This window comes from Seleniivibrio sp., assembly GCF_021209385.1.
In the GTDB taxonomy this organism is placed as follows: domain Bacteria; phylum Chrysiogenota; class Deferribacteres; order Deferribacterales; family Geovibrionaceae; genus Seleniivibrio.
In genome coordinates this window covers 1-57,671 of the sequence record NZ_JAJOIL010000024.1, presented here as the reverse complement: position 1 = coordinate 57,671, position 57,671 = coordinate 1, and the positions used below count along the sequence as shown (strand labels likewise).

Annotated in this window: 53 protein-coding genes (1 of these 53 running past the window's edge); 24 read left to right on the top strand and 29 right to left on the bottom strand. The window is 46.3% G+C overall.

Going from position 1 to position 57,671, the window contains the following annotated elements; translation table 11 throughout:
* Window positions 1-357: the 3' end of a HAMP domain-containing sensor histidine kinase gene (locus LRY47_RS07535; protein WP_295223843.1), read on the top strand. Its footprint begins 588 nt before the window's first position; only the last 357 of its 945 coding nucleotides appear in the window; its start codon lies beyond the left edge, outside the window; it ends in the stop codon at window positions 355-357.
* A 273-nt stretch (window positions 358-630) separates the two neighbouring features.
* Here LRY47_RS07535 and LRY47_RS07530 read toward each other — a convergent pair whose 3' ends face one another.
* On the bottom strand, window positions 631-2,277 hold the full coding sequence (locus LRY47_RS07530) for a bacteriohemerythrin (protein ID WP_295223842.1): 1,647 nt from the start codon (window positions 2,275-2,277) through the stop codon (window positions 631-633).
* A gap of 170 nt (window positions 2,278-2,447) precedes the next feature.
* Here LRY47_RS07530 and LRY47_RS07525 point away from each other — a divergent pair, with 170 nt between their 5' ends.
* Window positions 2,448-2,765: a cupin domain-containing protein gene (locus LRY47_RS07525; RefSeq protein WP_295223840.1), complete on the top strand. Its 318-nt coding sequence runs from the start codon at window positions 2,448-2,450 to the stop codon at window positions 2,763-2,765.
* Here LRY47_RS07525 and LRY47_RS07520 read toward each other — a convergent pair.
* Window positions 2,756-4,741: a cache domain-containing protein gene (locus LRY47_RS07520; protein WP_295223839.1), complete on the bottom strand. Its 1,986-nt coding sequence runs from the start codon at window positions 4,739-4,741 to the stop codon at window positions 2,756-2,758. The two genes, LRY47_RS07525 and LRY47_RS07520, sit on opposite strands and share 10 nt — an antisense overlap.
* A 107-nt stretch (window positions 4,742-4,848) precedes the next feature.
* Here LRY47_RS07520 and LRY47_RS07515 point away from each other — a divergent pair, with 107 nt between their 5' ends.
* From LRY47_RS07515 to LRY47_RS07485, 7 genes are all read left to right on the top strand, one after another.
* Window positions 4,849-5,325, top strand: coding sequence for a rhodanese-like domain-containing protein (locus LRY47_RS07515; RefSeq protein WP_295223838.1), 477 nt, complete (start codon window positions 4,849-4,851; stop codon window positions 5,323-5,325).
* A 72-nt stretch (window positions 5,326-5,397) separates the two neighbouring features.
* The gene (gene gmhA / locus LRY47_RS07510; protein WP_295223836.1) at window positions 5,398-5,976 is read left to right on the top strand and encodes a D-sedoheptulose 7-phosphate isomerase; all 579 of its coding nucleotides are present in this window, start codon (window positions 5,398-5,400) and stop codon (window positions 5,974-5,976) included.
* Window positions 5,976-9,284, top strand: a complete 3,309-nt coding sequence (gene mfd / locus LRY47_RS07505; protein ID WP_295223835.1) for a transcription-repair coupling factor — start codon at window positions 5,976-5,978, stop codon at window positions 9,282-9,284. Before gmhA ends, mfd begins: the two co-directional genes overlap by 1 nt.
* A 41-nt stretch (window positions 9,285-9,325) precedes the next feature.
* A complete protein-coding gene (locus tag LRY47_RS07500; protein WP_295223833.1) occupies window positions 9,326-10,297 on the top strand; it encodes a peptidyl-prolyl cis-trans isomerase in 972 nt (323 codons plus the stop codon).
* Entirely contained in the window at window positions 10,239-11,171 is a 933-nt protein-coding gene (locus LRY47_RS07495) for a SurA N-terminal domain-containing protein (protein ID WP_295223831.1), read from the top strand. Before LRY47_RS07500 ends, LRY47_RS07495 begins: the two co-directional genes overlap by 59 nt.
* The gene (locus LRY47_RS07490) at window positions 11,161-11,430 is read left to right on the top strand and encodes a S4 domain-containing protein (RefSeq protein WP_295223829.1); all 270 of its coding nucleotides are present in this window, start codon (window positions 11,161-11,163) and stop codon (window positions 11,428-11,430) included. Before LRY47_RS07495 ends, LRY47_RS07490 begins: the two co-directional genes overlap by 11 nt.
* Before the next feature lie 131 nt (window positions 11,431-11,561).
* Window positions 11,562-12,671 (top strand): OmpA family protein, encoded by a 1,110-nt coding sequence (locus LRY47_RS07485; RefSeq protein WP_295223827.1) that lies wholly within the window; start codon window positions 11,562-11,564, stop codon window positions 12,669-12,671.
* A gap of 332 nt (window positions 12,672-13,003) precedes the next feature.
* Here the strand turns inward: LRY47_RS07485 and LRY47_RS07480 are convergent, their stop codons facing one another.
* On the bottom strand, window positions 13,004-13,336 hold the full coding sequence (locus tag LRY47_RS07480; RefSeq protein ID WP_295223825.1) for a cytochrome c: 333 nt from the start codon (window positions 13,334-13,336) through the stop codon (window positions 13,004-13,006).
* A 331-nt stretch (window positions 13,337-13,667) separates the two neighbouring features.
* Here LRY47_RS07480 and LRY47_RS07475 point away from each other — a divergent pair, with 331 nt between their 5' ends.
* Both LRY47_RS07475 and LRY47_RS07470 read left to right on the top strand, forming a co-directional pair.
* Entirely contained in the window at window positions 13,668-14,252 is a 585-nt protein-coding gene (locus tag LRY47_RS07475; protein WP_295223824.1) for a c-type cytochrome, read from the top strand.
* A gap of 10 nt (window positions 14,253-14,262) precedes the next feature.
* Window positions 14,263-15,567: an NAD(P)/FAD-dependent oxidoreductase gene (locus LRY47_RS07470; RefSeq protein ID WP_295223823.1), complete on the top strand. Its 1,305-nt coding sequence runs from the start codon at window positions 14,263-14,265 to the stop codon at window positions 15,565-15,567.
* 40 nt (window positions 15,568-15,607) lie between these two features.
* Here the strand turns inward: LRY47_RS07470 and mce are convergent, their stop codons facing one another.
* Genes mce through gatC form a run of 4 tightly spaced genes read right to left on the bottom strand, consistent with a single transcriptional unit; the run spans window position 15,608 to window position 19,301 of the window.
* On the bottom strand, window positions 15,608-16,042 hold the full coding sequence (gene mce / locus LRY47_RS07465; RefSeq protein ID WP_295223821.1) for a methylmalonyl-CoA epimerase: 435 nt from the start codon (window positions 16,040-16,042) through the stop codon (window positions 15,608-15,610).
* Between the two features lie 11 nt (window positions 16,043-16,053).
* On the bottom strand, window positions 16,054-17,478 hold the full coding sequence (gene gatB, locus LRY47_RS07460) for an Asp-tRNA(Asn)/Glu-tRNA(Gln) amidotransferase subunit GatB (RefSeq protein WP_295223820.1): 1,425 nt from the start codon (window positions 17,476-17,478) through the stop codon (window positions 16,054-16,056).
* A gap of 13 nt (window positions 17,479-17,491) precedes the next feature.
* Window positions 17,492-18,943, bottom strand: a complete 1,452-nt coding sequence (gene gatA / locus LRY47_RS07455) for an Asp-tRNA(Asn)/Glu-tRNA(Gln) amidotransferase subunit GatA (RefSeq protein ID WP_295223819.1) — start codon at window positions 18,941-18,943, stop codon at window positions 17,492-17,494.
* A 10-nt stretch (window positions 18,944-18,953) separates the two neighbouring features.
* The gene (gene gatC / locus LRY47_RS07450; protein WP_295223818.1) at window positions 18,954-19,301 is read right to left on the bottom strand and encodes an Asp-tRNA(Asn)/Glu-tRNA(Gln) amidotransferase subunit GatC; all 348 of its coding nucleotides are present in this window, start codon (window positions 19,299-19,301) and stop codon (window positions 18,954-18,956) included.
* A 66-nt stretch (window positions 19,302-19,367) separates the two neighbouring features.
* Between gatC and LRY47_RS07445 the strand changes: the two genes are divergently transcribed.
* On the top strand, window positions 19,368-20,303 hold the full coding sequence (locus LRY47_RS07445) for a D-glycerate dehydrogenase (protein WP_295223816.1): 936 nt from the start codon (window positions 19,368-19,370) through the stop codon (window positions 20,301-20,303).
* Here LRY47_RS07445 and LRY47_RS07440 read toward each other — a convergent pair.
* The 9 genes from LRY47_RS07440 to LRY47_RS07400 form a co-directional block, all read right to left on the bottom strand.
* A complete protein-coding gene (locus LRY47_RS07440) occupies window positions 20,300-20,491 on the bottom strand; it encodes a hypothetical protein (RefSeq protein WP_295223814.1) in 192 nt (63 codons plus the stop codon). The two genes, LRY47_RS07445 and LRY47_RS07440, sit on opposite strands and share 4 nt — an antisense overlap.
* 85 nt (window positions 20,492-20,576) lie before the next feature.
* On the bottom strand, window positions 20,577-21,917 hold the full coding sequence (locus tag LRY47_RS07435; RefSeq protein ID WP_295223812.1) for a methyl-accepting chemotaxis protein: 1,341 nt from the start codon (window positions 21,915-21,917) through the stop codon (window positions 20,577-20,579).
* 145 nt (window positions 21,918-22,062) lie between these two features.
* Window positions 22,063-23,127 carry a cytochrome-c peroxidase gene (locus LRY47_RS07430; RefSeq protein ID WP_295223810.1) on the bottom strand — a complete coding sequence of 355 codons (1,065 nt, stop codon included), beginning with the start codon at window positions 23,125-23,127 and terminating at the stop codon, window positions 22,063-22,065.
* Between the two features lie 288 nt (window positions 23,128-23,415).
* Window positions 23,416-24,237, bottom strand: a complete 822-nt coding sequence (locus LRY47_RS07425) for a thiamine pyrophosphate-dependent enzyme (RefSeq protein ID WP_295223808.1) — start codon at window positions 24,235-24,237, stop codon at window positions 23,416-23,418.
* Window positions 24,234-25,922, bottom strand: a complete 1,689-nt coding sequence (locus LRY47_RS07420; protein ID WP_295223807.1) for a 2-oxoacid:acceptor oxidoreductase subunit alpha — start codon at window positions 25,920-25,922, stop codon at window positions 24,234-24,236. The genes LRY47_RS07425 and LRY47_RS07420 overlap by 4 nt, the downstream gene beginning before the upstream one ends.
* Before the next feature lie 2 nt (window positions 25,923-25,924).
* Window positions 25,925-26,491, bottom strand: a complete 567-nt coding sequence (gene amrA, locus LRY47_RS07415) for an AmmeMemoRadiSam system protein A (protein WP_295223805.1) — start codon at window positions 26,489-26,491, stop codon at window positions 25,925-25,927.
* A gap of 76 nt (window positions 26,492-26,567) precedes the next feature.
* Window positions 26,568-27,332, bottom strand: a complete 765-nt coding sequence (locus tag LRY47_RS07410) for a class III extradiol ring-cleavage dioxygenase (RefSeq protein ID WP_295223803.1) — start codon at window positions 27,330-27,332, stop codon at window positions 26,568-26,570.
* A complete protein-coding gene (locus LRY47_RS07405; protein WP_295223801.1) occupies window positions 27,329-28,006 on the bottom strand; it encodes a class I SAM-dependent methyltransferase in 678 nt (225 codons plus the stop codon). The genes LRY47_RS07410 and LRY47_RS07405 overlap by 4 nt, the downstream gene beginning before the upstream one ends.
* Window positions 28,007-28,222: 216 nt before the next feature.
* Window positions 28,223-29,671, bottom strand: coding sequence for a methyl-accepting chemotaxis protein (locus LRY47_RS07400; RefSeq protein ID WP_295223799.1), 1,449 nt, complete (start codon window positions 29,669-29,671; stop codon window positions 28,223-28,225).
* 277 nt (window positions 29,672-29,948) lie between these two features.
* Between LRY47_RS07400 and LRY47_RS07395 the strand changes: the two genes are divergently transcribed.
* Both LRY47_RS07395 and LRY47_RS07390 read left to right on the top strand, forming a co-directional pair.
* Window positions 29,949-30,140, top strand: a complete 192-nt coding sequence (locus LRY47_RS07395; protein WP_295223797.1) for a hypothetical protein — start codon at window positions 29,949-29,951, stop codon at window positions 30,138-30,140.
* Window positions 30,140-30,460 (top strand): hypothetical protein, encoded by a 321-nt coding sequence (locus LRY47_RS07390; protein ID WP_295223795.1) that lies wholly within the window; start codon window positions 30,140-30,142, stop codon window positions 30,458-30,460. Before LRY47_RS07395 ends, LRY47_RS07390 begins: the two co-directional genes overlap by 1 nt.
* Before the next feature lie 58 nt (window positions 30,461-30,518).
* Here LRY47_RS07390 and LRY47_RS07385 read toward each other — a convergent pair whose 3' ends face one another.
* The gene (locus LRY47_RS07385) at window positions 30,519-31,181 is read right to left on the bottom strand and encodes an HAD hydrolase-like protein (protein ID WP_295223852.1); all 663 of its coding nucleotides are present in this window, start codon (window positions 31,179-31,181) and stop codon (window positions 30,519-30,521) included.
* 182 nt (window positions 31,182-31,363) lie between these two features.
* On the opposite strand from LRY47_RS07385, the gene LRY47_RS07380 reads away from it, so the two are divergent.
* On the top strand, window positions 31,364-32,227 hold the full coding sequence (locus LRY47_RS07380) for a DUF4405 domain-containing protein (protein WP_295223793.1): 864 nt from the start codon (window positions 31,364-31,366) through the stop codon (window positions 32,225-32,227).
* A 307-nt stretch (window positions 32,228-32,534) separates the two neighbouring features.
* On the opposite strand, the gene LRY47_RS07375 is transcribed toward LRY47_RS07380, so the two are convergent.
* A complete protein-coding gene (locus LRY47_RS07375) occupies window positions 32,535-34,223 on the bottom strand; it encodes a response regulator (RefSeq protein WP_295223791.1) in 1,689 nt (562 codons plus the stop codon).
* 110 nt (window positions 34,224-34,333) lie between these two features.
* Between LRY47_RS07375 and LRY47_RS07370 the strand changes: the two genes are divergently transcribed.
* Together LRY47_RS07370 and LRY47_RS07365 are read left to right on the top strand one after the other, a co-directional pair.
* Window positions 34,334-34,636 carry a hypothetical protein gene (locus LRY47_RS07370; protein ID WP_295223790.1) on the top strand — a complete coding sequence of 101 codons (303 nt, stop codon included), beginning with the start codon at window positions 34,334-34,336 and terminating at the stop codon, window positions 34,634-34,636.
* A 59-nt stretch (window positions 34,637-34,695) separates the two neighbouring features.
* Window positions 34,696-36,303, top strand: coding sequence for an ATP-binding protein (locus LRY47_RS07365; protein ID WP_295223789.1), 1,608 nt, complete (start codon window positions 34,696-34,698; stop codon window positions 36,301-36,303).
* On the opposite strand, the gene LRY47_RS07360 is transcribed toward LRY47_RS07365, so the two are convergent.
* From LRY47_RS07360 to LRY47_RS07345, 4 genes are all read right to left on the bottom strand, one after another.
* Window positions 36,281-37,003 (bottom strand): class I SAM-dependent methyltransferase, encoded by a 723-nt coding sequence (locus tag LRY47_RS07360; protein ID WP_295223788.1) that lies wholly within the window; start codon window positions 37,001-37,003, stop codon window positions 36,281-36,283. The genes LRY47_RS07365 and LRY47_RS07360 overlap by 23 nt on opposite strands.
* A complete protein-coding gene (locus LRY47_RS07355) occupies window positions 37,003-38,643 on the bottom strand; it encodes a putative manganese-dependent inorganic diphosphatase (protein WP_295223786.1) in 1,641 nt (546 codons plus the stop codon). Before LRY47_RS07355 ends, LRY47_RS07360 begins: the two co-directional genes overlap by 1 nt.
* An 80-nt stretch (window positions 38,644-38,723) precedes the next feature.
* The gene (locus tag LRY47_RS07350) at window positions 38,724-40,562 is read right to left on the bottom strand and encodes a GGDEF domain-containing protein (RefSeq protein ID WP_295223784.1); all 1,839 of its coding nucleotides are present in this window, start codon (window positions 40,560-40,562) and stop codon (window positions 38,724-38,726) included.
* A 54-nt stretch (window positions 40,563-40,616) separates the two neighbouring features.
* Complete coding sequence (locus LRY47_RS07345; RefSeq protein WP_295223783.1) at window positions 40,617-41,072, bottom strand: SRPBCC family protein; 456 nt, start codon at window positions 41,070-41,072, stop codon at window positions 40,617-40,619.
* 101 nt (window positions 41,073-41,173) lie between these two features.
* On the opposite strand from LRY47_RS07345, the gene acnA reads away from it, so the two are divergent.
* The 3 genes from acnA to LRY47_RS07330 all read left to right on the top strand — a co-directional run bounded on the left by acnA (window position 41,174) and on the right by LRY47_RS07330 (window position 46,531).
* Complete coding sequence (acnA, locus tag LRY47_RS07340; RefSeq protein WP_295223782.1) at window positions 41,174-43,819, top strand: aconitate hydratase AcnA; 2,646 nt, start codon at window positions 41,174-41,176, stop codon at window positions 43,817-43,819.
* A 108-nt stretch (window positions 43,820-43,927) separates the two neighbouring features.
* A complete protein-coding gene (locus tag LRY47_RS07335) occupies window positions 43,928-44,620 on the top strand; it encodes a glutamine amidotransferase (protein ID WP_295223781.1) in 693 nt (230 codons plus the stop codon).
* Between the two features lie 102 nt (window positions 44,621-44,722).
* Window positions 44,723-46,531, top strand: coding sequence for a methyl-accepting chemotaxis protein (locus LRY47_RS07330; protein WP_295223779.1), 1,809 nt, complete (start codon window positions 44,723-44,725; stop codon window positions 46,529-46,531).
* Window positions 46,532-46,891: 360 nt separating this feature from the next.
* Here the strand turns inward: LRY47_RS07330 and LRY47_RS07325 are convergent, their stop codons facing one another.
* From LRY47_RS07325 to LRY47_RS07305, 5 genes are all read right to left on the bottom strand, one after another.
* The gene (locus LRY47_RS07325; RefSeq protein WP_295223777.1) at window positions 46,892-47,617 is read right to left on the bottom strand and encodes an amino acid ABC transporter ATP-binding protein; all 726 of its coding nucleotides are present in this window, start codon (window positions 47,615-47,617) and stop codon (window positions 46,892-46,894) included.
* 12 nt (window positions 47,618-47,629) lie between these two features.
* A complete protein-coding gene (locus LRY47_RS07320) occupies window positions 47,630-48,577 on the bottom strand; it encodes an ABC transporter permease subunit (protein WP_295223775.1) in 948 nt (315 codons plus the stop codon).
* 25 nt (window positions 48,578-48,602) lie between these two features.
* Window positions 48,603-49,475, bottom strand: coding sequence for a transporter substrate-binding domain-containing protein (locus LRY47_RS07315; protein ID WP_295223773.1), 873 nt, complete (start codon window positions 49,473-49,475; stop codon window positions 48,603-48,605).
* Between the two features lie 10 nt (window positions 49,476-49,485).
* Window positions 49,486-49,644, bottom strand: a complete 159-nt coding sequence (locus LRY47_RS07310; RefSeq protein WP_295223772.1) for a hypothetical protein — start codon at window positions 49,642-49,644, stop codon at window positions 49,486-49,488.
* A 94-nt stretch (window positions 49,645-49,738) separates the two neighbouring features.
* Entirely contained in the window at window positions 49,739-50,740 is a 1,002-nt protein-coding gene (locus LRY47_RS07305; protein WP_295223771.1) for a low specificity L-threonine aldolase, read from the bottom strand.
* Window positions 50,741-50,941: 201 nt separating this feature from the next.
* Here LRY47_RS07305 and LRY47_RS07300 point away from each other — a divergent pair, with 201 nt between their 5' ends.
* The gene (locus LRY47_RS07300) at window positions 50,942-52,156 is read left to right on the top strand and encodes a solute carrier family 23 protein (protein WP_366043444.1); all 1,215 of its coding nucleotides are present in this window, start codon (window positions 50,942-50,944) and stop codon (window positions 52,154-52,156) included.
* Window positions 52,156-52,791, top strand: coding sequence for a uracil phosphoribosyltransferase (gene upp, locus LRY47_RS07295; RefSeq protein ID WP_295223767.1), 636 nt, complete (start codon window positions 52,156-52,158; stop codon window positions 52,789-52,791). Before LRY47_RS07300 ends, upp begins: the two co-directional genes overlap by 1 nt.
* Before the next feature lie 334 nt (window positions 52,792-53,125).
* Here the strand turns inward: upp and LRY47_RS07290 are convergent, their stop codons facing one another.
* On the bottom strand, window positions 53,126-53,269 hold the full coding sequence (locus LRY47_RS07290; RefSeq protein WP_295223766.1) for a hypothetical protein: 144 nt from the start codon (window positions 53,267-53,269) through the stop codon (window positions 53,126-53,128).
* A gap of 14 nt (window positions 53,270-53,283) precedes the next feature.
* Window positions 53,284-54,222, bottom strand: a complete 939-nt coding sequence (locus LRY47_RS07285) for an aminopeptidase (RefSeq protein ID WP_295223764.1) — start codon at window positions 54,220-54,222, stop codon at window positions 53,284-53,286.
* A gap of 96 nt (window positions 54,223-54,318) precedes the next feature.
* Here LRY47_RS07285 and nhaA point away from each other — a divergent pair, with 96 nt between their 5' ends.
* Entirely contained in the window at window positions 54,319-55,614 is a 1,296-nt protein-coding gene (gene nhaA / locus LRY47_RS07280) for a Na+/H+ antiporter NhaA (RefSeq protein WP_295223763.1), read from the top strand.
* A 233-nt stretch (window positions 55,615-55,847) separates the two neighbouring features.
* Window positions 55,848-57,515 (top strand): methyl-accepting chemotaxis protein, encoded by a 1,668-nt coding sequence (locus tag LRY47_RS07275; RefSeq protein WP_295223762.1) that lies wholly within the window; start codon window positions 55,848-55,850, stop codon window positions 57,513-57,515.
* Window positions 57,516-57,671 lie beyond the last annotated feature (156 nt).

Genomic DNA, 57,671 nt, shown 5'->3' with positions numbered 1-57,671 from the left:
AAGAAGAAGCTTTTCATGGCGGTGAACAACATCCTCAAAAACGCCTGTGAAGCACAGCGCACAGGGCAGGTTGCTCTGCACATAGGACTTGATCCCACCATAAAATATGTGTGCAAGGCGAGCGGACAGGCTGTTCCTATGATGAAGATATCCATAAGCGACACCGGTTCAGGAATACCGGAAGAGACCCTTACAAAGCTTTTTACACCGTTCTTCACAACGAAGAACAGAGGTACGGGGCTTGGGCTGGTCATAGCGAAAGAGATAACGGAAAAACATAAGGGACGTATTGAGGTGCAGTCTACGGTGGGGATGGGGACGACGTTTAGTATCTACATTCCCATGATCAACCCCTAGGTTTCCGTCAATATACTTCGTTCTGCGGCGTCAACAGTCACTCACTCGCAACACGTACAGCGTAAGTACGCTTTTGCTCGTATTATGACAGTTTCCTTGCATAACTCGCATCTTGCCGGAAACTTAACTGCTGTACAATAGACTCCGCCTTGTACTGCTCGCATCGAAACAGCGATTGCGGAAACATACGTCTTCGCGAGGAACGCAAGTGACGAAGCGATCTGTTTGAACATCATAAAAAAAAGCCCGCTCAGATGAGCGGGCTTCCTTGTGTTATTCCATGCCGTTCTTTTTAAGGAAGGGTGCGTATTTCTTGTCTTCCACCATGATGTGGTTTTTCACCCAGTTCTCAAGGAAAGAGATGATGTTGAACCCGATGACTTCTTTGCCGGAATCAAGTTTTGCTTTGACCTCTCCGACGGTCTTTTTCAGGTTCTCATGTATCTCTCTGTGCTTTGGGAAATCGGGATAGCCGTATTTTTTGAACGCTTCCTCTTCTGTGTTGAAGTGGTAAACCGTGTATGATACAAGTTCGTTGAGTATTCTGTCGATGGTCGATCTGACCTTGTTGTCGCGGATGGCATCGTAAAGCAGGTTGATGAGTTCGATGAGTTTTTTATGCTGATCATCGAAAACCTTTATGCCAAGCTCAAGGTCACTGCTCCATGGCATATATACGTTCATCTTGTCAGATTTGTATTTTTTAACCTTTCCGCCAAGTCCCTCTGCCAGATCCACAAGGTTTTGTCCGGCGCTGAACGATTCTTCCACTGTTGTAACTATCTCAGATGTTTCAGAGCTTATTTCGGTTGTGCTTTTTGTAACGTCTGCCAGCGCAAGCGATTCTTCCTCTTTTGAGTGCACGATACCCTCTATCTGCTGGGAAACGTGCTGTATATTGCTGTCTATTGCGTCGATGGACGCAACGGATACGGTTGAGAGTTCTATGCCTTTTTCAACCATATCAACAGAGCTTTGAACCGATTCGGAAACTGTTTTGATGCGCGTCTGGAGCTCTTTGATGACGTCCTCTATCTTTTTTGTGGATTCGGATGTCTTGCCTGCCAGCTTACGGACTTCGTCGGCAACAACAGCGAAACCTTTGCCGTGTTCGCCTGCTCTTGCCGCTTCTATCGCCGCGTTGAGTGCCAGCATATTTGTTTGCTCCGCAATATCGTTGATGGAGATAACTATCTGTCCGATCTCCTGCGACTGCTTCTGAAATCCGGAAACAACGTCAACAATGGAGTTTATGCTTCCCGCTATCTCCTCCATGCTCTGTTTGCTCTTGGAAACTATGTTTTTACCTTTAATCACATCCTCGTTGCATTTGCGGATGCTTTCAAAGGATGTACGGCATTTCTCAAGCACGCTGTAACCGGTGGAGGTGAGTTCCTCCGCGGCAGAGCTTACGCTTACCACGTTATCGTTCACGATGCTTATCCTGTGCCCGACGCTGGTATATATTTCCATCAGGTTCTTGGAAGCACTTTTAATGTTGTTTGATGCAAATCCGAAGCTTGCTATTGTTGTCTCGAAATCTTCAACAGCAGAGTTAATGGATTCCCCCAGCTCCGGCATTGCCTGCGCGGTTTTTTCATCAACTCTGATTCTGAGATCTCCTCCCTTTACACTTTTCAAAACATTTGATATGTTACTGACACCGTTGGAATATGATCCATGGAAAAAAAGTGCAACCACTGATGCAATGATAAGACCGAAGATGAGCAGACCGATTGAAAACGTCAGAACTGTGCCGGAAGAATCTTCAAGCATTGCTTTTGCCGTTTCCGGCTCCATTTTTAATGCCTGAGAGATTTTACTGTAGTTAAACCAGAAGATAAGAAGAGCTGTGAAGCCCTGTAATAAAAGGACGAATATGACCTTCGCCATCAAATGGTTAGATTTTGACTGACTCATTGTGACTCCTGAAAATGAATAAAATAACAAAAAATATTAACCTATATAATCTTTAATGTAAATAAATCTGTTAGTTTATTTTCAGAATAGTGTAGAATATACTAAAAATGGTAGTTTTTTTATAATTCATAAACGTGAATTTTTGCTAAAATTGTAAATTAGGAGGCAAAATGTCTTTTATAGATACAGAAAAACTCGAAAAAGAAATGTTCAAAGGGGCTAAAGCCCGTTTTGTCCATTCGGACAACATGACCATGTCACTGTGGCGTTTTGAGCCCGGCTCGGAGCTTCCGGAACATTCGCATCCTCACGAGCAGATGACAAAACTGATAAACGGCGTGTTTGAGCTTACTGTCGGTGATGAGGTTAAGGTGCTCACCCACAGCGATGTTGCGATGATCCCGTCAGGCGTTTCTCATAAGGGCAGGGCTATAACCGAGTGCGAGCTTCTTGATGTGTTTTACCCTGTGCGTGAAGACTACAGATAGGTTGTGTCCCTGTCGGCTTCCGGCAGGGAGATGTGGAAAGTTACTCCGCGTTTTGAACTTTCAAAGGTTATCTTTCCGCCCATGTTTTTTTCTATGATGATCTTTGAAAAATAAAGCCCTATACCTGTGCCTTTGCCTTCGCCTTTTGTTGTGAAGTAAGGCTCGAATATCTTTTCGGCTATGCTGTCGGGTATTCCTGTGCCGTTGTCTTCAATTGAAACCACGGCTATCTGGTTCTCTGAGTGGCTTCGTATTGTTATGCATGGGTTTCGTACCTTGTTTTCTATGAGTGCATCTTTGGCGTTGGTGATGATATTCACCAGCACCTGTGAGTATTCACCCGGAACTCCTTTTGTTTTTCCGCATGTTTCAAGTTCTGTCCGTATCTCTATGTGGCTGTTTTCAATTCCGGCTCTAAGAAGTGTGAGGCTCTGTTTTATGCAGTCGTTGACGTCAAAAAGTATCTTATCTTTATCCGGCTTGAAAAAATCGCGGAAATTATCAATGGTGGCAGACATGTGCTGTATTATATCCAGACAGGTGTGTACCGATTTGTCCAGATATTCACTTGAAAGTTCTCCGGCATCCTGAGCATCCTGAATGTCCTGAATATAAAGTCCTATATTGTTCAGCGGCTGCCGCCACTGGTGGGCAATGTTTGACAGCATCTCGCCCATTGCGGCAAGTCTGCCCTGCTGGAACATAATATGCTCCTGTTCGCGGTTTTTTTCAGTTTCATCTTTGACCCGTTTTTCAAGTGATGCGTTGAGCAGTGTAAGTTCGACTGTTTTTTCCGCAACTTTTGATTCGAGTGTAATGTTAAGAGATCTGAGCTCTTCATTTTTGCGCTTTATCTCCAGATTGTGTCTGTCGATCAGTTTTTGCATACGGTTCGACATTACGAATGTTATGACACCCGCAAGAGCAAGAACAGCCGCGAGAAGCAGAAGAACCACCATCAGTTCTTTTGTGGAATTCTTTTTTTCGTCGGTCATTCTGTGATTGTACTCGTTCTCGAAATCCGTAAGATAAATTCCGGTGCCGATGTACCAGTTCCAGCCTTTTATGTTGGTGACGTAGCTGAGTTTTTTCTCCGGTTTCATTCCGGGGAAAGGAGGCATGACATATTCATAAAAGCCGCCTCCGTTTTTTGCGAGTTTTATCATATCCTGAACGATGAATTTTCCGTTAAAATCCTGAACATTCAGCATGAATTTGTTTCTTGCGGGTTTGGTCAGCGACATACCTGTGTAGTCGCTCATAAAGATATAGCCGTCTTCAGGCAGTTGAATGGATTCAAGCTGGGCTATCAGTTTTTTCTGAACCTCAACGATGAATTCGTCATAGTATTCGCCGTAACCTATTACCCAGTTAAGCGGTTTAAATCTGCGGAGCATAATGTGTTTTGATGGAGATAGGGTTCCGTCCGGTTTTGTCCATTCGACTTCAAATTCTGTTGTGTCGGAATATTTCAGCCGTTTCAGCGCCTCAATCATCTCCTGTCTGGGCTTGGCATTGGGGCTTCCCAGAATGTTTTTGCCTTCCAGAGACTTCTGATTAGGCATGCTTATAATATTGCCGTCCATATCAAAGATGAAGACACTGTTTTTACCCCACTTCATTCCTGCGAGGGTAGCTTTGATATCTTGTCTTGCATGGTTTTCACTCCGTGCCGCGGCATAGGCTGCCTTTGCAGCGGAGTATGCGAGGTTCAGTCTTTCGTTAATGCGTGTTTCAAGATTGTTCTGGGATTCCTTTATTACAAGCTGAACCTGCTGAGCGACGCTGTCCACTATCCCTTTAATGGTCATCTTCTTGCTGTCCATCAGGTTTTGCTTGTTTGTCCGTATAGCTTTTTCAAAGTTGCTGTGTTCTTCGATGACAAAACCAACGGCTATGGACATGATTATCACTGCGATCACGGCAAAGGTTGTCAGAAAATAATATCGCCTGAGCTTTTCCCTGTTTTGTGTCATTTTTTCACCGGTGTTTAATTTTACAGCCCTTTACTGCCTGGCGCAACCCGGATGTTTATATTGATTCCATATAAAATAAAGTATACATATTAAACATAGGAGGAGTTATGAAAAGAGCAATTGTAATTGTTGTTTGTGTGGTTTTCGCACTTTGTATTGCCGGCGGCGGAGCTTATTTTTACATATCAAACAGCCCTAGAAAAGTGGCTGATCCTCTGCCTATGCCGGAAAACGGAAAGGTGACTGTTGAAAACGCAGCCCCTCTGTTTTATGAAGGACTTCCCGCCGATTATTTCGTTGTTGATGTAAGAACTCCTCAGGAATATGAAAAGAAGCACACAGAGGGAATGGTGAACATCCCTGTTGCACTGTTTGAAGAGGACGGAGCCTGTGAAAAGATAATCCCTCAGCTTCCGGAAAATGAAAAGATAATTTTTGTTTGTCCGTTCGGTCCCCGTGCGGAAGAGATGTTCTATAATCTTACAGACCCCAAAAAGGACGGCGGATGCGGCATAAGCCCCGACGGAATGTATTATCTTATTGCAAAAGTAAAATACGGAAAAGACAGGCTTATTGTCAGATAATAGGGATTTCTGGTTGCTATCTTCCCGTTTGGAATATATTAATGATGTAAAATGCTTTAACAGGGTTAATATATGGATAAATTCATTGAGTCTATATTTGAAGAGATGAAAGAGGTGCAGACAAGATTTATCACTGAAAGCACCCCTGTTCTCATAGCCATAGCAACCGAAATCACCAAGTGTTTCGAGAACGGCGGGAAACTGCTTATCTGCGGAAACGGCGGGTCTGCAGCGGATGCACAGCATATCGCAGCGGAATTTGTGAACAGGTTTAAAATGGAGCGCCCGCCCCTTCCTGCGATAGCGCTTACAACTGATACATCTATAATCACATCAATAGGTAACGATTACGAGTTCAACGATATATTCCTTAAACAGGTGAGTGCGCTCGGCAGCGAAAAGGATATCATCTGGGGAATCTCAACCAGCGGAAATTCCGAAAACGTTGTCAGGGCTCTGCGCGAGGCGGACAGAATGAACGTCCGTATCATCGGTTTCACAGGACGCGACGGCGGAAAGATGAAAGGACTTTGCGATATTCTTTTCCAGTCGCCAACGGATAATACGCCGAGAATACAGGAAATCCACATAGCGGCAGCGCATATAATCTGTCAGCTTGTGGATGAGATGATGTTCGGCAAATTTTCCTGATGCAGAAGTTTTGCGGTCTCTGGGGATGTTCCTCCGTCTGGTATTTCTATAACAAAAGACCGGAGGGACGCGTTACTTTCTTTGTTGCTTCAAACAAAAGGGAATACGAGCTTATTCTTCAGGAAACCCGCTATTTCTTCTCCCGTTCTGCGGTTCTGGGTTTTCCCGAATACACTCAGGAACCTTTTGAAGAGGCACGCGTTCTGCCGGAGGTTATCTCCGCCCGTGCCGCTGCGCTTAATACACTTCTTAACTCAGATGCCCCCTGTATAGTGGTTACAACACCTTATGCTCTTCTGAAAGGTCTTGCACCTGTCGACGTTTTTAAGAGTTCCGTTATAAACATCAACGTCGGCGGAGACTATGACAGGCAGGAGCTTGAATATCTGCTGAACTACGCCGGATACGTTCATGTTGAACTTGTGGACGGTCCTGGTGAATACGCATTCCGCGGTGACATACTTGAAGTTTTTCCAGCGGATTTTGACAATCCATGTCTGATAGAATTTTTCGGCGATGAAGCGGAGCGGATTTCCCTTGTGGACAGAAGCACCCGCAAACCCTTGAAAACCATGAAACATGTGGTTCTGCTTCCGGCATCCGAAGCGCTGTTTGACGCGGAGGATATCAAAAAACGCATAACAGATAAAGATATACTGGATAAAACAGAGCTTTACGGCAAATACGCCGGATGTCACTGGCTTGCCCCTGCAATTTACGGGCGGATGTCCAATATACTCGAATACGCAGGAAACAGTTACAATTTTGTCTTTTTTACTGAGGATTATAAAACTCATTTCACGGATCTTCTTGCTCTGGCGGACAGACGCAAACCGGAAGGTGAATTTTTTATACATAATTTCATATCCCCGTCGCTAATCTATCCGGAATACGATGAACACGAGCGGATGGTACTGGCGGACATCGTGACAGAGAGTGCCGTCACTGTACCATACAAAAGCAGTGCGATGCTTCTCGGCGGGAAGAAAGGAAACGTTTATCAGTCCATGTCTGCGGCGATGGATATCATAAAGAGCCATACGGAGAACGGGTACCGCGTAATTTGCGCCATTGAGAGCGGAAAGCTCATGGAACTGTTTACAAACTTCTCCGTGGATTACGGTTACAGCGCACAGAAAATATCCGTCCATGCGGAAGTGACACATGCGGGACTGTATGTCCTGAACGAGAAACTGCGCGGCGGGTTTATAGATGAAAAACGTCTGCTTGCTGTGTTCAGCGATGAGGATATTTTCGGAGTTGCACGCAAGAAACCGAAAAGAGGTAAGAAAGAGGTCTATTCCACCTCTATCTCCGATCTTGAAAGCGGCGATTTCGTTGTCCATGTGGATTACGGTATCGGTATCTATAAAGGGCTGGTGCATCAGAGCATCGGCGGTGTAGAGGGAGATTTTTTACAGCTTGAGTATGATAACGGTGAATTTCTCTATGTGCCTTTGTCCTCCATAGGGCAGTTACAGAAATACATCGGTTCCGAAGGTTCCAGACCCCGCGTAAGTTCTCTACAGACCCAGACATGGAAGAAACTTAAGGCTCAGGCGCGTACAAGGGCAAAAAAGATAGCGTTCGACCTTTTACAGCTTTATGCCAAACGGAAGCTGGAAAAAGGTTTTGCGTTTCATGACGACGGTAAGATGACGGAGGATTTCGAGCAGCAGTTCGAGTTTGACGAGACCGACGACCAGCTCACTGCTATTCATGACGTTTATAACGACATGGAGAATCTGCTTCCCATGGAAAGGCTTGTTTGCGGTGACGTCGGCTTCGGAAAGACCGAGGTTGCGATGCGAGCCGCCTGTAAGGCAGTGGCGGGAGGCAAACAGGTTGCCGTTCTGGTTCCGACGACAGTTCTTGCACGTCAGCATTACCTGACATTTAAAAAACGTTTCGGCGAACTGCCTGTCAACGTCGATTATGTCAGCCGTTTCCGCACACACAAAGAAGTGCGCGACATTCTGGACAGGTTGTCCAAAGGGCAGATTGATATTCTGGTGGGAACGCACAAGATGCTCGGAAAGGATGTGGAATTTTCAGACCTCGGTCTGCTTATAATAGATGAGGAACAGCGGTTCGGCGTTTCCCACAAAGAGAAGATAAAAGCCATGAAAACCAACGTGGACGTGCTTTATCTTTCCGCAACGCCCATACCGAGGACTTTGCAGCTTTCACTCTCCGGCATACGGGACATATCTGTAATAGATACGCCGCCTGTGGACAGACTTCCGGTCATTACAAAGGTTGTGAAGAAGGACGAGGAGATAAAGATTGCCATTCAGCGAGAGCTTGAACGGGGCGGTCAGGTATTTTATCTGCACAACAGAGTAGAGGACATTGAGCAGGTGACTGCAGGGGTGCGCAGCATGCTTCCGGGAGCGCGGGTAGGTTTTGCCCACGGGCAGATGGACGCTCAGACGCTTGAAAAGATACTCATGGAGTTTTACGCAGGGGAGACCGACGTTCTTGTCTGCACGGCGATTATTGAGAACGGGATAGATATTCCAAACGTAAACACTATTGTTATAAACGATGCGGCTCATCTCGGACTGGCGCAGATATACCAGCTTAAAGGCAGGGTGGGGCGCTCAGTGCGTCGCGGCTACTGCTACCTTGTGGTTCCGAACTTTTCCGGTCTTTCGCTGGTTGCGCAGAAACGTCTTAAGATAATTCAGCAGCTTTCTGATCTCGGAAGCGGTGTTAAGATAGCCTTTTATGACCTCCAGCTTAGAGGTGCCGGCGACCTTCTCGGCGCCGACCAGTCGGGCTTTGTGGTTAAAGTGGGATATGAACTGTTCATCGCCATGATAGACGAGGCTGTAAAAGAACTGAAAGGTATCACTGACATTTTCACAGACACAGAGATAATAACAGCCGTTCCGCATTATATTCCTGCGGACTATATTGAGGATACGCGGCTCAGGCTGGACTATTACCGCAAGTTTTCCTATGTCGCCACAGAGGAAGAGACTGTCGGGCTTCTTGAAGAAATGGAGGGGATGTTCGGCGAAACAGGTGAACAGACCAGAAATTTTGCGCGCATAATGCTGCTTAAGAACCTCGCAGGCAGAGCGAACGTCGAAAAGATTTACATCTATTCAAATCGCATAAAAATGAAATTTACGAAGAACAGCTCGGTTCAGCCGCCTGTTCTGATGGACAGCGCGTCAAAATGCGGCGGTCTATTGAAATTCGACGACGAATTCACCCTTTCGCTTCTTTTTGAGCGGGCGGAAAAGACATTGTCCTCCGGTGCTGTCTTCCTTTCACTTATAGCCCCCGCAAGGGAATAAAGACTATTGCAAATTAGTTTGCTATTAAGTAATCTGTCAATATGAAGAGAATACCTTTCATTATCCTTATCATCGCCTCACTTTTCCTTTTCGCCGGATGCGGAAAGAAAGAGAAAGAGAGCGCCCATGAACCGGAAACAAAAGCCGAAGACACGGAAGACCTTACACAACCCTTTGTAACAATTAACGATGAAGTGCTTACCAAGGGCGATTTCAGAGATTTCATCTCCTATACGAACGCTATGATGGATCCGGAGAACAGAGACAACAAAGCTGTTCTGGAATCTCTTAAAGAGGATTTCGTGCGTCACAGACTGCTTCTGCATCAGGCGAAGAAACAGGGAATAAAAATCGACGAGAAAAAATTCACTGAACTGCTTGATACTTTCAAAAAAGAGCAGGGAGGACAGACAATAACCGAGATGCAGAAACAGTATGATCTGGATTTCGGAAAGATTGAAGAACTCCTGCGCCAGCGTGTTATCGTCACCGAGCTTTTAAGCGAGGAGACCGGGAACATTACAGTTTCCGACAAAGAACTTAAAGCGTATTATGAAAAACGCAAAAGTGAACTTTCGGACGTTGCTCTTGTTCATATACTCCATATAGTTACCGCCGATGAAAAAAAAGCGCGTGAAGCGCTCACTATGATGAACAAGGGCATAAGCTTTGCAGAGACTGCGCAGAAATATTCCATCGCTCCGGAAGCTGAACAGGGCGGTGATCTAGGCTATATAGATGTTTCGTCTTATCCTGACGTTTTTTCAGAGGCACTTAAACTGAAACCCGGCGAAACCAGCGGTGTGCTTAAATCCGAGTTCGGCTACCACATCTTCCATCTGGTGGATGTGAAAGAGAAGGTTAATTCATTCGATTATTATAAAGCTCAGCTTAAGGACGAGCTTTACGGAATAAAACAGGAAAAAAAGTTAAAGGACTATATCAATGGCTTATATGAAAAATCTAAGATTGTTTTCGCTGACGGTTCTTCTCTCAGTTCTGACCCTCAATAATGCGGGAGCAGAGGTCATTAACCGCGTTTTTGCGGTGGTGGGCGACAAGGTTATAACACAGTATGACGTGGAATCCATTAACCCCCAAAGACTTAAACTCATCTACACAAAATTCAAAGGCGAAGAGAGAAAACAGCAGCTTAACGATTTTTATCGTGAGAATATGGAGAACCTCATAGACAACTATGTCGTTGAGATAGCCGCTGCGGAAGAGGGTGTCCGTGTTTCCGATGCAGAAGTTGAAGGCGCGCTTCAGGATATTATGCAGAGAAACAATGTAAACAAAGAACAGCTCGAAGAGCTGCTTGCCGCACAGCACCAGACATATGAACAGTATAAATGGAAAATTAAGGTGGACATCCTCACAACAAGGCTGATGTCTTCTTATTTCCGTCCGAAAGTCGTTGTTACAGATGAAGATTTTAAAAAATACGTTATGGAACATGAAAAAACACTAGACCTTTCAGATATGTATGAACTGCGCATGATGAAACTTGGCTCAAAAGAGAAGCTGGATGAAGCTATGAAGGATTTTGAAGAGCATAAGAGCTTCCGTGACACAGCGATGAAATACTCCGAAGACAAACTGGCAGAAAACGGCGGTTATCTGGGATGGGTTGAGCTTGGTTTCCTTGATCCGAAGATTCGCGAGCTGATCGGCGATATGAAACAGGGAATAACAAAACCCCTTGAGGATGTTGACGGTTACAGGGTTTTTTACGTTGAGGGATATAAAGACAAATCCGATGTGGAGAGCGATAAAAAAGAGAATATTATAAGAGCAATGAAAGATGCAAAAGCAAAAAGCGCTTTTGAGCAGTGGCTGCAGGACAAAAAAGACGAGATATTTATCCAGAGGAAATATGCGGGTTGATAAGTTTCTTAAAGTGATGATGCTTATAAAGCGTCGCACAGTTGCAAACGAAATGGCGGACGAGGGGTTTGTGAAATTGAACGGACGATCGGCAAAACCTTCCGCTCAGATAAAAGCAGGCGATATTCTTGAGATTGACGCATGGAATATGTATAAAAAGATAGAAATCATTGCCCTGCCTGAAAAAGGAAGCGTCTCTAAACAGGACGCTGACAAATTCATAAAAACCATTGAATACAAAGTGAAAAACGATATATGACTAGAAGCCCCGCCAGCGGGGCTTCTTGCGTTATTGTAAAAATGTCACAACCTACCGCAAATGATTGTTTGAGTATTTTTTTTTATATGCTAATGTTTTTCTTATCAAACACACAGGAGGAATTCAGAACAATGAAAAAATTTCTCATTTCAGTCATTGCCGCTTCATGCATGACGACAGCATTTGCCTATGAAAAAGGTGAAATGTATATCGCACCAGCGCTCGGTTACCACTTCTTTGACGAAGACCACGATCTTGACGATGCTGCCGAGCCTGCAATCAGAGTCGGTAAGTTCCTGTCAGAGAGATATGCTCTTGAAGGGGAGTTTGCATATGCAAATGCAGACAAAGACAGCGGTGGAGAAGTCAACGCTACAACACTGAGCCTTAACTCTCTGATACATTTCAATCTGGACGGCGCTATCAGACCTTACCTGCTGCTTGGTCTCGGTGGCATGTTCTATGATGACGACCACGCCGGAGTAATCGGCGGTGTCGGCGCGAAAGTTCCTTTTAACGATACGGTAGGTCTCGACCTTCGCGTTAAGGACATGTTCATGACAGACACACGCAACGATATAGTTCCTTCCGTTGCTCTTACAGTGGCTTTCGGCAAACCTGCACCAGTTGTCGCAAAAGTTGCTGAACCTGTTAAAGAAGAGCCGGCTCCCGCACCTGCGGAAGTCGAAAAAGCTCCCGAACCTGCCGCTGTTGCAGTTGCTTCCGCAGACAGTGACAAAGACGGCGTTTATGATGATGCAGATAAATGCCCCGGTACACCTGAAGGCGCTCCTGTTGATTCTGTAGGCTGCCCTCTTGATTCCGACGGCGACGGCGTTTACGACTACCTTGACAAATGCCCCGGCACTAAAAAAGGTTACAAAGTTAACGCAGAAGGCTGTTTTATAGCTGCAACCCTGAATGTTAACTTCAAAACCAACAGCGCTGATATTGCAGACGGCTATGATCAGGAGATCAGCGATTTTGCTGAATTCCTGAAAGCAAACCCATCTGTACACGTTGAAATTCAAGGTCACACTGACAGCGCTGGAAAGGATGCATACAACCAGAAACTGTCTCAGAAAAGAGCAGATTCTATCGTTAAAGAGCTTATAAACAAATACGGCATTGAATCTTCCAGACTGACAGCTGTCGGTTATGGCGAAACTCAGCCCATAGCGCCCAACGATACTCCCGAAAACATGCTTAAAAACCGCAGGATTGAAACTGTCGTTAAATAAGTATTGATAGCTTATTAAGCTGCAAGACCCCGTTTGCCTGTCCGGCGGCGGGGTCTTTTTATTTCTATGGGCAGCGTACAGAAACGCCGCCGTCACACGCCGAACATATTTGGTAATAGTATTGTATGTTATAAGAATAAGGCTGCTTTACCCCCCCACAGGGTTCGCAGAGATGGTTAGAAATAAATGTCTTCGCGAGGAGGTTTAGCGACGAAGCGATCTCATTTGACATGCCCGTTGATATATCTGTGACTGTTTGCCTGAATATGGCATAAAAAAAGGCGGTTCCTGCGAACCGCCTTCTTATTATTTCTGTCTAAGCAGAGTATCTATTAACCACAAGTTTCGGGCTGATCAGAGTCAGCAGCGTGATCGAACAGATATCTGTATACGTTCTGGAAGTCTTCTTCAGTTTTGATACCTTCTTTGAACTTACCGCCGCAAGGAAGTTTTGCGCGGTTAGTGAAAGCGTCTTTCCACTGAGCCTGAGTCTTAGTGGATGCACCTTGTTTCTGGGGAAGAGTTGTGCCGTCAGCACACATAGTGTGGTATCTTTTCCACAGTCTTTTTCCTTTTCTTCCGTCGCCGCCGTTAAAATCGAAAGCAAAAACAGTTGAAGCTGTGAAAGCCAGAGCCAGAACCACTAACATGATTTTCTTGAACATTTCAACACTCCTTATAGCAACCAATATATTGGTTTATAGTCATATTTGAAGATATCACTATAACGACATAATTTCAAGGTTTTTTTTGTATACAATATACAGCTAATTCCCATGAAGATATTGATACTAATAATGTATTAGTTAAAATATGCAATAAGGATGTATGAAATGTCCTTTTTGAACCGAAAAATTTTCAACCACATTGTGTGTTAAACCTCGGGTATGCGTGTAATAATATAGGTATATCTTGCAATATTCAAAAATATGAGTTAAAAAAGATATAAATAGTATTAATACTATTCAGGTGTTGAATATGATATCGGAGGCAGATATGCAGAAACTCAGATTGTTTTATTGTATTGTCGCCGCGGCTGTGCTTGTTCCGGTCGCCGCGTTCGCCGCTTCGGCTGTGTCCGAGGGCGAAAGACTAGGCAGACCCTGCGCGGGATGCCATGCTACAGACGGTTATGCTCCTGGTGAGTACATTGCACGCATAGGCGGTCAGAACGCAGAGTATATGACAAAGGTCATGAAGGATTTTGCAGCGGGAAAACGCAAAGGCAGCGTTGAAATGTCTTTGCTGGCAAAAGGATACTCGGAAGCTGATCTTGCCGCTATCTCTGAATATTATGCAGGCAAACCGTGGAAGAACTCTACTAATAAGATCGATCCCAAGAAATCTGCGGCAGGTTTTAAAATAGCCAAAGAGAACGGCTGTTTCGACTGCCACGGAACGAAAGGGGAGGGGATGGACGCATATCCCAGAATCGGCGGGCAGAACTCAGGATACCTTCACGAAGTTCTGAAACGCTACCAGACGGGAAAGATAGAATCCGAAGAGATGGCGCTGGTGAAAGATATGTCCGACAGCCAGCTTGAAGCTCTTGCACAGTATTTTTCAGGCATCAGGAAATAAGGGGGCGGATATGAGCATTACAAGACGTAACTTTATAAAATACACCTTTGCGGCTGTTGCAGGCGCTTCCGTTCTCGGACATTCCGCCGTTGCTCCCGCGGCTCAGAAAACATCAGGTATCATAATGCCTAAGAAAGGCAAAAGGATAGTGGTTCTCGGAGGCGGCTGGGGCGGATGCACAGCGGCAAAATACGCCAGAATGGAAGATCCGAAGGTTGAGGTGATACTTATCGAAAGAGACCCCAAATTCATCTCATGCCCCATAAGCAACCTTGTAATCGGCGGTCAGAAAACTATGAAGGATATCACCTTCACACGCGACAAGCTGGCAAAGAACTACGGAATAAAAATAGTTTATACCGAGGCGACAGCTCTGGATGCGGTTAAAAAGACGCTTACTACCAAAGCAGGTACGATCGAGTATGATAAGCTCATTGTTTCACCCGGCATAAGCTATGACTACGATGCGATAGAGGGGCTGAACAATGCGGCGGCGATCAAAAAATTCCCTGCGGCTTTCAAAGCAGGGGCGGAAACAGTTGCTCTCAGGGAAAAACTTGTTGCCATGAAACCCGGCGGAGTGGTTGTTCTTGCGGTTCCCCCTGTGCCTTACAGATGTCCCCCCGGACCCTACGAAAGAGCTTCTCTTATCGCTAATTTCCTGAAAAAATATAAAAAAGGTTCTAAGATAATCGTTGTGGATGCAAACGACGACGTTACATCCAAAGGACCGCTGTTTAAAAAGGCTTGGGCGGATTATTACAAGGATATCCTTGAATATATTCCCGATGCAGCCGTTACAAAGGTTGACGCTTCCACTGGAGTTATTACCACCGAGCAGGGCGAGATAAAGTCAGACGTTGCTAACATCATTCCGACTATGACAGCCGGAAAATCTGCTTTTGACCTTGGACTTATGAACAAACCCGACGACAAGTTTGTCCGCGCGGATGCTTACACTCTTGAGTCCTATAACTTTAAAGACGTGTACGTCATTGGTGATGCCACCCACAACGGAGCTGTCGGCGGTGTGCCGAAATCCGGATATGTGGCAAACTCAATGGGCAAGGTCGCGGCAAGCGCTGCCGTCCGCACACTGAACGGTCAGGAGCCACTTGCGCCTTCTCTGATAAACACCTGTTACAGCATGGTTAATGATGACGAGGCTATATTTGTTGCCGCTTCTTATAAGTATGACGATGTGAGTAAGAGGATAATCTCCGCATCCGGCGGAACATCCCCCGAACGCTCCGTTCTCTTCGGAAAACATGCCGAAGACTGGGCGCTCGGAATCTGGAACGATATACTCGGATAAAAAAACAGCGGAGGCATAAAAACCTCCGCTTTTTCGTTTTCTAGTGTTCGTGGGTGCCGCAGCCGCATGAACCGCAGCAGCCGTCCATTGAAAGTTCCGTCAGAACTCCGTTGACGCTTTTGGGATGCACAAATGCAACTTTTTTGCCGTGTGCGCCGTCCATGGGTTCTTCGTTGATAAGTGTCGCGCCGTCCTCTTTCAGCTTTTTCAGCGCAGTCGTAATATTTGCGACGCTGTATGCAACGTGATGTATGCCTTCGCCTTTCTTCTCAAGAAATTTAGCGATGGGGCTTTCAGGACTTGTGGGTTCCAGAAGCTCGATATTACTTTCGCCGACCTTAACGAACGCAACTTTTACTTTCTGGCTTTCGACTTCTTCGTAGTGGTAGGGTTTAATTCCCATTGTTATGTAGAACTTAGTAGCCTCATCAAGATTTCTTACGGCAATGCCGATGTGGTCTATCTTCTCAAGCATGCAAATCACCTCTAGCTCGTTAATTTCTTAAGCAGGGGGGCAACGACGGCGGGGTTTGCCTTGCCTTTGGATGCTTTCATGATCTGTCCCATGAAAAATCCCTGAAGCTTGGTTTCGCCGTTTTTGTATCTTTCTGTTTCGGCGGGGTTTGCATCCAGCACCTGTTTAACGATGGCTTCCAGTTCGTCTTCGTTGCTGTTCTGGACAAGTCCTTTCTCCGCAACGATATCTGAGGGTTTTTTACCCGTTTCGGCAGTTTCGTCAAACACCTGTTTTGCGATGTTTCCGCTTATTTTTCCTTCGTCTATGAGTTTCACAATCTCTGCGAGGTTTTCAGGCGATACGCCCGCTTCAAAGATTGTGCATTGTTTGTCGTTCAGCCTGCGCATCAGCTCGCCCATGACCCAGTTGCAGACTGCTTTTGGGTTGTAGTGGGATTTGACAGCCTGTTCAAAATATGCGCCGTATGATTTGGCAGATACAAGGAAATCGGCGTCTATGCCTGACAGTCCGTATTCGCTCATGAACCTTGCGCGTTTCGCATCGGGCAGTTCGGGCATCCATGCTTTGATGCCGTCTATGAACTTGTCCTCGAGTACTATCGGCACAAGGTCAGGGTCGGGGAAATAACGGTAGTCGTGGGCATCCTCTTTGCCGCGCATTGAGGCTGTTATACCTGTGTCAGCGTTGAAAAGACGTGTCTCCTGAACTATCTTTCCGCCTTCGTTCAATACTTTTTCCTGACGTTTCTGTTCGTATTTGATGGCTCTTTCAACGTTTCTGAAAGAGTTGACGTTTTTTATCTCCGCGCGTGTTCCGAATGGAGCGTTGGAATCGGGACGGATGGAAACGTTGGCGTCGCATCTCATGGAGCCTTCCTCCATGTTGCAGTCGGAAACTTCGACGTATTCGAGGATGGTTTTGAGTTTTGTGAGGTACGCTTTTGCCTCTTCCGCACTTCGCAGGTCGGGTTCGGATACTATCTCCATAAGGGGGGTGCCTGTACGGTTGAGATCAACGAGACTGCATCCCGCTTCGTGGTTCAGTTTGCCCGCGTCCTCTTCGATGTGTATACGGGTGATGCCGATGCGTTTCTGTGTGCCGTCCTCAAGCTCGATGTCGATGTATCCGTGTTCGCAGATAGGCAGTTCATACTGGGAAATCTGATACGCTTTCGGCAGATCGGGGTAGAAATAGTTCTTTCTGGCGAAGACGCTTTTGGTGCGTATCTGGCAGTTAAGAGCAAGTCCTGCTTTTACAGTGTATTCCACCACTTTTTCGTTGAGAACCGGCAGAACACCGGGCATACCCAGACAAACGGGGCATACGTTGGTGTTGGGGTCTGATCCGAATTTATTTGAGCATGTGCAGAATATCTTGCTTTCGGTAGACATCTGGACATGCACTTCAAGTCCTATTACGGGTTCATAGCTCATCTTTTATATCCTATTATTTCAGTTTTTCAGGCATAGTGGGCAGTTTCGCCTGCTGCTCAAACGCATATGCTAGGTTGTAAAGTCTTCCCTCGTCAAAATATTTGCCGAGAAGCTGTACGCCGACGGGCATACCGTCTGCACCGAAGCCGCAAGGCATTGAAAGCCCGCATCCGCCGTAGAGGTTCAGCGAGATGGTGTTGATATCGCTGAGGTACATCTGGAGCGGGTCGCTCATCTTTTCGCCTGCTTTGAAAGCTGTTGTTGGCGAAGTGGGGCAGATTATCGCGTCCACTTTTTCAAAAGCGTTCACGAAGTCCTGCTTGATAAGCGTCCTTACTTTCTGTGCTTTTATATAGTATGCGTCATAATATCCTGCGCTGAGAACGTAGGTGCCGAGCATGATGCGTCGTTTCACCTCGTCGCCGAAGCCCTGTGAGCGGGATTCGTAGAACATATCCTTAAGATTGTCCGCATCCGCTCTGTATCCGAATCTGATACCGTCGTAGCGTCCGAGGTTGCTTGATGCTTCCGCAGTTGCGATGATATAGTAAGTCGCCACAGCATATTCAGTGTGGGGCATACTGATTTCAATAATTTCGCATCCCATGCCTTCGTATGCTTTGATTGCGTTGTTCACGCACTCACGCACGTCGGCGGCTATACCTTCCGCGAAATATTCTTTCGGAACGCCTATTTTCATCCCTTTAACGTCGCCTGTGAGGTATTTGGAATAATCATCCTGTGCAATGTTGAGGCTGGTTGAGTCTTTTTTATCGTATTTACCGATGACTGAGAGTACGGCTGCGTTGTCGCTGATGTTCGATGTCATGGGACCTATCTGATCCAGTGACGACGCAAACGCGATAAGACCGAATCGGGAGACCCTGCCGTATGTGGGTTTCATACCTGTGATGCCGCAGAGTGAAGCGGGCTGGCGTATTGAGCCGCCTGTGTCACTGCCCAGTGCAAAAGTTGTCAGTCCTGCCGCAACGGATGCCGCTGAACCGCCTGACGAACCGCCGGGAACTTTTGTTGTGTCCCAAGGGTTGCGGGTCTTTTTACGGAAAGCCGTCTCGTTGGATGAACCCATGGCGAATTCGTCCATGCTCAGCTTGCCGAGGCAGAGGAAGCCTGCATCCTCCAGAAGCTGTGCCGCAGTTCCCTGAAACGGAGGGACGAATCCTTCCAGTATCTTCGAGCTGCAAGTGGCTGGCATATCTTTCTGAATGATAAGGTCTTTCAGCGCCATGGGGATACCTGCGTAAACAGGCAGGGTTTCGCCTTTGGCACGTTTTTCGTCAACCGCTTTCGCCTGTTCAATGACCTTTTCATTTATGTAGTTATAGGCGCATATTTCGCCGTCGTATCTGTTTATCCTGTCCAGATAGAACTGTGTGAGTTCTGCGGATGAAAACTCTTTTTTGCTAAGTGATTCTGAAAGTTGTTTAAGTGTTTTTCCAAGCATGTCAGCCCCCTTACTCTATCACTTTTGGAACACGGAACATTCCGTTTTCCGACTGGGGAGCGTTTCTGATTGCGTCCTCGTTAGAAAGGGAGGCTTCCGCCCTGTCGGGGCGTGTCACTGTGTAAACGTCCAGAGCGTGGGAAGTGGGTTCTATGTTGTCTGTATTCAGTTCATTCAGTTTGTCGATGTAACCTAAAATGTTGTTCAGGTCGTTTGTGAATCTTTCTGCCTGTTCGTCGTCAAACTTGAGTCTGGCGAGGGTTGCGATGTGCAGTACATCCTGTTTTGAAACGGTTTGGGACACTTTGCATACCTCTATGGTTTTAATGAGAAATGATATTATGACTTTCTTTCGCATATTTTTCAAGTTTGATTGTTGATTTGAAATGGGTTAAATATAGTTTATCGCAGACAAGGGGGAAACATGAAAATTTTAGTCACAGCGAAACTGCCGTATGACGTTAAAAAACATCTGGCAGGACACGAAGTGGATTATAACGATACAGAAAACGGGCTTACTCCTGCGGAACTGGCTGAACGTGCAAAGGGAGCCGACGCCATAATTAGTATGCTCAGCGATAAGATAACACCAGAGCTTATAGACGGCTGTCCGAAGCTCAAGGCGGTTGCAAACTATGCTGTAGGTTTCAACAATATAGACGTGGCATACGCGAAGAGCAAAGGCATCACCGTGTGCAACACACCGGACGTTCTGACACAGGCGACTGCGGAACTGGGGTTCAGTCTTATGATGGCAGCGGGAAGGCGCATTGTTGAGTCAGATAAATTCACCCGCGAGGGCAGGTTCCACGGATGGAAATCCGACATGATGCTCGGCGTGGACTTTTTCGGCAAGACAATAGGCGTATTCGGGTTCGGACGTATCGGACAGGCTGTTGCAAAGATGTCCATTGGTTTCGGAATGAAGGTGCTTTACAACGCCAGAACTAAGAAAGATGTTTCGTTCGCCGCAGAATATGCGGATTTCGGTGAACTGGTTTCAAAGTCCGATTTTGTTATTATCACTGCACCCGCAACACCTGAAACGAAGCATAAGTTCACCATGGAAACCTTTAAAAAGATGAAAAGCACCGCTGTCCTTGTGAACATCGGCAGGGGCGAGATAATAAAGGAATCAGACCTTGCTGACGCTCTGGAACAGAAGCTGATATTTGCCGCAGGGCTTGACGTTTACGAGTTTGAACCGAAGATCGAACAGCGCCTCTTCGCACTGGATAACGTTATCCTAGCACCCCACATAGGAAGCGGCACAACAGACACCAGAAGCGCTATGGGCGCACTCTGCTGTGACAGTATACTAACTGTTTTCGGCGGCGGCACACCCCGCAATGCTCTTTAAATCTTAAATACCGAAACTGCTCTTTTCAGCTCCGTCACGACAGTATTAAGCTCGTCGGCGGAGCTGTTTATTTCGTCAAGGTCTTCCGTGTTCTTATGGGATATCTCGTTAATATTACCTACTTTGTTAGTGATTTCCGTGGACGAGCTCGACTGCTGTTCGGCTGCGGTGGCTATTCTGGTTATCATATCAGACGTAACTGTGGTATGTTCTGATATTCTGTTTATGCTGGAACCTATGACAACAGCGATCTCTTTTCCTTTTTCTGATTTTTTAGTTGTTCGGAAAATTTTCGACGATACCCTGCATCTCACCGCGTAAAGATGCTATCATGCCGTCTATTTCTTTGGTGGAGGTTTGAGTTTTTTCAGCAAGCTTGCGAACTTCATCCGCCACGACCGCGAACCCGCGTCCGTGTTCACCTGCGCGTGCCGCCTCGATGGCGGCGTTCAGTGCCAGAAGGTTTGTCTGGTCTGCGATATCGTTGATAACCCCGCTGATGGAGCCTATCGCCTCTGCTGACGTTCTGAGGTTTTCTATGAATTTTTTGTTCTGCTCAACGCTTTCAGCTATTTCTTCAATCTGCTCGACTGTTATGTCCACCGATTTTTTGCTTTCGTTGGTGATGTTAAGGGTATCAGCTGATTTATGTGAAGTTTCCACTGCACTTTCGGCTATCTGACCGATACTCATGTTCAGTTCGTTCAGCAATTCCATGAGCTGTTCCACCTCATTCCCCTGAGAAGAGATGCCGCCGGAGATATCCTGAACGCTCATTTTCATCTTTTCGCCCGACCTTGTTATAACGTCCACCTGCGACATGATGTCTGAAAGAGCCGCTCTTGTGGTGTCTATGAAAAGATTGAAGTGGTTGGCTATGCGTCCGAATTCGTCGGAGGAAGCGATATCAACCTTGGAACGCAAATCAAGCCCGCCGGAGGACATTTTTTCAAGCCTGTCTATGATAGCCTGTGCGTTCTTTATTATAGGATTTAAAAGCAGGATAAATACGCAGGTTGAGAAAACAAAAAGGATGGCACCGCGCCACAGGGCGCCTATTATTGCGGAGTTCACCTCTGTTTTAAGATCTTCAAGGGAGTAGTCTACGCATATTACTGTCGCATGCCCGCCTATGTTGCCCAGCGGCAGAAAAGCCGAGCGGAAGGTTCCCCACTCGTCGGTGTATTCATCAAACTGAATCTTTCCTGTCCTGACAGCTTCGGAAATCATCGGACTGGGGTCTTCATATCCGCTCATATAGCGGCTGTAGTCCCCTTGTGCATATTCTTCAGGAGTTCCTGAGTCCGATGTGAAGAAGAACCTGCCGTCTTTTTCGATTACAGAGTAAAGATACTTGACGCCCATCTCGTTTGCCGGTTTTCCAAGGATAAAGATAAGTTGCTTATATTCCTCTTCCGTGGGCTGTTTTTTGGCTATCCGTTCGTGATATTCTTTCAGATATGGCGAAAGCGAATATGCAGCGGAAACAAGTGTTGCGTCTATCTTTTGATAAACTGCATCTTTTTTGATGGAAGCGGCATAAAAAACATATATTGCAATAATGATGATATTGACGGCTATGACAACGCCTATAAGTTTTGTTCTGATGTTCATTGGAACTCCCGATTCAAGAAATAATTATTTACAAAAGTTTATCATATTTTTTATGTGATTAAAGGATAAAAATAGTGATTTTTAACATAATGGAGGGATATAAAGAAAAAGAGCAGGCAGCGCCTGCTCTTTAATTGTGTAGGTATCAGTCAAGCGCGGGTTTAAGTGTCGCGTCTGTGGGAGCGGGGAGTATCGGGTAAACCACTTTCGGCTGTACGCCTGTGGCAGACTTAAGGAACGCTTCAACTTTGCTCATATCTTCCTTAGACATTTTTGAGCCAAGCTGAGAAACGTTCATAACCTCGATAGCTTCCATAAGGCTGTAAACAGCACCGGAGTGGAAGTAGGGGGCTGTCAGGTCTATGTTTCTCAGAGAGGGGGATTTGAAAGCGAATTCGTCTGCCTCTGCATGAGTGACAGCTACTCTGCCTTTGTCGCCTTTCATGATGCTCTCTGCGGGTCTTGTAACCACACCCATAGTGTAGTAGTCGTCTCCGCCCATGTTAACACCGGAGTGGCAGCCAGCGCATCCGTTGTCCATGAAAAGTTTAAGACCTTCTTTCTCTGTTTTGGAAAGTGCTTTCGCGTCGCCTTTCAGGTATTTGTCGAATTTTGAATCGGGAGTGATAAGCGTTGCTTCAAAAACTTCTATAGCTTTTGCCATATTATCGAAAGTCACAGGGTCTTTCTCGCCGGGGAAAGATTTTTTGAATAGTGCAACGTATTCGGGCATGCTGTTAAGTGTCTTAACAACATTGGCGGGAGTGTTGTTCATTTCTACACCGGCCTGAACGGGACCTTTTGCCTGTTCCGCAAGGTCTTTCGCGCGTCCGTCCCAGAACTGTGCGACGTTGAAGACAGAGTTAAGCACTGTGGGGGCGTTTCTGGGTCCCTGTTTCCATCCGTGACCTGTTGATGTGGGCTGGTAGTCCACGCCGCCCATACCAACGTTGTGGCAGGAGTTACAGCTTATGAATCCGCTTTTGGAAAGTCTGGGATCGAAGAAAAGCATTTTACCGAGCTCGACTTTTTCCGGTGTTGCCGCGTTGCCTTTGACAGCAGGAGCTTTGGCAGGAATCGGTTTGAATGTTGCCTGTGCCTCTTTCATAAGTGCGTCCGCAGCGTGCGCTGTTGAGAATGTCAGAACGAGCGCGATAAATGAAGCGAGAGTGAGTAAATCAGCCCATTTACTCATAGAAATAACTTTCATGTTCCACCTCTTAGATTAGTTGATTGAAGCGATAAATATTATCGTTAAGGAAGTTTTCCATTTTGGCAGAGATTTGTCAAGAGGAATAATATTATCAATTAACATAGTTTCTAATTATCTGAATTTAAATAGCTGATATGTTTTATAAAAAGGTTATTATTAAACGTAAAAAAAAATTAACGGAAATACTTGATGAGAAAGGATATGTGATTCGATATGTTTTTAATTGACGACCTGACGTGTCCGTAATAAAAAAGCGGTGCCGAAGCACCGCTCTGTCATTTTTGATTAGATAAAAGCCTCTATAAGCTTGGAGACGTCTTTCATCTCCACGGTGCGGCTTATTTCAGGGTGACGTGCCTCATATGGTGCGCGTTCATATTGCGAATACACGCCGATGGACAGCTTTTCCTGATCCGCTGCCAGCTTCACAGCTTCGTCGTGTGACGGCATTTTGTCCATCTTAACAACTCGTTCGTCGTAATATTCATATTTGTATTGTCCGCCGAAGGTGACGCAGGGTTGGAATACGTCAATCAGTGCGAAGCCCTTATGGTTGATACCCTGCATGATGAGGTCGGTGAGGTGTTCGGATTCGCCCGTATAGCCTCTTGCAACGAATGTTGCGCCTGTTGCCATTGCCAGTATCAGCGGATTGATGGTCGCATCAACAACGCCGAAAGGGGTTGATTTTGTTATCGTGCCTTCGGGGGATGTTGGCGCCGCCTGTCCGGTGGTCAGACCGTACACTTTGTTGTGGTGAACTATATAAGTCACGTTTATGTTTCTTCTGATGGCGTGTATAAGGTGTCCTACACCCATTCCGTAACCGTCGCCGTCACCGCCGTTGACAAGAACCGTCATGTCGGGGTTAGCGAGCTTGATACCGGTTGCGATGGGCATTGTTCTGCCGTGGAGCGTTTGCAGTGCATAGCTTCGGACATAGTTAACCATTTTTCCCGAACAGCCGATGCCGGAGACCAGCGCCAGCTTATGAGGTTCTATATCAAGGTTTGCAAGGGCTTTTTTTATACTGTTCCAGATTGCGAAGTTTCCGCATCCGGGACACCAGTTAGGTATTTTTCCGGTATTGTATTCAACAGGTTTCATTTAAGCGCCTCCCCGATGTATTGAACGACTTCCTCTGTGAAGAAGGGGCGACCATCGTATTTCAGACAGGTCTTTTTGATGTATATGCCTGTGTTCTCCGCGATGAGCGCGCGAAGCTGAGCGGTCTTGTTGTTCTCGAAAGCCACAAGGTTTTTGCCTTTAAGCAGATCGGCAACTTTGTCCCATTGCAGGGGATGTACTGCGGGGAAATAGATGAAGTTGAATCTGTCGTCGTATTTCATAGCTTCAAGAAGCACCTGTTTCATGGAGCCGAAGCAGACGAAAGTAAGCGGCGCGTCTTCTTTGCCTATAAGATAGGGGTGGGGCATCTCTGCCGCAACGAAAGGCTCTTTTTTAAAGCGTCTGTCGGTCTGATAAACCCTGTTTTCAGCCGAGTCGATAACGAATCCGGTTTTGTCGTGTTCATTACTGCCTGCGACAAAAAGACCGCCGGGTGTGCCGGGGATGCTTCGTGTCGGAACGCCGTTCTCCGTCTCCTCATAGCGTTTGAAATGCTCGTTGGGGGTTTCGGGGTTGCCTTTAAAAATCAGTCCTCTGTCCATCGTGCCGTAATCGGTGGACATGTCACCCGCCATGAAGTGCGATTCGGACAGGAATTTGTCCAGAAGCACTATTACGGGTATCTGGTATTTATCCGCAAGGTTGAAAGCGTCAACAGTGAATTTGTATGCTTCGTCAAGGTCGGCAGGGGAGTAGATTGCTCTCAGAAACTCACCCTGTGAAGCGTGCAGAGCGTATTGCAGGTCTGCCTGCTCTGTCCATGTGGGCATACCTGTTGCAGGTCCGGGGCGCTGTGAAAGCGCGACCACTATCGGTATCTCGGTTATCGCCGCGAGCCCGAAACCTTCGTTCATCAGTGCGAAACCGCCGCCTGACGTGCCTGTCATGGCTCTTGCGCCTGCATGGGATGCGCCTATCGCCATAAGGATACCCGCTATCTCGTCTTCGGCGTGCTTAACCGTTACATGGTAATCTCGCGCTTCTTTAGCCAGATAGTGCAGGATAGATGATGCAGGGGTCATGGGGTATGTGCTGAAAAAGGTGACGCCTGCGCGTATCGCGCCGATGGCGACCGCTTCGTTTCCTGTCATGACCGGAGCCTTTTTGCAGGATGCGTTATGTGTTTTTTCCAGCTTTATCATGGGCTGGCAGTGTGCGAACCCAGCTTCTGCCGCGTCTACGTTTGGTTTAGATATTTTGCCCGGATAGCTTGCGGCAACCACTTCGGTCATGACCTCTTTTGGCAGACCGAGCGCGGCAACGGAAGCCCCAAGTGCCGCAGTGTTGCGCATGATATCCTTGCCGTTGAGGTCTTCAACTATTTTCTTAAGAGGCACATTGACCTTAATGCCTTTAATGTCGTACGCTTTTTTAAGGTTGTCAAAATCACCTATTACTATGGTATCGTCGTCGAACGTCTCTTTTTCAAAGCACACGTCGTCAAGCGCAATGTACAGGTCGATACGTTTTTTCGGCGCCGTAACGGGGGTTTTGCCGAAGACCATCTGATAGCTGTTGTAGCCGCCGCGGATCAGCGAAGGATATTCCAGATATCCGTGAATGAAATATCCGCAGTCTTTAAGAATTTTTGCGAATACGGGTCCGAGGGTGGTTATGCCGAAACCGGCAGGTCCGCCCACTTTCCATACGAAAGTTTTTTCCATGTTCATTCCTCTGAACGGTACAGGTTGCCGTCGCCGAAAACCAGCGCTTCAAACCTGAATATCGTTGTGTCTTTGTCTTTATAGGCATCCTGTGGCAGTCCCGCTTTAACGCAGGTCTGTTCCAGAAATGTTTCTCTGTCCCAATAGTGTTCCTGTGCCACCTGCGGCAGAAGAACGCCTCTGTTGTAACCTTTGATGATGTAAATGCCGTCTCTGCCGACTGTTATCTCTTCGGCATCAGCGGGTATCATGGGGGATAGGACGGATATTTCCAGTTCGCACATAGCGAATTCGTCCTTTGAAACGGGACCGAATCTTGGGTCGGCAAACGCCGCCTGACGTGCCATGTCTTTCACGTTCTCCACAATGCCTATATCGTCGCGGAAGTTGCCTATGCACCCGCGCAGGCGCTTGCGAAGGTGGATGGTAACAAAGCATCCGCTCATAAAGTCCAGACCCTCTGGAGCTTCTCCGCAGTCTGTGGCAGTACCGTAAAGTTTGTCCTTAATACTGTTTCTGGCGGTTTTCAGCAGAAACAGCTTTCCTTCCCTGCTTATTTTAAAACCCATGTTTCACCAAATAAAATAATGTTACCATAATTAAAACGGGTTGGAAAAGATTTGTCAACTGCAAGAAACGATATTCTTATGCGAACATCACTGAGCGCATTGAGACACTGGCATTCTGGAATATTTCACACGGGAAGCTTACAGTGTCGGTCTTGTCTTTCAGTCCGCATGCCATCACGAAAGGAATATAATGGTCTTTTGTCGGGATTGAGAATTTTGCACATTCGCCGAGTTTCATCGGGTCGCATATTCTTGCCATGTTGGATGACATCACCGCGCCTTTCATGGCTGTGTCAAATTCCACGCCTCTGTAATTCGGTTCCGCGTTTTCATTGAAAAAATCCGCGTTGCGAAGGTTATGGACAATATTGCCGCTGCCTATGAACAGAACTCCGTTCTCGCGCAAGGGTTTAAGATTTGCCGCCGCGTTGAAAAGCGTCTGGTAATCCGCTGTCATGTCTGAACTCATGTAGAACACGGGGATATCCGCTTCGGGGTACATGTGCAGAAGAACACTCCATGCCGCATGATCGTTTCCCCATGAGCTGTCGCATTTGCCGCCTGACAGTTCAGCCGCTTTTTTTGCATAAGCCGGAGCGCCGACAGGATTGTATACAACTCTGTAAAGCTCGTCCGGAAATCCGAAGAAGTCGTATATCTGTTTCGCTCTGTCGCCGCAGTGAACCTTTATACCCTGCGTCTGCCAGTGAGCGGAGATGATGCATATCGCTTTAGGTTTTTTTATGGTCTGTCCGAGCGTTTCGAGGCTCATCGTAAATTTGTTTTTTTGCACTATGTTCATGGGTGATCCGTGACCTATGAACAGAACCGGAGTTTTCATTTTTTAAGCACCGCCACTAAGATAAAATCGTCTGACATTTCAAAACCTGCACTCTTAAAGTCACCCATGTACTCTATACATCTGAAACCTGCTGCCATTGAGGCATCCAGAAGTTCCCTGGGGGTTAACGGGTAAAGTGTGACTGTGGATGTTTTGGACTGCCTGCCGCCTTTAAGCACCCCTTTGAAAGAGATGTGGTTTTTAATGTATTCGTAATACCTTTTAAAAACATAATGTTCCGTGCGTATCTCGGGGAGCGATAAGGGGTTGATAGTGAGTATTCTGTGATAGTTGAGAATCTGCACCACAGCGGTTCCGTTCGGTTTCAGCACGTCGTAAAAACCGCGGATGATGTTTTCAGCATGAGTGTAGTTCCGGCAGTGTGCAAGGGTGTTGCCCATGCAGGAAACCACATCGAAAACAGGAGAATACGGCAGATCGGTCATATCACCGACGACCGTGTTCTCTTTGAAATGTATCAGCTCCGGTACATATTCAAGACCGTATGCATTGTAACCGCTTCTGGAGTATCGTTTAATGTATTGTCCCGTTGCGCTGCCGACGTCGAGAATGAATCCTTTCGGCGGCGCAAAACTTTTCACCAGAGCGGCTGCATCCGGGGAATAGGGGAATATTTCGTCATAGCCTTCTGACAGCATTCTGTAAAAATCCATTAATCAAACCCTCTGAAAATAGTTTGGACTTCCGACAAAAAATGAATGAGACTGCTTCGGGCTTAAGCCCTCGCAGAGACGAATTAGTCTTCGCGAGGAGCGCAGCGACGCGGCGATCTGATATTGTAAATTTTGCCGTACAGTGAAAATCGTCTATACAGAAGTTATGGCACTATTTTTTCTCAGTTTCAATTGAGATGTGTCAGTTTTTTAATTTTAAATGTCAATCATCGCAGAAAAGTTAATATCTACTGCAAAAACTCCCTTTATATTACCGTCGTCTGTTTTGACAGGAACAGCAACTGTGAAACAGAAACTGCCTGATGCCACGGAGCGGTAAATATCACTTATGTATGTTTCGCCTGAACGAGCGGGTACCCTGTACCATTCGCGGTTTGACCAGTCCGAACCGACAGACGAGCGGTCGTTTTCATTTTTGACGGATTTGTTCCATACGTTCGAAGAGACCTGTCTGCCCCGATTGTCTGTGACGTATGCCAGCTCTATGAAGCCGTTGCGGGAGATGAATCCGTTCAGGAACGATTCGAGAGAAGCTGTGTCCATGTTTTTAAGCTCTCTGGAAGAAGCCGCTGATTCTGCCGTATGTGCCGATTTTTCATGAGCTTTCAGGCGGAATTTGCCGACACCCATAAGGAGTTCGTCACAGCCTGAGTTTATGGTATCCACTATCTGTTCCAGTTGCCCCGCAAGGTTGGACTGTTCGTCCGCCTGAACGGCGATGTGTTCGATGGAGTCAGCAACGCTGTGCATTGTTTCTTCCTGCTCTTTTCCGGAAAGCGCTATAGCTTTCAATCTGTCGTCGAGCTGTTCAATGCTTAACGTGACGCTTTCGAGCAGAACAACCGCTTCACTGCTTATCTCTGCGCTTACATCAACGGATTTCAGCACTTCGCCGACAGACCTGCTTGATGTCGTTATGCTTGATTTGATGCTGTTCAGTATGCTTTCCACACCGTTGGTGGCTTCCATAGACTGCTCTGCCAGTTTGCGCACCTCCGTGGCAACGACAGCAAAGCCTCTTCCCATCTCTCCGGCTCTTGCCGCTTCGATTGAAGCGTTGAGAGAGAGCAGGTTTGTCTGGTCTGCTATTTTTTTTATCATTTCCATGATGGAGCTGATACTTTTTGAATACTCCTCCATGGAGTGCATCTGTGCCTGAAGTTCGTCCACTTTCTTTTTCACTTCCTGCATGGTATCGGATGAGTATTTACTCTTGTTCATTGCCGCATCAGCGGATTTGATGATTGATGATGAAAACTCCGTAGCCTCAACTGTGCTGTTGGTAACACTTTCGACCGTTGCGGAAAGTTCTCTGGATGCCGCGGCTATCTGCATAACCTGTTCCGCCTGTGTGACGGAACTGCTTTTCAGCGTTTTTGCTGCACTGTCAAGCACAGGAGCTGTCTTTGACAGCTTTACGGATGCTGATGAGATGTTGAAAACGGATGACTGCATCTTATCGAAAAGCTTATTCAGCAGCTCGCCAGCACGGGAGCATTGCCCGTTTTTTGACTCCTCAAATCTAATGTTCAGGTCGAGATTGCCTGAGATCATTTTCTCAAGCGATGATAATAAGTTGTTAAAATGACGTGTTGACGTTCCCCACATGTACGCCTCCTCAATGTGGTGGGGTTTTGCAATCATTGTGCCAAAACAATACAACCTTGTCAGTTTCCTTACAATTTCCTGTATCCATTTCTCTGTGCATGTTTTGTGTTTATTTGTAATATTTACTGTTTAATAATTATTGAATGAGTGTTCAATTATTAATCACTTGGTGTTCATAATATGGACATTGAATATATCCATTACGGATATCCTTATGGGAAATAAAAAATCTGTTCGCGAGAAGTTAAAAATATGCATACCTATAATTTTTTTTAATGGAGTTTCTCATTGAATAAAACGTCTTTTCTTTCATATGTCTGCGGAAGATACTGAACTTTCAGCCGTTTTGGACGCAGGTACATTTATTGTGAAAGCATATGCCTATTTCATAAAGAGGTTATTAATTAAGAAAAAACTTTTGCTTGCAGAAATAGATACAGTCTTTATAATTCATATTGTAAAGCTACACAAGAACATCGGGCTGAGCCCGTCTATGAGGTTATGATGCACAGTCAAGCAATGTACTGCGTTGGAGACATTTTCAGGGTTTTTGACAGAGGACTGCAAAAGGAAAAACTTGTCGTTCTTGCCAGATTCATCATTGAGAAAGAACATTTCACTCTCTTGAGTCTTTCCACATTTGAGCGCTGGACAGACAGAGAGCTGGCTTATGTGAACCAGTTCGAGAAAACAAGACTTTCCAGAGAGGAGATACTGTACCTTTCCGGCGAGGATTCGCTGACATATGTCGGCAACATAAATATGATCGCCGCTGACCTTGCCGCTTTTATAAACGACAAGTTCACAATGACAAGAACCGTTTAATATGCTTTCACTGCCCGAAGGGGCATTGATATAACTTCTCTGCACCGCTCCGGATGACTCACTCCCATCCGTGTTCCGGTGCAGAGGGGTTTTGTACAGTGAAGTAGTCTGCTAACTCCGAAGGACTTCCGAAAACAGCCTCCGCTTCTTCAAACTCCCCATTTTCACCGAATCCGTAAGAGACCCCGTATGCTTTTATACCGTTTGCACGCGCACCGGCTATGTCGTATACCCTGTCGCCTATCATAACAGTATTTACAGGATTAAGCTTTTCAGCGGTCAGAAGATGTGCAATGAGTCCGTCCTTTTCGACATGGGTTCCGTCCAGACTGCTCCCGTATACCCTGTTGAAGAAACCGTCCAGTCTGAAATGCACCAGAATCCTCTCCGCAAACACCTTTGGTTTTGATGTGCAGACGAAAAGCTTGTAACCGCTGCTTTTTATCCTTTTAAGCGCGTTCTCGATGCCGTCATACGGTGTGTTTTCGTACAGACCTATGGTTGAGAAGCGTTCGCGGTAAATACCTACGGCTGCCTGTGCCTCCGCTTTGTCATCTGTGCCTATAAGCTCCGCAAAACTCTGCCAGAGAGGCGGACCGATATATTTTTTGAGCTGCTGTTTAGGCGGGCATGGGATTTTCATTTTTTCAAGGGCATATGCTATACAGGCGGTTATGCCTTCGGACGGGTCTGTCAGAGTGCCGTCCAGATCAAAGAGTATATTTTTTTCATGAGCCTTTATACAACATCGGACAGAGGAAACAAGAAAATTGTGCAGATTATGCGCAGGTGTGCAAATTTGACACAGCCCCCATTATGCAAGATATTGATTTTCATAAGTATTGTTTTTGGCATATTGTTTGCGTATTATTTGTTAATACAATTTACATGAGGTTCAAAATCATGATTAAACAGGTCATCAGAAAAACGACATCAATGACAGCACTGTTTTCCTTTATCTGGCTGAGCTTTACAGGCATTATAATGTATTTTATGCCTCCCGGCAGGATCGCCTATTGGGTAGACTGGCATATCTTCGGGCTGAACAAAGACAATATCGGACAGACACACACAACAGTGTCCATGCTGTTTATCGTTGCCATGGTGCTTCACGTCTGGCTGAATTTCGGTGCCATCGTCGGCTATATGAGAAGCAAAACCAGAAAACTCATTGTTTTTACACCGGAAACCACAGCCGGACTTATAATAGCCTGTGTTGTATTTTTCGGAACCATCTATGGTCTTGCGCCTTTTTCTACCGTAAACAATGCTCTTGCCGACTTTAAAGAGGACTATGAATATACCGTAGGCAACCCGCCGTACGGACACGCGGAACTCAGCACTCTGCCTGTTCTTGCCGACCGCATGAAGATGGACATGGGTAAAATAGAGCAGATCATGCAGGAGAAAGGGTTTACCCATGATAATGAATCCACCTTTAAAGACATAGCCGCAAAGAACGGAATGAATCCCGCTCAGCTTTACAAGATAATACTTCCGGCAAAACAGAAGAAACAAATTGTCATAGAAGAGAGCGAAAAGGTTGATATGTCTAAATATGAACACCTGCAGGGTAGCGGTATGGGAATGAAGACCGTTGCGCAGGCTGCGGAGAACTGCGGTATAACCGCTGATGAGGCTATCGCACGTCTTGCGAAAAATTCCGTTCAGGTTTCAGCATCAGACACGCTCAGAGATGCCGCCGAAAAAGCTTCGCTGACACCGATTGAGATATACGCGATAATTGATACCGGAAAAAAACCTTAATAAAATGAAACAAAGAAATGACTTGTTTTATTTTTTGAGTGATATATTATATTTACAGGCGTAAGCTCTGAATTGAGCAGCAGGGTTTACGTTTTAATCTCACAGTCCCCTTATGTTGATGGCCGCCGGAGCAAGCGGCCATTTTCTTTTTCTGAGGCTTATCTGCGGCGCTCTACATCGTCAGTTCTCGTTCGGAACAGCTCACATACTTCTATGCACAGCGAGTATCTAAGCGTCAGTAAGATATGGCTTGCCGAATTGTCTCTGCGAGCCTGCAAAGCAGGCGCGGCAGTCTGTCTTTTGGATGTCAGTCGAGAACCCTTATAATGATGGATTCTCTTCCGCCTTTTGAATAATATATTTCGTCGGTGATACGCCGTGAAATTTTTATACCTTTGCCGTCGCTCTTTTCCCTGTCATACATCCATGTTTTCAGGATATGCGGGTCAAACCCTGTTCCTTCGTCCTCGATGCGTATCACTATTGCCTTTTTGTCCCAGAGTTTCTGTATTCCGATAGTGGTTGATATCATCTTTTCTGAATCTGCGGCGGCGATGAAATCGTCGTATATTCCCTGATTGATCATCAGATATTTTTGTCTGTTATCCAGCTCCAGAACCGAATGTTCAAAGGAGTTCATCACCATTTCGGTAAAGGCGAGGGTGAGCATATTCATTGTTTCAAAGTCGCTCTGCATCACAGTAAAACACTCTTCCGCCCATTCGATAGCCTTGCCTACGTTTTTCAGACAGGAGTTGAACCTGAACTCGCGGACGTCTTCAAGCTGTTCGTCTATCTTGAGAATATGGATGCACGATATATCGTCTTCCGGTGTTTCCATGAGGCTTCCGACGTATTTGTGGAAGTCTGTTTTCATGGCGCACGCCTGAAATCCTTCAGTGACCTTGTCCACCATGGTTTCGCCCTCGTGGCTCTTACATTCGTAAAGTCCGTCGGTTATCACCATTATTCCGAGAACGTCTCTTATGCTGTATTTGTCCGTGCGGAAGTCGGTCATATATTTTGTCAGCGGCGGGTTGTTGCATTTGATGGTTTCAACAGTGCCGTCTTTGGATTTGACATAAACAGGGGGGGAGCTGAAACTTGCTACTTCCATATTTTCATTTATGAAATCCAGACGCATAAAGGTGATCGAGAGTATCTCATCGTCGAGAAGTATGCCTCTGATGTAGTTGTTGAACACCTGTACGGAGTTTTTGAGCGGTCCTTTGATAACTTCCCTTTCGGTGTCTATGATGTGGTTCATGTATGCCGAGGTAAGAATTGATGTGACGGATGCGGACAGTCCTTTTCCCATGGAATCAGCAAGGAATATGAACAGCGAACCGTCGTCCAGCTTTCGTATTGAGTATATATCACCGCTTAGGATATCCAGCGGTTTGTAAAAAATGTTCAGATATACGCTGTAGTTTTCGCCGTAAACGTTCGACAGACTGAATTTTTCCAGAAAAAGATCGTTCTGTATCAGGCTCAGCTCTTTTTTGAAAGCGTTAAGTTCCTGCTGAGAGTGATATTTTTCCTGATATTTCAGAAGTTCCAGTTCTTGTTTAAGGTTCTTTTCCTGCAGTCTCTGGTTTACGAAGGACTGCATTGATTTTTCAATTGCCTGATTCAGCTTTTTTGTGTCTATGGGTTTTGAGAGGAACTGGGTTACGTTGTTGTTTATGGCTTCAACAAGGGCGTCTTTTTCAGTATAGGCAGTAACGAGAATTATCGGTATGTCGGGATTTGTCTTGCGTATCTCCTTTATCATGTCGATACCGTCCATAAATCCCATTCTGTTGTCTGTTATTATCAGATCCGGCTGGTATGCAAGGAACATTTCAAGTCCTTCAGTACCGTCGGATGCCTTAATGACGGATTTGAACTTTCTGGCAAGTTTTGCTCCCAGATATTCCAGAGCAAGTGGTTCATCGTCAACGCAGAGAACCACCAGTTCCCGCATAAGGTCGGTCATAATATTAATTTCGTTCATAAATATCCGTCGGAAGACAATTTTATTTTGATGAATTTCTGTCAGTTTCAGTTTATAATAACAAAGAGAAAAAATCAAAATAAATTGGCTTTCAGTTTTCAGGGGTGGATATGCATATTGAGTTTCCCGGCAAAAACACAATGCGGATCAGCGGTGAGGTCAATACAATTGAAAACTATACCGAGATCAAAGACAGTATCCTGAAATTCATCTCCTCATGCGAAAAAGAGCTTATCATAGAGATTACAGATTCTATGACCATGACATCTTCTATAATAGGTTTTTTTACTAAAATAATACACAGAGACGGGATAAATCTGTCACTTTTGGTACACGACCGTAGGCTTTACGGTCTGCTTGAGGATCTGAATCTGATAAAACTTTTCAATGTCAGACATGTAGACAATATTTAACAGACAGATTCTCATTTTGTTATTGTTATTGCCGCAATTATCGGCTAAACCGAGATGATATGAAAAACAGAAACGTTATGATAGTGGAGGCGAAGTCCGGTTCCACAGGCAATCTTGAAAAGGCTCTCAGAGGACTGATGTACGGTGTCCGTATCGTGAACTTCAGAACCGATGACCTCGGTTCAGAAGTTAAATCATACATGCCCGATATTCTCATAGTGGACATGACGGTTAATGCGGACAAGAACATTATCGCCAAGGCGTCTCTTGTACAGGCGGAGTTTGCTGTTCCGGTCATATACTACACCGAAGCGATAAACAGCCGCACCCTGTACCAGACCATGAAGACCAACCATTACGGCTATATCTATGCGCCTATTGATGAATCCACACTTCAAACCACCATAGAACTTGCTCTGCACAAATTCAAAAACGACACCTCCGTTAAAGAGAGCGAGCTTAAATACCGCGAGCTTTTCAATAATATGTCAAGCGGGGTCGCTATATATGATCTCATAGAGTTCGGAAGCAAATTTATATTTACGGATGTGAATAATACCGCCTGCGAGCTTCTGAAAAGAAACAGGACGGATCTTGTTTCAAGACCGGTTACGGCAATATATAAAAATGCTCTGAAATACGGGCTTCTTGAATCCATCAATCAGGTTCAGGATACCGGACAGCCGCTTAAAGCGGACAAGATGTACTATGAGGATGATATCATCCGCGGCTGGTTCAACCACTACATCTACAAACTGCCGTCCGGCAGTATAGTTCATATTTTCCATGACATAACGGAGAAGATGGAAGCTGAAAAACAGCTGATGGATAAGCAGAAGGAACTTGAGATAGTGAACCTTGAGCTTGCGAAGGCAGTTGTTGAAGAGACCGACAAAAGGAAGAAGAACGAGCAGATAATATTTGAACAGTCCAGATTCCTTGCCATGGGGCAGATGATAAGCGCAATAGCCCACCAGTGGAGGCAGCCCCTTTCGGCTCTGGGTATAAATATTGAAGACCTTGAGGATGCATACAACGCAGGAGAGCTTGACGAGGACTATATCAAAGAACTGACCAAAGATTCCATGGCGCTCATAAAGACAATTTCAAAGACTATGGATGATTTGAGCAGTTTCTTCCGTTCCGGTCAGGATGAAGAGAATTTTTCTGCGTTCAGGATGCTGGCAGAGGTCATTTCTCTGCAAAGCGCAAGGATGAAGAACAGCAACGTTTCACTTGCATTTACCTGCTTCGCCCAGCAAAAGTCGCTCCATGCGGATGAAACGAATATCGAGCAGGTACTGGGGGAAAATGATTTTATCCATCTGAAAGGAGTCCCCGCAGAGTTCAAGCAGGTTATCATCAATATCCTTAACAATGCTGTGGATGCCATCATAGAAAAAAACAGCAACGACGGCAGAATATCCATAAAAGTTGAAGAGGCGGGCGATACCCTTAATATATTCATAACCGATAACGGATGCGGAATTGACGGCGATATTGCCGAAAAGATGTTCGATCCGTATTTCACAACAAAGACAGGCGGTTCGGGGATCGGACTTTATATGTCAAAGGTGATTGTCGAACAGCATATGCACGGCAGGCTTTCAGCCGCCTCCATGCCTTCCGGGACGGTTATGACGGTCAGCCTTCCTTACAACCGGTGATAAGCAGACCTGCCTTTCCCATGTCCATATGACAGCTTACGGAGCTGTCGGAAATGACCTCTTTCCATGCCTGTTTCATACCTTCCGACCATGAGATATCATCAAAAATGATGTGTGCACCCGCCGCATAGGGCTTTATGGTGCGGAAATAGTTTACCGTGGGTTCGTATGCGTGATGCCCGTCTATAAAGACCAGATCGAAATGTCCGTGTTTTGAGAGAACATCGCCCAGTACGTCGGAAAATCTTCCGACTACCCGTTCGATATTGGATATACCCAATGCTTTGTGAACCTCTGCGGCAACTGCAGATATCTCCGGCGCTCCCTCTATGGTGACTATGCTACTCTGCGGATTGCCAAGCGCCATATATGCAGAAGAAAACCCGCAGCAGGTGCCGAGTTCCAGTACTTTCGCGGGTTTATAATATTTTGTCATGCCGTACATGAAAGCCGCCCATGCGCCTTTCATGCCCCATCCGCATACTTCGTTCAGATCTTTTTCAACCCTGCGCCCTTCGTGCATCTCTTCTGCGGAAAGCTTCATCTGCGGCTGTCCTGCGCCATAGTCTTTATAGCTCAGAACTCTGCCGGATGCCCGCAACGAACTGCGGATATCCTCTATCCTTCTGAAGTCCGGCTCGTCGGCTTTTATGCCGAAATAGGCTATCGCCTCTTCGGGGGTTGAAAAAGGGATGTTCATCAGGATGTAAGCTCTTCAAGAACCCTGAGTATCTCCGGAAGAAGCTGTTTCTTTCTGGAGAGTACGCCGGGCAGGAAAAATCTTTTGGGTTCTGTGGGTTTATATGCCAGAAGCTTTTCAGCAATCTCATGTCCGCTGGTGAGCAGTACGGATTCCTCTTTTATAATGTCGGTCACAAGGAGCATGCACCAGCTGAGTCCTTTCTCCTTTTTGACCTCGTCGATTATTTTGAACAGTGCATCCTGTGTATCGTTGAGTTCCTCAAGGTTGACAACTTCTACCTGACCGATACCTACTGTCATTCCGTATTCGTTGAACACTTTGAAGTCTGTTCCGAGGATGTCTCTTGGCTCTCTGGATTTCAGGCTGTCGGTGGATGAGAACATCTCCACGCCGTATTCTTTGTAATCCAGTCCTGCCAGTTCCGCGAGTTCCTGAACAGCCTGTTCGTCCTGCGGTGTCGTCGTGGGGGATTTCAGAATCACTGTGTCGGAGAGAATACCCGAAAGCAAAACAGATGCCGTAAGTTTGTCGGGTGTTTCGCCGCTTATTTTGAAAAGCTGATAAACGAGTGTGCAGGTGCTGCCCACAGGTTTCGCAAAGAAGTGTATGGGAGTTTTTGTCTTTATGGTGCCGAGCCTGTGGTGATCGACTATTTCAACTATGCGGGCTGATTCCGCACCGTCAACAGCCTGTGTCAGCTCGTTGTGGTCCATAAGTATAAGTTCTTTCTGCGCCTTTTTAATGATGTCCGAACGGGTCAGTATGCCTATCAGTCTGCCGTCGCTTGTAACGGGAAGCCCTTTGTGGTCAACGCCCATGAGTGTATTGCTTGCCGCGTCAAGATAGTCTTCTGCGGAGAGTTCCGGCATATCTGCTGTCATGAACGCTTTTGCGGGGATGCTCAGCTGGAGGTTGCGCAGTGTTTCCGCAGTGTCCAGTTCAGAGACATAGACCCAGCCTTTGAAGGCGGAAAAGTCAAAATCCATGTCCTGTTCGCCGCGCATGCCTGTAAGTACGATGGCGGGAAGCTCATTCTGGACAGCATATTCAATGATGTCGCGGCGTTTGCCGACAATGAGAATGGTGTGCTGTTTGTCCACAGCCTCCATGCGCTCAACAAAGCGCTCATAGGGCATAGCGCCTACCATGAATCCGGCGCGGAACTCATCCTTTTCGCCGCGTATGTGGGTGTAGCCTTTGACTGATTTTTCAAAGTTTGAACCGCGGAAGATGTATTCCGGACGCTTTGAAGGGTCTTCCGGAGTGAAGAAATGTGCGATTTCAAGGATGCTTATAACTCCGCAGAGTTTCACGCCGCCTGTTGTTACAGGGGTGATGCGTATCTTAAGTTCCTCGATATTGCGCAGAACTCCTTTGATGGGTTCATTCTCGTCTATGGCGATAACTTTATGGGTCATAACGTCTTTTACTTTCGGGTAGACGTCGCTGATGAATTTCGGAACTTCAGCGCCGAAGCGCTCGAAAATGAATCTGGTCTGTTTATTTATGTTCCCGCAGCGTGCGGGGGTATATCTTGTTCCGTCGTTCAGGCGGTTTTTGAGCTGTGCGTATGCGTATGCGGAACAAACTGAGTCGCTGTCGGGGTTTTTGTGTCCGACGATGATTACTTCTGACATATTGACCTCATGGAGATTGGATACCGGATTGGTGTGATTTATAGGCTGAACGGCTGCGGATGTCAAGAGGATGCGTTCAACTAAATGGGATTTATTGCATGTTTCAGCAGCATGTTTATGCGTGTGTCCACTTTCGTATCTGAACCGAGGTCGATAAAAGCTGTCTTGGATTTTGCTTTTTTAGCTTCCTTTTTAAGCAGAGCAAGAGTGTTGCTCAAATCGTCGGACGTGTAGTCCCTTTTTCCTTCGGGAAGCCTGATTATCGCGGCACTGACGGAGAGCAGAGGAAACTGTCTTTCATTGCCGTCCCTGTCCTTTGCTGTATAACATTTCGCGACAACTTCATTCGGGTCGTAGAAGGAAGCGGCTGTGTCGGTGAAGTCCTGAATAACTCTGTTTATAACCGCCATGACGTTTATGCCGCTTTCGGGTTCGCTGTTGTTAAAGGATACAGCGCAGAAGAAATCGTCACCGCCTATGTGTCCTATGAAGGTGTTCGGCTCGGTGATCCTTTCACGCATTACCTCAGTGAACATCATGATGGCGCGGTCGCCCTGACGGAAACCGAAACGGTCGTTGAACGGTTTGAAGTTGTCAAAGTCGAAATATATGAAGACGTAGGAGCTGTCCTCGTCTTTATAGGCTTTGTTCAGATAGTTGTTTATCAGACTGTTGCCGGGCAGTTTTGTCAGCGGGTTCATATCTCTGGCGAAGGCAAGGTTCTTTTCGTTCAGAGTGTTCAGAAGTGACTGAGCCGTCATGAAACCGTGGTATTTCAGGTCTTTGGTGATGACGATACCTTCCGATTCGGGGTTTGCAACATATATCTCAAGCATCTGCTCCAGCGGGATGGTTATCTCGATTATGGGGCATTTCTTCATGAATTTCTTTATGGACGGCGTGTGGCTTCTGTTGAAAAGAAGCTCCTTGCCGAACGGTTTGTAAAGGTACTGTTTCAGATTGGTTTCGCTTATGATGCCCACGGGAATGTTGTTTGCATCAACCACCGGAACAAGGTTCAGATCCGGTTTGAGGCTTATTTTATGCAGAAGTTCTTCCACAGAGCCGTGCACGTCTATGGGGTCGATGTAGACCATTTCGTTGCTGACAAGGTGGGCATCCTGCGTGTCCAGTCTTCTGTTATTTGAAAAGAGCGATTCGATGTGTCCGAAGACGGGGAGCATATCAGAGGTATTCAGCGAGGGTCGTGCGACGAAATAACCTTGGATAAGGTCTACGCCCATATCCCGGCATGAAAGGAATTCCCGCTCTGTTTCTATACCCTCGGCGATGATGCTGATGCCGAAGAAGTGGGCAAGATTTATTATATGCGTGCAGAACTTGCGTTTACGCACGTCTTTGTGGATGTCGGATACGAGAAAACGGTCAAGCTTAATGAAATCCGGCTCGCTGAAATAGAACAGTTCAAAGTTTGCGAAACCGGAACCGAAATCGTCGATGGCGATACGGCAGCCTGAGGTTTTTGCGCTGTTCAGCAGGCAGTTCATGTTTTTGTCGTTCATTTTGTGGCGTTCGCTTATCTCGAAGCAGAAAACGCCGGGGTCAAGCCCTATGTCCTGCATTATTCGTCCGGACATGCCGGGCTGATATTCGTCCATGTCGGTTATGCGGACATCGAAATTGTAGAAGAGCTTTATTTTTTTGTGATGTGGTATACGCGTGAATTTTTCCACCGCTTTGCGTCTGAGTTCCAGATCGACAGGGAGAAGAACCCCATCTTCAAAAGCTGCATCGAAAAGGTCAAAGATACTGTCAAATCCGGCATTGTCCCATCCCCTAAGCAGCGCCTCCACAGCAAAGAGCCTTCCGCTCAGCGGGTTTATGATGGGCTGAAAAGCATGCTCCAGATGAATAAGTCTTTTTTGCCAGGCTATCGGCAATTCCATTGTTTTTATCATACCACTCTTAATAGTAGGCAGATGTCATGTAATTGTCAGACAATGTTAATTAAATTATAAAAACAGATGTTTAAGCATATTTGCTCTGTAATCAAAAATAGCGTCCAGCTTACGGGCGACGTACCAGCCGATGAAAGGCTGGGAGATGGCGGAGAGCGGCAGTATGTAATGGACTATATCCGTCATGAGGACGCCGCCGTCCTGTTCTTTGAAATGGTGTTCATGGTGCCAGAGCCTATAAGGACCTTTTCGCTGTTCGTCCACAAAGAAATACGGCTCGTTCACATGGGTTATTTCCGTCACCCACCATATAGGTAAACCTGCCAGCGGATGAACCTTATACTGTACCATCATGCCTTCGTACATCTTTTCCGGTACTTCCGACATTACGCGGAAATCAAGCCAGGGCGGTGTTATTTCCGCCAGATTCATCGGTGATGAGAAAAAGTCCCATGCCTTTTCCGCAGTCACGTTCATGAACTGTATTCTTTCAAGTTTTTGAGCTTTCAACATACCTCCTTATTTTCCGTAAACTTATTTTATTTGTTTGCGTCTTGGAAATATAATAGTAAAATTACATATACTTGCCGAAAAAAACAAGGAGACGAATGATGAATAAAGAGCAATTCAGAAGTCATTTTGAGTTTGGCGGTCAGGCATACGCCTATTACGACCTGAAAAAGGTACGCGACGCAGGGATTGCGGATATACAGAAGCTGCCTTTTTCTATCAGGGTTTTATTGGAGAACCTTGTCAGAAATTTTGACGGAAGGATAGTTAAAGAGGACGCTGTTAAAGAGCTTGGCAAATGGAAAAAGTCTTATGCAGTGCCTTATGAGATACCGTATCACCCAGCAAGAGTTATCATGCAGGACTACACCGGAGTTCCCGGCGTTGTTGATCTTGCGGCAATGCGCGACGCACTGGTTGAAAAGGGCAAAGATGCCTCATTCATAAATCCCCTTGTTCCCGTTGATCTCATCGTTGACCACTCTGTTCAGGTGGACTATTACGGGACACCCGATTCGCTGGACAAGAACGTTAAAAGAGAATATGAACGCAACGGCGAGCGCTATGCTTTTCTTAAATGGGCACAGGCGAGCTTTAACAATATGCGCATCGTTCCCCCGAAATCAGGCATCTGCCATCAGGTAAACCTTGAATACCTCGGTCAGGTTGTTCTGAAAGGGGACGTTGACGGCGAGAAAACAGCTTTCTGCGACACACTTGTCGGTACGGATTCACACACCACCATGATCAACGCCATCGGCGTTCTGGGCTGGGGCGTGGGCGGTATCGAGGCGGAAGCGGTAATGCTCGGTCAGCCTTACTATATGCCTATTCCTGAGGTTATCGGTCTCAGACTCACAGGAAAGATTGCGGAGGGTATCACAGGTACAGACGTAGTTCTTTCCATCACAGAACTTCTTCGCAAGGCGAAAGTTGTGGAGAAATTTGTTGAGGTTTACGGTCCCGGACTTAAATCACTCACTCTGCCCGACAGAGCTACCATATCAAACATGTCTCCCGAATTCGGTTCAACTATGGGCTTTTTTGCCGTTGATGACGAAACACTCCGTTATCTGCGCAATACGAACAGAGGCGACGTTGCCGACTTTGTTGAAAACTATACGAAAGCGAACCTGCTTTTTAACGACTATTCGCAGGAACCGGAATATACTCAGGTGCTTGAGCTTGACCTTGCCACAGTTAAAAAGTGCGTCGCTGGTCCCAAAAAACCCCACCAGCACGTTCCGCTGGATGCATTGAAGGCAACCGTTGCGAACGAAGTTGCGGCTCCCCGTTCATTTGATGTTGAGATGGACGGCAAGAAATTTGCTCTCAGAGAGAGCGATGTCGTTATAGCCGCAATCACCTCCTGCACCAACACTTCCAATCCTTATGTTATGATAGGTGCCGGTCTTGTTGCTAAAAAAGCCGTTGAGCTGGGGCTCACTATTAAGCCCTATGTGAAAACGAGTCTTGCCCCCGGATCACAGGTCGTCACAGACTACCTCCGCGAAGCGGGCGTTGACGTTTATTTCAACCAGCTTGGTTTTAACCTCGCCGCTTACGGCTGTACAACATGTATCGGTAACGCAGGACCTCTGAAACCCGAACTTGAAAAGGTTATCAAAGAGAACAAGCTGAACGTTGCATCAGTGCTTTCCGGCAACAGAAACTTTGAGGCGAGGATTCATCCGCTTGTTCGTCAGAACTATCTTGCATCCCCGATGCTTGTGGTAGTTTACGCTCTGGCTGGAACAATGGATATTGATCTTTACAAAGACCCCATCGGTAAATCCAAAGACGGTAAAGACGTTTATATGAAAGACGTTTTCCCTTCAAACGACGAGGTATGGGCGCTGGTGAACAAATGCGTTAGCAATGAGCAGTACAAAAAACGCTACAGCGAGATTCTGGACGGCGACGAGAACTGGAGAGCGCTTCCAACTGTCAAAGGCAGTATCTACGACTGGGATCAGAAATCAACATACATCAGAAGACCCCCGTTCTTCGAGGATTTCAGCCTGACACCTGTTATCCCCGGTGATATCAAAGGTGCGAAACCTCTTTGCATGCTTGGCGACACCATCACGACCGATCACATATCACCAGCAGGTACCATACCTGCCGACTATCCGGCGGGTAAATATTTGCAGGAAAACGGCGTTACCCCGTTCGATTTCAACTCTTACGGTGCCAGACGCGGCAACCATGAGGTGATGATGCGCGGAACTCTTGCAAACGTGCGCATTGCGAACAAACTTGCCGAACCGAAAGAGGGCGGTTTCACACGCCATATGCCGGACGGCGAAGAGATGTATATTTATGACGCCGCAATGAAGTATATTAAAGAAGGCGTTCCTTCCATAATCCTCGGCGGTAAGGAATACGGTTCCGGTTCATCACGCGACTGGGCGGCGAAAGGTACGGTTCTGCTCGGCGTAAAAGGTGTTATTGCGGAGAGCTTTGAGCGTATCCACAGAAGCAATCTCGCGGGCATGGGAGTTCTTCCCATGGTGTTCACAAACGGCGACGGCTGGAAAACTCTGGGGCTGGATGGGACAGAGACCTATGACGTTGTCGGTGTGGATAAAGTTTCACCCAGATGCACTCTGAAAGTGACCGCAACCAAGCCTGACGGAAAAGAGATCAAATTTGACGTCATGTGCCGTCTGGATACTGAGATTGAGATTGAATATTTCAGACACGGCGGTATTTTACCCTATGTTCTCAGGAACATGGCGAAATAAACCATATCCTTTACGAATCTTTAAGGCAGGGGAAACCCTGCCTTTTCTGTTTTATTTTGCCAAAAAAGGTCTATACTGTTCTGACATACTGACATTGAGGATATTAATATGTTCCTTTTGATAAAAACCGGCAACACCATGAGAGACCTTTCAACGCATTACGGCGACTTTGAAGACTGGATGATAAGGTTCATGGGTGTTATGAGGCAGCAGGTAAAGATCATCGACGTACAGAAGAGTGCGCTGCCTAAGCCGGATGATTTCGACGGGATACTCATCACAGGCGCTCACGAGATGGTCACCGACCGCCACGAGTGGAGCGAAATGACCGCGCACTGGCTGAAAGATGCAGTTGCAAAGGAGATTCCAATAATGGGCGTCTGCTACGGGCATCAGCTTCTTGCTCATGCCATGGGCGGCGTTGTCGGGGATCATCCGAAGGGACCTGAGATCGGAACTGTTGATATCAATCTTACAGCCGAAGCAAAGAAAGATCCGGTTTTTAAATCCATGCCGAAATCTTTTAAGGCACATGTTACGCACACACAGTCAGTTCTGACACTGCCGGAGGGTGCCGTTCTTCTTGCCGAAAACGATTATGAGCCTCACCACGCTTTCAGAATTGGAAAGAACGCATGGGGAGTTCAATTCCATCCTGAATACGATTCAATCATCAGCAGGGAATATGCCCTGTTCCAGAAAAATAAATTAATTAACCCTGAGTCAATTCTGTGTTCAATTAGCGAAACTCTTGAGGCAAATACACTTTTAAGTAAATTTGTTGAGCATTGTACCGAATAATAATGTATACTAGTGTAAATAAATTTTATCGTTGACGAATGGAAAATTAATTCCATATTGGAAATTACACAATTAAAGTCTCTTTATTATTTGAGGTGTATTATGCTCAACAACATGAAACTTTCCCTTAAGCTTACCATTGGATTCGGAATCGTTCTGTTATTCCTTGTGGTGATGGGGCTCGTAAGCTACTTTGAAATCAAAGGAATAGCAAGCCAGGCAAGAAAAATGGATACAATCTCTAATGTGCAGAATGCCATATATGAGGCAAGAATCGCAAGATTCATGTATTCAAACTCTTTCGATGAATCTTACGCTGCGAAAACAGATGAAAATCTGAACCTTGCAACCAAACTGATTGAAGATGGATATGATGAATATCCGGAAATGAAGGATGATCAAGAAATTCAGGAAATACTTGTTTCTGTTAAAACCTATCATGACAAGCTGAAAGAATATGTTGCCACTCTGGAAACAAAGAATAGAATTCGTGATGAAATGGCTGCTGCGGGAGCAAAAGCCATTGCAGCCACAAATTCTGTCCCTGCTGTTCATGAGAATCTTTTAAAGATGCGCATTGAAGTTCTGCGTTATATGAATAATACTGCTATGCCTCTGGATGAAGTTAACAGAAGTTTTAAAGCAGTAAGCGCATCTGCCTCAGGGATGCCTAACATATTGTCATTGTTAAATGAATACGAGGCATCTTTTAAGAAAAGTGTTGAAACTGTTGAACACATGGCATCATTGCAGAACGATATGCTTAAATCTGCCTCAAACGCACAGAAGCTTTCCATAGTGGTTGTTGAAAAGGAAAAGGCAAAAATGAATACTAATACTGCAGTATCAGTAATAATTATAATTGTCTTTTCACTGGCATCTGTTGCTCTGGGAACCCTTTTATCTGTACTGATCACACGTTCGCTCACTGTTCCCATGGGCAAAGCAATGGATTTCGCTGCAAATCTTTCCAAGGGCGATTTCTCCAAACCGCTTGACATCCGTCAGACAGACGAAATAGGTCATCTTGCGGCAGCTATGGAGGAGATGAGGCTCAGGCTCAAAGAAATAATAGAGAATATCATACTTTCTGCTAACTCTCTGGCATCCGGCAGTACGGAGCTTGCAAGCACCACCGAGGAACTGGCAAGTACGTTCTCCGAACAGTCACAGCAGGTTTCGTCAGTCGCATCCGCTGTGGAAGAGATAAGCACTTCTTCTGCACTTGTAATGCAGTCCATACACGAGGTCTCCGATAAGTCGTCCGCTGCAAAAGGACTTACGGCAGAGGGACAGAAGCATATCGAATCCGCCAACGACGTTATGGGCGACATACGCAAAAACGTTTCAGAGCTCAGCACAACCGTTGCCGGGCTTGCAAAGTCGTCAGAGGACATCGGAAGCATCCTGCTTGTTATAAACGATATCGCTGACCAGACAAACCTTCTTGCTCTTAACGCAGCTATTGAAGCAGCAAGAGCAGGCGACCACGGACGAGGTTTCGCAGTTGTCGCAGACGAAGTCCGTAAGCTTGCGGAGCGTACACAGCAGTCAACCGAGGAGATTCGCACAATCATCTCCCAGTTTGTAAAAGAAACTGCAAGAACCAATACTGAAATGATTGCGGCAGGTAAAAAGGTTGAAACCGGTGCAGAAAAGCTTAACGCTGTTGACCAGATATTTGAAAAGATCGTGGAATCAGTTAACGAGATATCCACATCAAGCTCAATGATAACAACCGCTGTTGGTGAACAGTCGCAGGCTATAACAAACATAAACGACAATGCTCAGGTAATATCGAGCGGGCTGGAACAGAGTACGGCGGCTATTTCTCAGGTTTCTCATACTGTTGCAGACCTGCAGAAGCAGGCGGATGAGCAGATGGAAGGAACACGTATCTTTAAGATATGATACGGCGCTTATAACGCATCGCATTCCGGCGTTGTCAGGATAAAAATATTGCTCATGTACATTCGAGTACACTGCGCATATTTTTCTCCCTCCGCCTTGGACTGCTCGGTTCTAAGCACCGCAGGAAAGTTGATAACGCATCGCATTCCGGCGTTGTCAGCTTTAAGTCTCCTTTTCTAAAGGGGGGAGAAAAAGTTGGATCGCGTCGTCGCTGCGCTTCTCGCGAAGACGGAAAGAAAAACCTGTCTCTGCGAGCGTATGCGAAGCAGTCTGAAAAGCATAGTATGTTTACCATGACAGGGTTTGCAAAAACTTGTGGATAATAAAAAAGGCGACCAAACGGTCGCCTTTACTTTTTAATTAAAGTACCTGACTTAAAAAGAGCTTCAATCTGTCGCTCTTCGGGTTGTTGAACAATTCGGCCGGTGTTCCTTCTTCAACCTTCAGCCCGTCGTCCATAAAGATAACTCTGTCCGCCATTTCGCGGGCAAACCCCATCTCGTGGGTTACGACGACCATTGTCATTCCCTCTTTTGCGAGGGTTTTCATAACATCCAGAACCTCGCCGATCATTTCGGGGTCAAGAGCCGAGGTAGGTTCGTCAAAGAGCATAACCTTCGGACGCATAGCGAGTGCGCGCGCAATGGCAACCCTTTGCTGCTGACCGCCGGAAAGCTGGCTGGGGTAGCAGTCGCGTTTATCCGACAGACCGACCTTTTTCAGAAGTTCCGTGGCTATTGTATCAGCCTCGTCTTTTTTCAGCTTTTTAACCTTTATAGGTGCGAGGGTGATATTCTGAAGAACAGTTTTATGGGGAAACAGGTTGAATGCCTGAAACACCATACCCACGTTTTCGCGCAGGTGGTTTATGTTTGTTTTAGGATGCGTGAGCGACTGTCCGTCGATAGCTATTTCGCCCTCCTGAACCTCTTCAAGAAGGTTCAGTGTGCGAAGCATCGTGGATTTGCCGGAACCCGAAGGTCCGATGATAACCAGAACTTCGCTCTTTGCCACGTCCAGTGAAACGCCTTTAAGCGCCTTTACGCCGTTGGGATATATTTTAACTACGTTTTCAGCTTTAATCATGTTATCGCCTCCTTACCTGTCCTGTGCAGCCATTCTCTTTTCCAGAAGCTGGACAAGGAACGACAGACCGGATGTCAGAATGAGATAGAGTGCCGCAACTGTAAACCAGACCTCGAAGGGGCTGAAAGTTGAGGCGACGACCTCTCTTCCCGCTTTGGTAAGATCGGTGATGGATATAACGGATACCAGCGATGAATCTTTGATAAGAGATATAAACTGACCTGCCATTGGTGGAAGCGTTCTTTTAAACGCCTGCGGCAGGATTACCAGTGCCATTGCCTGTGTATAGCTCATACCAAGGCTTCGTGCCGCTTCCATCTGACCTCGTGAGATGGACTGTATGCCCGCGCGGACTATTTCGGCTATGTATGCCCCCGTGAAAACCGATAGCGCGGCGATACCCGCCGTAACTCTGTCGAGATTGAATATTGTCCCGATGAAAAAGTAAAAAATGAATATCTGCACCAGAAGGGGGGTCCCTCTGATGAGTTCAATATAAAAGACCGAAAGCTTCTTAAAGAACGGGTTGCCCGAAACCCTTGCGAGTCCCGTCACAATACCTAAAATGATCGCGAAAATAATCGAGAAGAAGGAGATGTAAAGTGTAGTAAACAGGCCCACCACGAGCGGGCCTGCTTTTGTCGAACTTGTTTCAGCTATGGTGCTTCCTTTTGTGACAGTGTCGCCGTTTTTGACCTTTATACCGTCAAGACCTTCAAAGCTGACTGCATCACCTCTTCCCGCGGGAACAATACTGAGTTTTGAACCCTCTATTGTAACGGTTCCGTCAACAGGTGCGGCTGTGGTCTGGCTGTCCGTGTAGAAAATATACTTCGGAAGCCTCTCCCATCGCCAGATGTAATCAATCTTAACGGATGCGCCGTAAATTCCGAATCCAAGAAGGAATAGGAAAACAACCAGCAATCCGTTCCAAATTAGGTTTTTAGTTTTCGATGTCACTTGAAAGCACTCCTGAATTTTTTAATTACTGGATATCAGCCAGCCAGTCTGTGGAGCCGAACCACTTGTCGTAAGCGGCCTGATATCTGCCGTCGCCTTTGATCTGAGCAAGGTAGTTGTTCAGGAAGTTAACGAAGTCGGGATCGCCTTTGCGAACAGCCCATGCCAGAGGCTCATAAGTGAAGGGCTGGTCAAGGAAAGTGAGTTTATCTTTGTTCTGAGCGTAGAATATTGCGTTGTAGGGCAGGTCATAAACGAAAGCGTCAGCTTTGCCGTTCAGAACTTCCATAGCGCCTTCCTGCTCTGTCTCATAAAGTTTGATGTTTGCTTTGCCCATGTATTTTTTTGATGCATAGTCAGCAGTTACACCGAGCTTTGTTGCGATGTTGTATTTGGGGTCGTCAAGGTCTTTGTAAGACTTGACTTTGCCTTCAAGGTCTTTTCTGATGAAGATTGTCTGACCGACTACAATGTAGGGGTCGCAGAAGTTAACCTGAAGGTTTCTCTGGGGAGTGATGGTCATACCGGACATGATGACGTCGAATTTGTCTGTGAGCAGAGCGGGGATGATACCGTCCCATGCAGTGTTGACAAGCTCGAGCTTAACGCCCATATCTTCTGCCATCATTTTTGCGATATCAACGTCGAAACCGACGAGGTCACCGTTTTTGCTTTTCAGCTCGAAGGGCATGTAGCCTGCTTCAAGACCGACCCTGAGAACTTTGTTCTTAAGGATTTTGTTGAGAGTTGACTGCTCCCAGATACCGTTGGCAGCGCCGCCTTCAGCAGCGGGAGCGGCTGTAGCAGCAGCTTCTTTCTTTTCGGAACCGCAACCGGCAACCAGCAGAGCCAGCATAAGCACGGCAGCGTAAAACACTGATACGATGAATTTCTTCATATATGCCTCCTTAGCATGATTTTCCTTCTTCAAGCACTTCTTTTATGATCATTTTCTTTTTATGTATAGGACAGAGAGGGATCTCCTCTTTCGGGATGTAGACTATCTGGGTATGATCGCAAAGCGGGCATTTGACTTCAACGGTTGTCACCTTTTCTTTTTCCGCCATTACTGCCTCCTTAAATATGCGTCTTAAACCTCAATTATACAAAAAAAAACAGCTAAAAAATAAAGTAAAAATGTCTATGATTAACACAGATCTGTTAAAGCAGAGTCAAGACCCCGTCTGCATCCCGTTCTGTTGCTGTATATGGGCAGACGAACCTGCAAAGGTTCTCCGTTTCATCCCACACATAGAATACATATTTTTCTGAAAGTTTCTTTATCTGCACATCGGAAAGGTGCGCGAAAACCGTGTTTCCGTTAACGGGATATTTGATTGATATGCCCCTGTCGGTGAAACCGTCCGCCAGCCTTCGGGCTATGGCGTTTGCACGGTCAGCGTTCTCAAGCCATATACAGTCTTTAAGATATGGAATAAACTGTGCGGAGACATAGCGCATCTTGGAAAAGAGCTGTCCGTACTGCTTGCGGACATATTTCGCGCTTTCAGCCAGAGCGGGGTTGAGAAAGATCACCGCTTCTCCCATCATAAGCCCGTTTTTTGTGCCGCCGAAACTCAAAATGTCTGCACCGGCGCACGCCTGTTTCAGGCTGAGAGACATGCCTGCCGCCGCATTGGCTATTCTTGATCCGTCTATGTGAAGTATGAGGTTATTTTGTTTTGTGAAATCTGAGAGTTCTTTGAGTTCGTCGGGAGTGTATGCTGTGCCTGTTTCCGTCGTCTGGCTGATGGAAACTGCCTTCGGCTGGCTCTGGTGTTCAAAGCCGATATGTGCCAGATAGGGCTTCAGCATCTCCGGCTTAAGTTTGCCGTCGGGTGTTTTGACCGGTACAAGCTTGCTTGCTGTGAAACGCTCCACTGCACCGCATTCGTCGCATGCAATGTGTGCCGTTTCCGCACATAAAATAGACTGATAGGGGGAAAGGACACTTGCCAGCGAAATGACGTTTGCACCTGTTCCCGTCAGCACGGGAAAATAAAGCGCCTGTTCGCCGAACTCTTTTCTGAAAAGAGTTTCAGCTTCTTCCGTCCACCTGTCGCTGCCGTATGATTTTGCATATCCAATGCCTGCGTCAGTCACAGCCTGCATTACCCTTGGGTCGGCAGGCGCCGTGTTGTCGCTTAAGAATAAAATATCCATTTGAAATGCCTTTAATTACTTTATAAAAAAATAATAGTAGCATTAACCGTTCATATTCGCAATGTATTAGTTTGGTTATAAAAAGACCTTATTTGTCAATATTTTGACCTATGCTGTTTTGGCTTTACATCCATATTAAAAACCTTTAAACTAGATTGTTTTGAATGAAAATCTTGGAGGGTTTTTATGGAAGAAAGCAAGCTGAAAACCGGTCTTATCGGTATCCAGATGCTGTTTGTTGCTTTCGGAGCGCTGGTTCTTGTTCCCCTGCTTACAGGGCTTGATCCTTCAATTGCTCTGTTTACTGCTGGCGCAGGCACACTTTTGTTTCAGGTTATCACAAAACGGATGGTTCCCGTTTTTCTCGCAAGTTCTTTCGCGTTTATCGCTCCCATACAGTTCGGTATCAAGCAGTTCGGTGTTGGCGCCACTCTGGGTGGTCTCGCCTGTGCCGGTCTTGCATACTTCGTTTTCAGCGCAATGGTAAAGGTCGGCGGTGTTGAAGCCATCGAAAAATACCTGCCCGCTATCGTTACAGGTCCGGTTATCATGGTCATCGGTCTTAACCTCGCTCCAGTTGCCGTCGACATGGCAAAGAGCTTCGATGCCTCCGGTAACTATGACGGCAAGGCGATGCTTATCGCAATGATATCACTGCTTACCGCTATTCTGACAGTTGTTTACGGTAAGAAGCTGCTCAGTCTTATCCCCGTTCTGATGGGGATCATCGTAGGTTACGTCGTATCGCTCATCATGGGTGTTGTCAGCTTTCAGCCCATTGCGGATGCCGCATGGCTCGCAAACCCCTGGTCTGCCGCACTGGCAAACGGTTCATTCGCTATGCCCGTGTTCGATATATCTGCTATCCTTTATATAGTTCCCGTGGCAATAGCTCCTGCTATTGAACACGTCGGCGACGTTCTTGCCATTTCAAACGTTGCAGGCAAGAACTATCTTAAAAGCCCCGGTCTTCACAGAACGCTTCTTGGCGACGGTCTTGCGACCACACTTGCAAGCCTTCTTGGCGGACCTCCCAACACAACTTATTCCGAAGTTACAGGAGCCGTGGCTCTTACAAAATCATACAGAGTTGTCTATATGACTATCGCCGCATGCACAGCCATAGTGCTTGCTTTCGTCGGTAAACTCGGTGCAGTGCTTAAAACGATACCCGTTCCCGTTATGGGCGGAATCATGATACTGCTGTTCGGTATGATAGCCGCCATCGGTATCGGAACCGTCGTACGCGAACGCGTGGATATGTCCAAAGCGCGCAACCTTATCATCGCCTCTGTTATCCTCGTTGTCGGTATCGGCGACCTCAGCATAACAATGGGCAAGATTACTCTCGGCGGTATCGGTCTCGCGGGCATAGTCGGCGTTATCCTGAACTTAATACTCCCCAAGGATAAATGATGAACTACCCGAATTTTCAAGTTATCAGCCACCCGCTCATCGAGCATAAACTGACCTTTATCCGCGACCTGACCACCCCGAAAAAGGGTTTTAAGGAACTTGTGGACGAAGTTGCAATGCTTATGGCGTACGAGATCACAAAGGACTTTCCGCTGGAGGAAGTTGAGATAGAAACACCTATCTGCAAAACGAAGACCAAAATAGTCTCCGGCAAAAAGGTTGTTCTTGTGCCTATCCTGCGCGCGGGTCTGGGCATGGTAGACGGAATACTGAAACTTATCCCGTCCGCCCGTGTGGGGCATATTGGTCTTTACAGAGACCACGAGACGCTCCAGCCTGTTTCATATTACTTTAAAATTCCGCCTCAGAGTGAGGACAGGGATTTCATACTCATCGACCCGATGCTTGCGACAGGCGGCTCTGCTATTGCAGCTGTGGATAAGCTGAAAGAGGTGGGTGTTAAGAATATCAAGTTTATGTGCCTGATAGCTGCTCCGGAAGGGGTTAAGGCTTTCTGCGATGCACACCCTGATGTTAAGGTGTTTGCCGCAGGGCTTGACGAGTGTCTGAACGAGAACGGTTACATTGTACCCGGGCTTGGAGACGCTGGCGACAGGTTATTTGGTACTAAGTAGACAGGGCGGGTTAAAAACCCGCCCATTTGTTTTATTATCGCTTCTAAACTTCTCATTTCTTCGTTGAAGTCTAAAAAATATTGCTCATGTACCTTCGTTGCGTACACTGCGCATATTTTTTATCCTTCCCTTGAACTGCTCGTTTATAGCCGATAAGTTCAAGACGTTTGCCGTCTCTGCGAGGGCGTAGCTCGTTCAAAAAGTCTTTCTTGTTCTGCTCGCATCTAACCGCCAAATTTTTTTCCTGTCTTGTCTCCCCCTTTGACAAAGGGGGATTAAGGGGGATTTTCTTGATTTCGTCTCTGCGAGGAATGAAATGACGAAGCAGTCTATCTTATAAACCTAAAAATTTTCCTTCGCTGTAGATAAGTTTTCCGTCGGCATATGCTTTTCCGTCATGCATGGACTTGATCATATCCCAGTGGATGCCTGACTTGTTCTTTCCGCCGGCTTCGGGATAGCTCGCACCCACTGCCATGTGGATTGTGCGTCCTATCTTTCGTCGAAAAGGATGTTCTTTGTGGGCTTGTCTATGTTGTCGTTAAGACCGAAAGCGCACTCGCCGATGAATCTTGAGCCTTCGTCTGTCTCCAGAACGCTTTGCAGGAAGTCGTTACCTTTTTCGGCTGATGCTTCCATTATACGACCATTTTCAATTTTCAGAAGTATGCCGCCGGCTTCCACACCCATGTATGATGTGGGCAGGTCGAAATATATCTGTCCGTTAACACCGTCTTCAACGGGGCTGGTGTAAACCTCGCCGTCGGGCATGTTGTGGTGTCCGTTGCAGTTCAGCCATTTGCGCCCTTCAACATTATAGGTGAGGTCGGTTTTGTCTCCCACAACGCGAAGCTCCTTTGTTCCGGTGAGTATGTTCACAACTTTTTTCTGGAACTCGTCAACCTTGCGCCATGCGGCAACTGGGTCTGGTTCGTTCAGCTTGCATGCGTTGTAAACGAACTCTGTGTATTCATCCAGCGACATTTCAGCATCCTGTGCCATAGCCTGTGAAGGGTAGGGGCAGAGTGACCAGCGGAATTCGCCTTTCTGCTCACGCTCCATAAGAACGTCGCGCACCTGACGCATTGTCTTGCTGGCGAGAGCTATTTTAGATTTGTCAGCTCTTGTGAGCTGTTTTGTGTTGCTGGTGCTGTCAATATATACTTGCGCGGTGATGTTGTGCGCGTCCGCCATAACGCTGGGCGCTATGAACTCAAGCTGTTTTGCGCTGGCGTTGCTGTAAAAAGCCGCCTGCTGTTCGGCGATAGCCATACGCAGAACAGGGTGCGCGCCCATTTGCAGGGCTTTCACCATCAGTGCTTTAACGAGGGGTTCGGATACGGTCTCCGCGCGGATAAGAAATATGTCATCCTCTTTCAGGTTGAGGGAGTATTCGCATATAAGGTCAGCCATCTTCTTTTCTAGTTGCATGATACGCTCCTGTTTTCGTTCAATTATGCTATAATAGTATGAACTCGTTATTAATCAACAAGTCTTTACAATATAATTAAATCTATCAGGTGATAAATGCAGAAGAGAGTTAACAGGCTTATTTCAAACACACTTGACCCTTTCGGGAGGTTTCTGAGGCTTGAATCATCCAGCAGTATCCTTATGATAGGCTCGATGGTTCTGGCACTGTTATTTGCAAATTCTGCGGTTTCAGACGGTTATTTCTCATTCTTTCAGCAGAGGCTTGGCGTTACTATGGGTGCTTTTTCGCTGTATAAGCCGCTTATCCTCTGGATAAATGACGGTCTGATGGCACTGTTCTTCCTCCTTGTTGGGCTGGAAGTGAAACGGGAGTTCGTTCACGGCGAGCTTTCCACACCTGCGCAGGCGGTTTTGCCTGCTGTGGGAGCGATTGGCGGCGCTATTGTGCCTGCCGCCATCTATGCACTTCTGAACGTTAAGGGTGTGATGAGCGGCTGGGGCGTCCCCATGGCAACTGATATAGCCTTTGCCATAGGTCTTCTGACACTGCTGGGAAGCGGTGTTCCGTCCGGTCTTAAAGTGTTTCTTGCATCATTGGCAGTTGTTGACGATTTGCTGGCGGTGCTTGTGATAGCTCTTTTTTATACAGAATCAATCGTTATGTCATATATGATGTGGGGTGCTGTCTCCGTTGCGGTTCTGTTCGTGCTGAACAGGATGAAAGTTGCGGCAATCACACCCTATATGGTTGTGGGCGGTATACTCTGGTATTGCCTGCTGAAAGCGGGCATACACGCCACAGCGGCAGGGGTTATAACAGCCATGTTCGTTCCTTCCTCACCTGCGATTCCTCTGAACGTTTTCAGCCGTCTGACCAGAGCGTCGATATCTAAAATTGATAATGACGAGAACAGGGAGCTGACGAAAGAGAACGAACACGAGCTGAACAGGGTGGTTCATATGGCTACCTACGCTGCAAGTCCTCTTTCAAGGCTTGAAGAGAGCCTGCACAGCTTCACCGCGTATATAATAATGCCTGTTTTCGCATTTTCTAATATGGGACTGCTGTTCGATCTTGGCAATGTAGGTTCGGACGGTGCCGCTGTTTCCGCGGGTATTGCCGCAGGACTTGTCATAGGCAAACCATTGGGCATCGTGGGCAGTGTCGCTCTTCTCATGAAGTTCGGCAAAGTGTCTCTGCCTGAAGGCGTTAATATGAAACACATTATCGGTGCCGGTATGCTGGCGGGTGTAGGTCTCACCATGTCTATATTCATCTCCACCATGGCATTTCCAGAAGAGATGCAGAACGTAGCGAAGCTTTCCATATTGGGTGCTTCGGCTCTGTCGGCAGTTCTCGGACTTGCCTACCTCAAAAAACATATATAAATGTCAATGCGGCGTCGGACAGTCTCCGTCGCCGTGTCTCTTTCCATCAAAAAATGTCTCACGGGTTGATACAGAGTGTTTCATTATACGGTAATTTATCTGAAAAATCATTTTAAATACCTTTTATATTAACTATTTAGCTTAAAAAGTGTGGTGGCGTTGATTTTGCTTGCATGAGGTGGATAAAAGTGTCTCGTAACGAGCTTTATCAATTATTTATGCGGAGGCTTTGAATGTTTAAATCTATTTCGAGCAAGATCTTGCTGTTGGTGACAATACCTGTTATCGCAGTCACAGCCATTATTCTTTCCCTTGTGACGGTTGAGATGAATATCAGCGCATCGCAGGAGATAGAGAACACACGCACAAATCTTGTTGCGAACAAAAAGAGTGAGTTGAAAAAACTGATAGACGAATATATATCATCCATCACGCCTATCCTTAACGACGGAAACCTGACCACAGACCAGCAACGCGAACTTATCATAAAGATGCTTGATCAGACGGCTTTTGACAATATCGGCAATAAAGACGGGTATCTTGTCGGCTATGCCTATGACGGAACAGCTCTGTCAATACGTACAGCTCCCGATCTGGTGGGTAAGAACCTTTATGACAGGGTTAAAAACTCCATTATTGCAGCAAAAAACGGAGGCGGGTATGACGATTATATGTGGAAACTGCCTGGTACGGATAGGGAAGTTCTGAAAATAAGCTATGCGAAGGGCATAGATAAGCTTGGGATGATGGTAGGCACAGCTGCCAGCACTGAGGATATCGAAAATGCTGTGGAAAAAATCAATGAGGACGCGCATGACAAAATTGTCAAAACCGTTGTGCAAGTGCTGCTTATATCACTGATAGTTATAGGAATCACTCTTGTTGCCGCCAGATATTTTGTTGTTGTGCTTGCCTCCGGTATTATAAAAGCTTCTGCCACATTGAAGGAGATATCTTCCGGCAAGGGAGATTTGACAAAAAAACTGGATGTAAAATCACAGGACGAGGTAGGCAAGCTTGCGGAATATTTCAACAGCTTCATTGATAAACTTCGGGAAATAATATCTGCTTTACAGCATAACGCTCATGCTGTCGCATCAGGAAGTTCTGAGCTGGCATCAGCCACTGAGGAACTTTCTGCCACTGTTAATGATCAGTCGTCACAGATTTCAAGCGTTGCCGGAGCAACAAGCCAAATGAATTCATCCTCTGCGGCAATGGCGAAGAGTTTGTCGTCCAGCGGTCAAATAGCAAACGAAACATCCGAAACCACAGCCGAGGGGCGCAACAGGATTCAATCCGCCGTTGAAGAAGTGAACGGAATCAAAACCAGAGTTGACCAGCTCAATGGCACTATACAAAATCTTGTGAACTCTTCTCAGGAGATAAACGAGATACTTGATGTTATCAGCGATATCGCAGACCAGACAAACCTGCTTGCCCTTAATGCGGCAATCGAGGCGGCAAGAGCAGGAGATCACGGAAGAGGGTTTGCAGTCGTTGCTGATGAGGTCAGGAAACTTGCGGAAAGAACACAGAGTTCAACAGGGGAAATAGGCAATATTATAGGCAATCTCCGGTCAGATTCGCAGAAAGCGTCTAACGATATGAACGCCGCGAAACAACAGGTTGAATCAGGCGTGGGTATCATGCTTGAAACAGCGGGTTTCTTTGATAAAATAGTTAATTCTGTCGGCGAGATGCAGCGGATGAACACATTCATTGAAAAATCAATGACAGAGCAGAAGGACGGAATGCAGGAGATAAACGATAAAACACAGGCGATTTCGGCTGGTGTTGAGCAGAGTTCTAACGCTCTTGTGGAAATAGGTCGTACTGTTGCAGATTTGGAAAAGCAGTCTGTGGAGTTGCAGGAAGTTATAAGCCAGTTCAAAATATAGAGCAAAAAAAGGCGACCAATCGGTCGCCTCAGACTGATGACAAACGCCGTATTTCGTGAGAAGTGCGGCGTTTTTTGTTTTTGTATCTTGTTATTTCTTTTTCCGGTTTATATCGCAGCCGAAAGCTGATTTTCATCATTTATCACGGGTATTTCA

Coding starts and splice junctions, on each gene's coding strand:
- LRY47_RS07530 (WP_295223842.1), bottom strand. CDS start 2,277: ATGAGTCAGTCAAAATCTAACCATTTGATGGCGAAGGTCATATTCGTC.
- LRY47_RS07525 (WP_295223840.1), top strand. CDS start 2,448: ATGTCTTTTATAGATACAGAAAAACTCGAAAAAGAAATGTTCAAAGGG.
- LRY47_RS07520 (WP_295223839.1), bottom strand. CDS start 4,741: ATGACACAAAACAGGGAAAAGCTCAGGCGATATTATTTTCTGACAACC.
- LRY47_RS07515 (WP_295223838.1), top strand. CDS start 4,849: ATGAAAAGAGCAATTGTAATTGTTGTTTGTGTGGTTTTCGCACTTTGT.
- gmhA (WP_295223836.1), top strand. CDS start 5,398: ATGGATAAATTCATTGAGTCTATATTTGAAGAGATGAAAGAGGTGCAG.
- mfd (WP_295223835.1), top strand. CDS start 5,976: ATGCAGAAGTTTTGCGGTCTCTGGGGATGTTCCTCCGTCTGGTATTTC.
- LRY47_RS07500 (WP_295223833.1), top strand. CDS start 9,326: ATGAAGAGAATACCTTTCATTATCCTTATCATCGCCTCACTTTTCCTT.
- LRY47_RS07495 (WP_295223831.1), top strand. CDS start 10,239: ATGAAAAATCTAAGATTGTTTTCGCTGACGGTTCTTCTCTCAGTTCTG.
- LRY47_RS07490 (WP_295223829.1), top strand. CDS start 11,161: ATGCGGGTTGATAAGTTTCTTAAAGTGATGATGCTTATAAAGCGTCGC.
- LRY47_RS07485 (WP_295223827.1), top strand. CDS start 11,562: ATGAAAAAATTTCTCATTTCAGTCATTGCCGCTTCATGCATGACGACA.
- LRY47_RS07480 (WP_295223825.1), bottom strand. CDS start 13,336: ATGTTCAAGAAAATCATGTTAGTGGTTCTGGCTCTGGCTTTCACAGCT.
- LRY47_RS07475 (WP_295223824.1), top strand. CDS start 13,668: ATGCAGAAACTCAGATTGTTTTATTGTATTGTCGCCGCGGCTGTGCTT.
- LRY47_RS07470 (WP_295223823.1), top strand. CDS start 14,263: ATGAGCATTACAAGACGTAACTTTATAAAATACACCTTTGCGGCTGTT.
- mce (WP_295223821.1), bottom strand. CDS start 16,042: ATGCTTGAGAAGATAGACCACATCGGCATTGCCGTAAGAAATCTTGAT.
- gatB (WP_295223820.1), bottom strand. CDS start 17,478: ATGAGCTATGAACCCGTAATAGGACTTGAAGTGCATGTCCAGATGTCT.
- gatA (WP_295223819.1), bottom strand. CDS start 18,943: ATGCTTGGAAAAACACTTAAACAACTTTCAGAATCACTTAGCAAAAAA.
- gatC (WP_295223818.1), bottom strand. CDS start 19,301: ATGCGAAAGAAAGTCATAATATCATTTCTCATTAAAACCATAGAGGTA.
- LRY47_RS07445 (WP_295223816.1), top strand. CDS start 19,368: ATGAAAATTTTAGTCACAGCGAAACTGCCGTATGACGTTAAAAAACAT.
- LRY47_RS07440 (WP_295223814.1), bottom strand. CDS start 20,491: ATGATAACCAGAATAGCCACCGCAGCCGAACAGCAGTCGAGCTCGTCC.
- LRY47_RS07435 (WP_295223812.1), bottom strand. CDS start 21,917: ATGAACATCAGAACAAAACTTATAGGCGTTGTCATAGCCGTCAATATC.
- LRY47_RS07430 (WP_295223810.1), bottom strand. CDS start 23,127: ATGAAAGTTATTTCTATGAGTAAATGGGCTGATTTACTCACTCTCGCT.
- LRY47_RS07425 (WP_295223808.1), bottom strand. CDS start 24,237: ATGAAACCTGTTGAATACAATACCGGAAAAATACCTAACTGGTGTCCC.
- LRY47_RS07420 (WP_295223807.1), bottom strand. CDS start 25,922: ATGGAAAAAACTTTCGTATGGAAAGTGGGCGGACCTGCCGGTTTCGGC.
- amrA (WP_295223805.1), bottom strand. CDS start 26,491: ATGGGTTTTAAAATAAGCAGGGAAGGAAAGCTGTTTCTGCTGAAAACC.
- LRY47_RS07410 (WP_295223803.1), bottom strand. CDS start 27,332: ATGAAAACTCCGGTTCTGTTCATAGGTCACGGATCACCCATGAACATA.
- LRY47_RS07405 (WP_295223801.1), bottom strand. CDS start 28,006: ATGGATTTTTACAGAATGCTGTCAGAAGGCTATGACGAAATATTCCCC.
- LRY47_RS07400 (WP_295223799.1), bottom strand. CDS start 29,671: ATGATTGCAAAACCCCACCACATTGAGGAGGCGTACATGTGGGGAACG.
- LRY47_RS07395 (WP_295223797.1), top strand. CDS start 29,949: ATGTCTGCGGAAGATACTGAACTTTCAGCCGTTTTGGACGCAGGTACA.
- LRY47_RS07390 (WP_295223795.1), top strand. CDS start 30,140: ATGCACAGTCAAGCAATGTACTGCGTTGGAGACATTTTCAGGGTTTTT.
- LRY47_RS07380 (WP_295223793.1), top strand. CDS start 31,364: ATGATTAAACAGGTCATCAGAAAAACGACATCAATGACAGCACTGTTT.
- LRY47_RS07375 (WP_295223791.1), bottom strand. CDS start 34,223: ATGAACGAAATTAATATTATGACCGACCTTATGCGGGAACTGGTGGTT.
- LRY47_RS07370 (WP_295223790.1), top strand. CDS start 34,334: ATGCATATTGAGTTTCCCGGCAAAAACACAATGCGGATCAGCGGTGAG.
- LRY47_RS07365 (WP_295223789.1), top strand. CDS start 34,696: ATGAAAAACAGAAACGTTATGATAGTGGAGGCGAAGTCCGGTTCCACA.
- LRY47_RS07360 (WP_295223788.1), bottom strand. CDS start 37,003: ATGAACATCCCTTTTTCAACCCCCGAAGAGGCGATAGCCTATTTCGGC.
- LRY47_RS07355 (WP_295223786.1), bottom strand. CDS start 38,643: ATGTCAGAAGTAATCATCGTCGGACACAAAAACCCCGACAGCGACTCA.
- LRY47_RS07350 (WP_295223784.1), bottom strand. CDS start 40,562: ATGATAAAAACAATGGAATTGCCGATAGCCTGGCAAAAAAGACTTATT.
- acnA (WP_295223782.1), top strand. CDS start 41,174: ATGAATAAAGAGCAATTCAGAAGTCATTTTGAGTTTGGCGGTCAGGCA.
- LRY47_RS07335 (WP_295223781.1), top strand. CDS start 43,928: ATGTTCCTTTTGATAAAAACCGGCAACACCATGAGAGACCTTTCAACG.
- LRY47_RS07330 (WP_295223779.1), top strand. CDS start 44,723: ATGCTCAACAACATGAAACTTTCCCTTAAGCTTACCATTGGATTCGGA.
- LRY47_RS07325 (WP_295223777.1), bottom strand. CDS start 47,617: ATGATTAAAGCTGAAAACGTAGTTAAAATATATCCCAACGGCGTAAAG.
- LRY47_RS07315 (WP_295223773.1), bottom strand. CDS start 49,475: ATGAAGAAATTCATCGTATCAGTGTTTTACGCTGCCGTGCTTATGCTG.
- LRY47_RS07310 (WP_295223772.1), bottom strand. CDS start 49,644: ATGGCGGAAAAAGAAAAGGTGACAACCGTTGAAGTCAAATGCCCGCTT.
- LRY47_RS07305 (WP_295223771.1), bottom strand. CDS start 50,740: ATGGATATTTTATTCTTAAGCGACAACACGGCGCCTGCCGACCCAAGG.
- upp (WP_295223767.1), top strand. CDS start 52,156: ATGAACTACCCGAATTTTCAAGTTATCAGCCACCCGCTCATCGAGCAT.
- LRY47_RS07290 (WP_295223766.1), bottom strand. CDS start 53,269: ATGGCAGTGGGTGCGAGCTATCCCGAAGCCGGCGGAAAGAACAAGTCA.
- LRY47_RS07285 (WP_295223764.1), bottom strand. CDS start 54,222: ATGCAACTAGAAAAGAAGATGGCTGACCTTATATGCGAATACTCCCTC.
- nhaA (WP_295223763.1), top strand. CDS start 54,319: ATGCAGAAGAGAGTTAACAGGCTTATTTCAAACACACTTGACCCTTTC.
- LRY47_RS07275 (WP_295223762.1), top strand. CDS start 55,848: ATGTTTAAATCTATTTCGAGCAAGATCTTGCTGTTGGTGACAATACCT.